Below are 56,519 nucleotides of genomic sequence, written 5' to 3' on the forward strand. Positions count from 1 at the left end.
GACTGTTTTGTGTCTGCCCCCATTCCTGGGGGGCGTTTTTTTCTCGCTTTTTGGTTGGGGGGCGCGGCGGCCCGCGGCCCCCCCCCCCCCCCCCCGGCTGGTGCAGGCGTGGTCCGGCAAAGGAGGCTCCGCCATCCTGGTTCCTGTTGGTGGGCGGGTCCGGTGTCGTCTCGTGGGGTGCTCGCGCCGGCCAAGACTGAGATCGGTTGAACGCGATGCCGCTGGCACGACCTGACGCTCGACGCAGCTGTTGCCCTGGTCAGCCGCCATCACGGATGGCTCCCAGTCCCCTGAGGATGAGATCCAACCCGAAGGAGAAGACCTCTTCGACAGGCACCGGCAACGCCTCCGCGATCGAGTGGACAGCGGGGAACTGTGCCGGATCCACGCCCCGCAGGGCAGCGACCGACTCCTCGTTGCCCCGCCCACCGGCGCCGTTCTCATGGTTGAGCTCTATCGCCAGGCCAAATACGTAATGAGCTAGCGTCACATACGCGCGCGTGGCCAGTGCGGCCTCGAATCCCGCCTTGAGCAGGACCGCGACACAGCGCTCCCGCAGCGCCATCGCGTTGGGGCCGACGGGAATCTGCTCGGCCAGCAGCCGGGCGGCGTTCCCGTGTCGACCCAAGGCGCGGAACATGGCGTGTGCCATCGCCCTCAGAGACTGCCGCCAACTCGCCGAAGCCAGTTCCTCCAGCTCGACGAGGCCGAACATGTGGTCCACGACCTGCGCCACGAGCTCTGCCCGGTTGCCGAAATGCCGGTACAGCGTCGCCGTACTCGAACCCAGGCGCTCGGCCAGGGCCCTCATCGACAGCGCCTCGGCTCCCTCCTCGTCGACGATCTGCAGCGCCATGGCGACGATCCGGTCCGGTGGGACCGGCGGACGACCGGCAGCGCGGCGCACCAACTGATCCATCTCCTCGCTCAAGGCCACCGTGGCCGTAACACGCGGGGACTTCCTCTTGACACGACCGTCATATCGGTAACAGTGTAGCCATTATGAGTACCTGGTCTGAGCCCCAGCCCGACTCCCGGTTCGTCGAGGTGGACGGACTGCGGATCCACTACAAGCGTGCTGGGCACGGCCCGGCACTCGTGCTGCTGCACGGCAGTGCCTCATCCCTGCAGCACTTCAACCGCGTGGCGGATCTGTTGTGGGATTCGTTCGATGTCATCCGTCCCGACCTGCCGGCGTTCGGACTGACGGGCCCGCGCAAGGACCGCGACTACCGCGTTCCGGCGTACGCCGCGACGGTGGCGGGCTTCGTGGAGGCGCTGGGCGTGCCGCGTTACGCGGTGGCCGGAAATTCCCTGGGGGGCAACATCGCCTGGAACGTCGCGCTGGATCATCCGGAGCGGCTGACCGGGCTGGTGCTGGTCAATGCCACCGGCTACCCGGAGAAGACGGTGCCCGCGGGGATGCGCCTGACCCGGAACCCGCTGGTGCGGCCCCTGCTGAGGCGGGTGATGCCGCGCGGGGCACTCGAACGCAACCTGCGCGAGGCCGTCGGGCCGCATTCGCAGATCGTGGACGACGCCATGGTGGACCGCGCCCATCAGCTCATGAGCCGCCCCGGTAACCGCTCGGCCTTCGTCGACTTCTGCAACACCGACCAGCCGGACCGCAGCGCGCAGATCCCCCGCATCACGGTGCCCACGCTGGTGCTGCGGAGCGCGAGCATCGACGGCCAGCACTTCGCCCGCGACATCCCCGGCGCCCAGGAGCAGATCCACCCCCACGGCGGACATCTGCTGCCGGAGGAGGAACCGCAGTGGGTCGCGGACGCGATCGCGAAGTTCCTCGGCTCCTGCGCCGACATCCCCGCGAACTGAGGGCAAGGAGGCCCGTTCCATGAAGTACTTCGTCGCCTCGGGCGAGGACCGCAAGCTCACCGCCGACTCGCGCAAGGCGCTTCGCGGCAGTTTCATCGAGCTGTCCGACGGCGTCACCCACTACGAGTTGACGGGGCCCGAGGACGGGGATGTGGTCCTGATGGCGGGCGGTCTGACCATCCCGCTCTTCTACTGGGACGGCCTCGTCAGCGAGCTGCACGCCCGCGGGCTGCGCACTCTGACCTGTAGCGCCTACGGCCGCGGCTGCTCCGACCGGGTACAGGCGCGATACGACGAGACACTGTTCACGCGGCAGTTGGCCGAGCTGACGGATCGGCTCGGCCTGACGGCGCGGCCCCTGCACCTGGTCGGCACCTCCATGGGCGCGCTGGTCGGCATGACGTACGCCGCCCAGTACCGCTCGTCGGTGTCCACTCTCACCATCGTCGGACCCGCCGGTCTCGCGAAACCGCGGTTGGCCTCCCCCAACCGGCTGCTGCGCAGCGATCTGCTGGCCGGAGTGGTCGCCCGCCGTCGCGGCCTTCAGCTGCTCCAGGGGCACCTCGGGCACAATGTTCGCGACCCCGAGCTAGGCGCGAAACTGACCGAGATGGTCCTCGACACCCTCCGCTTCGAGGGCTCGCTGTACGCGGTCTTCGACACCCTGCAGCACCTGCCTGTCGCCGGCCGTGACGACCTCTTCCGGCGGACGGGGGCACTGGGCATTCCGACGCTGCTGCTGTGGGGCGACGAGGACGACGTCACGCCGCTGGCGCAGTTCGACACAGCGCGCGCTCTATTGAAGCCTCAGAAACATCATGTAATTAACAAATGCGGGCATATGGCCCCATTCGAACGGCCTCGCGACGTCGCCGATCAGCTCGTCCCGTTCGTGTCCGCACGCACCGAAAGGCTCGACTCATGAACAGCCCGCAGGCCATCGACGTACTGATCATTGGTGCCGGCCCCTCGGGCTCCGCCCTGGCGATCGACCTCGTACGCCGCGGACTCGACGTCCGGATCGTCGACAGGTCCCCCCACGCCTTCGACGGCTCGCGTGCCAAGGGCATTCAGCCCCGCAGCCTCGAAGTCCTCGAAGACCTCGGCGCTCTCGACGACGTGCTGGCCGGCGGCGACATCTATCCCAAGCTCGGGATCCATGCGGGACCCATCGGTGTGCCGTGGAAGATGTTCCCCCACAAAGAGGCGACCCCGGACGTCCCGTACCCGAACACCTGGCTGATCCCGCAGTTCCGCACGGACCGCGCCCTGCACGCCCGGCTCGGTGAGCTCGGCCGCGAGGTCGAGTTCGGCAAGGAACTGACCGAGCTGACGCAGGACGAGGGCACGGTGGTCGCCAAGGTGGTGGGTGCGGACGGGGTCGAGGAGATCGTCGCCCGCTATGCCGTGGGGGCCGACGGCGGCTCCAGCGTGGTGCGCAAGCAGCTCGACATCGGTTTCGTCGGGACGACGGACGAGGCCGAGCGCGTGTTGATCGTGGATGCCTCCGTAAGTGGCCTGGCCCGTAACCGGTGGCACATGTGGCCCGGCCTCGGCGGCAAGCTCATCGGCGCCTGCCCGCTCCCCGACAGCGACATGTTCCAGTGGATGATCCGGCTCACGCCCGACGAGAAGCCGCCCCAGGAGATCGGCGCCATCATCGACCGGATCCACTCCCACACCCGCAACCGGCACATCCAGCTGCACGAGATCCACTGGACGTCCGTGTTCCGGCCCAACATCCGTCTTGCGGAGCACTACGGCCGCGGACGTGTCTTCCTCGTCGGCGACGCGGCGCACGTCCACACCCCGGCCGGTGCCCAGGGCCTGAACACCGGTATGCAGGACGGCTACAACCTCGGCTGGAAGCTCGGCCAGGTCCTCGCCGGAGCCGATACCGCCCTGCTGGGCACCTACGAGGCCGAGCGGCAGCCGATCGCCGCCGGGGTCCTGGGACTGTCCACGGAGAAATGGGGCGGCCTCGCCAGGCTCGACCCCTCCAGCATGAAGCGCGGCAAGGACGAGCAGCAGCTCGCCCTGACCTACTACGGCGGCCCGCTCGCCCCCGCCGACGGCGACAGTGGCGGCACCAGCACGCTGCACGTGGGCGACCGCGCCCCGGACGCCCGACTGCTCGGCGCCGACGGCGCCGAGACCCGCCTGTTCAACCTCTTCCAGGGACCGCACTTCACCGCCATCGCCCACGGCCCCGGCGCAGCCCGGGACCTCGAACTCCTCGACTGGCCGACGACAGGCGCTGAGCTGAAGCGGCTCACCGTCGGATCGGCCGCGGGCGAGGGCTGCGCCTTCTCCGACCCCAAGAACACACTGCGGAGTGCCTACGGCCTGACCGGCGACACGCTGCTGCTGATCCGTCCCGACGGCTACATCGGCCACATCGCCACTCGGGATTTCCTCACCACCACACAAGCCGCCGTGCGGGCAATGACGCCCCAGGCAAGGAGCCGCATCATGTCCCAGCCGAGCCACACCTCCCCCGGTTCGGGGGCCACTGAATGAGCCGCATACTGCTGCGCGGGGCGCACGTCATCACGATGACGCCGGACCGGCCGGACGCCGAGCATGTCGACATCCTTGTCGACGGCGATACCATCGCCGCCGTTGGCGAAACCATCGAGGCGCCCGACGCCGAGGTCGTCGACTTCTCCGGCCGCATCGTCATCCCCGGTCTGGTCAACGCCCATCTGCACACCTGGCAGACCGCGCTGCGCTCCGCGGGCGCCGACTGGACGTTGATGGAGTACCTCACCTACCTCCACGGCGAGTGCGTCGGTCAGTACACCCCCGCCGACATGCACATCAGCAATCTGGCCGGCGCCCTGAACCAGATCAACTGCGGTACGACCACCCTCGGCGACTGGTGTCACAACGCCCTGTCGCCCGAGCACGCCGACGCGGCCGTCGAGGGACTGGTCCAGGCCGGGATCCGCGCCGTCTTCCTGCACGGCACGCCCTACCGCTCGCCGGAGATCCCCCACCCGCTCGCCGAGATCGACCGGCTGCTCGACGGCCCCGTCCGTGACCATGCCCTCCTCACCCTGGGCATGGCACTCCAGGGGCCGCAGTACTCCTCCGCCGAGAGCGCGGTGGCCGACTTCCGAGCCGGCGCGGAACGCGGCCTCGTCGTCTCGATGCACCAGAGCGGCGGCGAACCCTCACCCGGCTGGGAAGCCGTGCGCAACGCCGGGCTGTTCAGCCCCCTGACCAACGTCGTGCACGGAGCCGACCTGCCCGACGACTGGATCAAGACGCTCGTCGAGACGGGCGTCACCTTCACCACCACCCCGGAGAACGAACTGGGCCAGGGACACGGCACACCCGTCACCGGATCCCTGCTGAGCCTGGGCGCGGCACCCTCCCTGGGCACCGACATCGACACCGCCGTACCCGGCAAGCTCCTCACTGCCGCCCGGATCGCTCTGGCCCACCAGCGCAGCCTGGACCACGCCCACCACCGGCAGACGACCGGCATGTACGCCAACACACCGTCTGTCACCAGCAAACAGGCGCTTGCCTGGGCCACGGTCGAAGGAGCGAAGGCACTGGGCCTGGCAGACAAGGTGGGCCGGATCGAGGCGGGCATGCAGGCCGACCTGGTCGCCGTCGACGCCCGGGCGCTCAACCTGTGGCCGGCGCACGACCCCATCGCCACGGTCCTGCACGCCGACATCGCCAACATCGAAGCCGTGATGGTCGCCGGCACCTGGCGCAAACGCGATCACGCCCTGCTCGCATCCGGCCTCGACGAGGTCAAGGACCAGCTACGCGAGTCCGGAGAACGGCTGCTGCGCAGCATCAGGCCCGCGGGCTCTCCCGGCTGACATACCGCAACGTGCCCCCACGCATGAACCGCGCGCCGACGCGCACGACACCCCGTCCTCGTCGGCGCGATGGCCACGCGCCCTCAGAGCCGCACACCGCGGCCTCGTTCCCACAGCAAGAAGGTCCCGTGAGCAGCCCCATGCCGCCTACTGCGGGGATGCCCCGCGACGCCCTGCACCAGGAGCAGATCATCCAGGCGGCCATTGCCCTTCTGGACGAGAGCGGCATCGAGAGTCTGACCATGCGAAGACTCGGCAGCCGTCTCGGCAGCAGCGCGGCGGCACTCTACTATCACGTCAGGAGCAGACAGGATCTGCTCCTGCTGGCCGCTGACACCGTCTGGGGACAGACACATCTCCCCGCTCCCGACGGCGCCGAATGGCGTCCGGTCCTCCTGGCCATGGCAGACAACCTGCGTTCGATGCTTCTCAGGCACCCCTGGCTGCTGGCCGCCATGACCATCCAGCCTCTCGACGGCCCGGCCAGGGACCGTCATGACGAGCACCTGCTCGCGGTCTGCGAAGCGTCTGGCCTCACCAGGCGGGATGCCGAGCAAGCCGCCCAGAGCGTCGTCACGTTCGCGATCGGCGCCGCCCTCGCAGCCACCCCTCGCCCGTATGTGTCCTTCGGACTGCAGTCGCTTCTCGACGGCGTCGAATCCAGGCTTGCCGCCCGTACCTGAGTACGGCGCTCCCCGAGTACGCCCTACTCGTGTGCGATGTGTGCGCGGTGTTCGGCGAGCACGTCCAGTCCGAAGTCGGAGGTCAGGTCACGCCACACCGAGTGGGCGTGGTTGGCGTAGCGCTGTGTGTTGTCGTACTCGATGAGGACGCGAGGGTCCTGCACCCGGTAGTAGTGCGGTTCCCCGGCGTCCGTGCTGCCCGCCCAGCCGAAATGCACCGCGTCGAGGACGGTGTCAGAGGCGTAGTGGGTGTCGTAGGCGTCTGCGAGGAACTCGGGTGCCCGTCCGGTGTAGAGGGTGACCAGCAGGCGCAACAGGTGCCGCTGCTCGTTGTTCAGGTCGCGACCGCTGATGCCTTTGGGGGGAATCGTGATGGCCACGCGCGCGTGGTCGTTCTCGGTGTATCCGCTGCCCGCTTCCGCCCGGCGGTCGATGTCGTTGACAAGCCGGTCCAGCTCAGGGTCGGCGAACCGGCCGCGCCACAGGTCCTGCATGTGCATCATCGTGTCGCCGTGTTCGACGCGTGGGCGGTTGCCGGAGACGATGTCCGAGACCGCGGACGGGTGGAGCAGGGCGCTTCGGAGTTGGCCCGTGCCCAGACTACGGACCAGTTGACGGGCCGTCTCCTCAGGGCCTTGCAAGGGCCGCAGGGTGCCACCGATCAGCTTGGTCGTGGCCGGGTCGGCACCGATGAAGCAGGGGGTCGTGGAGACGAGCCGGCCAGCGACGACGAGGTTGTTCAGGGAGATGTGGTGGCCGCCGAACCGCCATGCCCAGACACGGTCGCCGGGGCGGCCGAAGATCCTCAGCCAGTACAGGCCGGGGTCCCGCCCGCGCTGCCGGCCCCAGCGAACCCGCCACCCTTCCACCTGGTCCAGGACGTTCTCCAGGCCCATCACGGTGGTGACGGTGGCATAGCCGGGGACGGACAGGCCGGTGGCCACCAGCCGCATGGCCAGGCTCTGCTGGCGGGCGCTCTGGTCCCGGATAGCGAGCCCGCCGTGTTCCGTGGGGGTGTAAAACCAGCGCAGCCGCTCGGCCTCCGCGTCCGGGTGAAGCGGGGAGCCGTAGGCGGCGAGCGGGAGTTGGTCTGCGCTCAGGCTGCTCAGCCAGGTGGTGGCGACGTCGGCCATGACAGCCGCCGCCTTCTCCCGCCCGGCCGTCAGGGTGTCGGGCGCCGTGTCTTCGCGGTCACCGGGCACGGGCGGTCCCCGGGTCCTCGGAGATGTCAAGCATGACCTTGATGGCGTTGCCCCGGCGCTCGGCGTAGGTGTCGAACGCCTCGGCGACGTCGGGCAGCCCGAAATGGTGGGTGACCAGTTCCGCGGTGCGCAGCCGCCCCCGGGCGGCCAGGCCCACGGCGCGGGACACGGAACCGGTGCCCTCGCCGCGGACCGTCCGGATCGAGATGCCGTTCATCACGGCGTGGTTGAGGTCGGCCCGTACGGGCTCTTCGAAGAAGCCGACGAGGACGACCTTCCCGGACCGCTTGGCCATGCGCAGCGCGTCGTCCACCGCGCTCGGGGCGCCAGAGCACTCCAGGACGATGTCGGCGCCGATCCCGCCGGTCGCCTCCCGAACCGCCGCCACGGCGTCCTCCTCCCGGGAGTTGACCACCAGGTCCGCGCCGAAGGACTTGCCGATGGCGAGCCTGGCTTCCCGCGTGCCGGCCAGGGTTACGGTCCTGGCCCCGAGTTCACGTGCGACCTGTACCGCGAGCAGCCCTATCGGTCCGGGGCCGATCACAGCGACCGTGGATCCGACGAGCAGGGTGTCGAGCACGTCGAAGGCGTGCATCACGGTGCCCACGGTGGTGAGGACGACCGCGGCGTCGAAGTCCACGGTGTCCGGCAACCGGTGGAGGGTCGCCACGTGGTTGAGCGCGTACTCCGCGAAGCCCCCGTTGACGGTCATCCCCTGCACGCGGTGCCCGGTGTGCCGCAGGCCGTAGTTGAGGCAGTCCGTGTAGGCCCCGGCCAGACAGTTGGCGCAGCGCATGCAGCCGCGGTGGGCTTCCGTCACCACCCGGTCGCCGACCCGGAGCTCGTCCACGGCGCTGCCCACCGCGGCGACGACGCCGGCGTACTCGTGGCCGGGTACGAACTCGCCCGCGGTCGGGCCGCCGTCCTTGAAGAAGTGCCGACTGCGGATCTTCAAGTCCGTTCCGCACAGGGACGCCCTGCGGACGTGTACCAGCACGTCTTCCGGTCCCACCTGCGGCACGGGCAGCGTCGTGACGGCGAGGGTGCCGGGCTCGCCCAGCACCGCGGCCCGCATGGTTTCCGGCAAGGACATAGAGGACTCCAATTACGGCCATGAAAAGCGCGTCGGGAATCGACGGGCCGAAACGGCCCTGTTCCCCACCTCATCCTGCACGCCGGCAACGCCTATTCCCTATGCGCGGCGCATAGGCATCCCTTATGCATGTCGCGAGAGATTCCTATTGGAGACCCATCACAACCTCGTGGCAGTGTCATTCGGAAACGACGGACGTAACCGTCGGCCGTACGGCCGGGGAACGGGGCCACCGCCCAAGGAGCGAAGCTGTGGATCTGGGAATTTCGGGCAAGACCGCGCTCGTACTGGGCGGAGGTGGGGGTCTCGGCGGCGCGATCGCCCAGGCTCTCGCCGCGGAAGGCGCCGCTGTCGCCGTCGCGGACATCAGCCCACAGGCCGCAGAGAGCACCGCCGAGGCGGTGGCCGACGCGGGCGGGAAAGCCGTGCCCCTGGAATGGGACCTCGCGGACCTGGGCGCGATCGACCAGCACATCGCGGCAGTCGAAGGGGCGCTCGGCCCCGTGGACATCCTGGTCAACAACACGGGAGGGCCGCCGCCCTCGCCCGTTGCGGGGCAGGACCCCGAACTCTGGCTGAAGCACTTCCAGTCCATGGTGCTGTCCGTCATCGCGATCACGGACGGGGTCGTGCCGCTGATGCGCAGCCGCGGCTGGGGCAGAATCATCACCAGCGCCAGCTCGGGGGTGATCGCCCCCATCCCCAACCTGGGGCTGTCGAACGCCTTGCGGGGCAGCCTGCTCGGCTGGTCCAAGACGCTGGCCCGGGAAGTCGCGGCCGAGGGTGTCACCTGCAACGTGGTCGTTCCGGGACGGATCGGCACCCAGCGGATCAAGTTCCTCGACCAGGCCAAGGCCGATCGGGAGGGCAAGTCCGTCGCGGAGACATCCGCCGAGAGCGTCGCGTCGATCCCTGTGGGCCGCTACGGCGAACCGCGGGAATACGCCGCCGCCGTCGCCTTCCTCGCAAGCGTCCAGGCCTCCTACATCACAGGCTCGGTCATTCGCGTCGACGGAGGACTCATCGCCAGCCTCTGAAAAATACATCGGATTTCTGAGGAGGCAGAACAATGGCACCCCTGGACCGCAACACCAATGGTGTTTTCGCCATCGCGCCAACGCCCTTCGACAAGGAAGGCGCAATCGATTTCGACTCACTCAGCCGACTCGTCGACTTCTACGGCGACGCCGGCGTCACGGGACTGACCCTCCTGGGTCAGATGGGCGAAGCACCCAAGCTGTCCCACGAGGAGGGCGTGCGCATCGTCCAGCACGTCATCAAGCGCACCGGTCTGCCGATCATCGTGGGCGTCTCCGCACCCGGCTACGCCGCCATGCGGGCTCTCGCGGTCGACGTCATGTCAGCCGGCGCCCACGGCGTCATGATCGCCCCGCCGAACACGCTGCGTACCGACGATCAGATCGTGAGCTACTACGAGGGAGCTTCGGGTGCCATCGGCGCGGACGTGCCGTTCGTGATCCAGGACTATCCGCTGTCGTTCTCCGTCGTCATGTCTCCTGCCGTCATCGCGCGCATCGCGAACACCGCGCCAGGGTGCGTGATGCTCAAGCACGAGGACTGGCCGGGCTTGGAGAAGATCAGCGCACTGCGGCAACTCGAAGCCGACGGAGCGATGCCCCGCCTGTCGATCCTGTGCGGAAACGGCGGCCTTTTCCTGGACTTCGAGACCGAACGCGGAGCCGACGGAGCGATGACGGGCTACTGCGTGCCCGAACTCCTCGTCGACGTCGTACGCCACACCGCCGCCGGCGATCGTGATGCCGCCCACGGCATCTTCGACGCCCACCTGCCCCTGCTGCGCTACGAACAGCAACCGGGCATCGGCCTGGCCGTGCGCAAGTACGTCATGAAGCGCCGCGGAATCCTGGCCTCCGACGCCCAGCGCAAGCCCGGGGCCGCGCTGTCGGCGCGTGCCCGCACCGAGGTCGACTACCTGCTGTCCCGGCTCGCCCGCAAGGACAGCAGGGTCGCACTCATGGCATGACGCACAGGTAACACCCGTCAGCACAGCAGTATGGCAACACGTCACCTGGCCCCGCCGAGTACTGGGCAACGCTCGGCCGAGTAGCTTGATCACATGCAGCTACGTCAGCTGGAGTACTTCCTCGCGGTCTGGGCGGCGGGCTCCTTCAGCGGAGCGGCTGCGCGGCTCTATGTCACACAACCTTCGCTGTCCCAGCAGATCGGGGCCCTGGAGAAGGAACTGGGCGCGGTCCTGCTGGAGCGCGGTCGGCAAGGGGTGACGCTGACTCCCGCGGGCCGTGTCTTTCTGCCCCGAGCACAGAACGTCGTCCGTGCCGTTCAGGACGCGCAGGACTCGGTGCGCGAGGTGGTGGAGGGCCGTCAGGGCGACGTCCACGTCCTGACCGTACGTTCCGTCGCCTCGGGGATCCTGCCGCCGTCCGCGGCGCGCTGGCACTCGACGTACCCCTCCACCGTGCTGAGACTGCACGACTACTCCCACCGCCGGGACCTCGAAGAGGCCATGCGCAGTGGCCAGGGTGACATCGCGGTCGGTCCACGGCCCGACCCTTGGGAGGGGCCCGTCATCTCCCTGGGATATGAGGAGATGGTGGTGACCGGCTCGGCCGAATACCCGGCGGGGACAGCGGCTGATCCGGCCGAACTGGCCGCTGCCGACTGGGTGCTCTACGAGCAGGAACAGGGCATGAGCGAAGTGGTGGACCGCCTGGCAGGGCACCTCGGGTTCGCGCCGCGCGCCGTCGCACGCACGGGCCAGGTCTCCGCAGCGCTCCTGTTCGCGGTCGAGGGGATCGGCGTGACGGTGACACCGGAGAACGCGGTGCCGCTGCGCTGGTCGAGGCACGCCCGGCGGATCGGGCCCGGTTATTTCCGGGAGCTGGTGGTGTTCAGCAGAAAGCTCCCCTCCCAACTGGCCGAGCGGTACCGGGACATGCTCACCACTGTGGAGTTGCCGCTGACCGCGGAGCGGGATCTGCCCGAAGGAGCACTCCGCTTCTAAGGTCAACTTGCCCTGAGATCGAGGGTGTTGTTCCCGCATCTGAGTGATCAGTGTCAACGGCCACTCAGTTCTTCTGCGGATCGAGTCCACACCTCCACGGATCGGCAGATCCAGGGCTGGCCAACGGGCATCCGAATGCACCACTGGACCACAACCAGCCAAACGGCTACGCTGTTGCCAATATTAGAGGTGGCAGGAAACGCAGCCCCCCTCGGCTCGAGGGCGCTCGAACCGCGACCGCACGGTCCGCCTGCCTTCATTAGCGCCCCTTCGTCCACAGTGCCGACCCCCCGAGGGGTAGACGATGCCCGTCCTGATCGTGATAGCGATCTACGCTGTCCGGATCGCGCGCGCCCCCTTGGACGCGCGCCTGAAGAAGCGCAACGTCGGACCCCTGTCGGTCACGACCGGAGCGGTCACGCTCTATCTGGCCTGGGACTGGCTCAGGCCCGAGGGCCTCAGCGCTGTCTATTTCGTTGGCGAGTTCGCCGGCGTCCTGTCCGTCTACCTGATGTCCTGCACCTTGGTGCTGGCCACCCGCCTGATGTGGTTGGAGCAGTGGTTCGGCGGCCTGGACCGTATGTACCGTCAGCACAAGCTGTACGCCGTATGGTCCATACTCCTGCTGACCCCCCACCTGCTCCTCCACTTTTTCTCCGGTTTCGACGGGAGCCAGTACGGCTACGCACACCGGGCCGCGTCGATAGGGATGGGCCATCTCCTCGGTGCCGTCTCCGCCATCGGCCTGCTGCTGCTCGTCCTCATCTCGCTCGGCCAGGTCGGCCGCATCCTCCGACTGCCCTACGAGCGCTGGCTGTTCCTGCATCGCCTCACCGGCCTGCTGCTCCTGTCAGCGCTGTTGCACGGCTGGTTCCTCGATCTCATCATCAACGGATCCACGCCCCTCCTGGCGATCTACGTCACCATGGCCACCATCGGCATGACCGCCTACACCTACGACGAACTGGTGCTCCGGCACAGGGAACCCCGGGCGGACTACACCGTCCACCGTGTCGAGCGGCCGACACCCGACATCCTCGACCTCACCCTCACGCCCACCGGCGAGACGATGCTGCCCGTGACAGGAGGTCAGTTCGTATACCTGCGGGTCGGCGGCTGGCACGAACACCCCTTCAGCGTCGCAGGAACGCAGGCCGACGGCTCGGTACGCCTCACCATCCGTGCCCTGGGCCGCGGTACACGCGGCCTCTACACGGACATAAGTGAAGGACACCCCGCAACCCTCAAGGGTCCTTACGGCATGTTCGACCACACCCTCGGCGGACCCCGGCAGATATGGATCGCGGGGGGCATCGGTATCGCGCCCTTCCTCGGCTGGCTCGCCCACTCCGGTGCAGCGCCGCTCCGCACCGACCTCTTCTACTGCACCCCCACCGCCGAAGACGCACCGTTCCTCCCGGAACTCACCGCAGCGGCAGCACACCGCCCCGAGTTCCGGCTCCACCCGACGTTCAGCCGCAGCCACGGCCGTCTGACCGCCGAAAGAATCCAGGCCGAGGCCGGACCGATCACCCCCGACACGCATGTCTTTCTCTGCGGCCCCGCCTCTATGATCGAAAACCTCACTCGCGCCCTCCATCGCCAGGGCGTCCCCCGCCGGCATCTCCACGCCGAGCACTTCGCCTTCCGCTGACGGGCCGCCGACCACACGGGTCACGGCACCTGTTGACCTGACTGTCCGGCGACCGGTTGCCCCCGCTCAGACGCTTGTGCGCCGGTGGTGCCTACGACGGCGCCTGGCGTCCGCACTTCGATGGTCGTCGCGTATCCGCCGTGATCCCAGGGGTTCACTCCGTGATCCACGGGGCCACTGCCGCCTGAATCCACTCATTGAAGCAACGTCAATCTCCTCGCCATTCGGCCCCCCATTTGACTTCATGGATCTAGGTGACCATTCTGATCACCTAGTAACCAAAATGGTCACCTGGAGGGGTGTGTACACCATGGCAAACGGCAAGGGTGCGGCAGGGAGCAGGCTGGGGCCGCGGTTGTGGCTGGCCCCGGCCGTCATCGTCACCGTGGTCATGGCCGCGCTGGCGGCGCTGTACCTGGGAGGGACGGTCAACGCCTCCAAAGACCTCAACGACTTTCCCGTAGCGGTCATCAACGCCGACACCGGCGCCACCAGCGCATCGGGACAGCGCATCGACGTCGGCAAGGAGATCGCCGACAGCCTGCGCAAGGGCGTCGACGACGACAAGTTCGATCTGCGTTTCGTCAGCCTCGCCGCGGCGAGGAAGGACATGGGCAAGGGGAAGCTCTACGGTGCGATCGTCCTGCCCTCGGGCCTGAGCAAGAAGCTGATGACGCTCGCGGCGAGCGCGGCAACCGGCGGGGCCGCTGAGCAGCCTGCGGTCACCGTGTACACCAATCCCCTCGCGAACACTTCCAGCGCATCCATCGTCAATTCCTTCGCCTCTCGGGCGCTGGCCGAGGCGAACCAGACGGTGGGCAAACAGCTCCTCACCAGCGCTGCGCAGGCCACGGAAAAGGCCGGGTCCGGCAGTCGATCCGTCTCAGGGACCGCTCGCATCGTCCTGTCCGAGCCGATGCGGGTCCATGTCACACCTTTCAAGGAAGTGCCGGACGGCAGCGGCGGCGGCCTGTCGGCCTTCTACTACGCCCTCCTGCTGGCGCTGGCCGGCTTCACCGGCTCCCTGATCGCCACCAATCTCGTCGACTCCCAGCTCGGTTTCACTCCGTCGGAGATCGGTCCGCTCTACCGCATGGAGAGCCACTCGGGTCGCAGCCGCTTGTCCACTCTTGCTCTGAAGTGGGGGCTCATGACGGGGATCGCGGTGGTCGTCAGCACCGTCTACCTCGGGATCGCGGACCGGATCGGCATGCCCCTGGACCACCCCGGGCAGCTCTGGCTGTTCAGCGTGCTGGCCATCACGGCCGTCGCAGTGGTCGCGCAGGCGATCCTCGCCCTGCTGGGCGGCCTGGGCATGGTGGTCAACCTCTTCCTCTTCATCGTGCTGTCGATCCCCAGCTCCGGGGGTACGACACCGCTGGAAGCCATGCCCCCCTTCGTCCGCTTCCTCAGCTCGTTCGAGCCCATGCACCAGATCTATCTGGGTACGCGCTCGATCCTGTACTTCGGGGCCAGCTGGGATGCGGGGCTGGGGCGTGCGGTGATCGCCTCGGTGATCGCGGTCGGCCTCGGCCTCCTCGTCGGCGCCCTGGGTACTCGCGCCTACGACCTCAAGGGGCTGGCCAGGAAGCACACCGCTGCCGCTGCCGGGCAGTGAACCGCGGCCCTGCCGGGGATACTCCGACATCCCCGGCACCTGGTTCCGCCCGCCCCGGGAAGGATCGGGCCGCCGGGTAGGCGGCTGCGGAGGCGAAGGGAAACGTACGCCCCAAGCGAATCACCGTGCCGGGCCGGTTGGCGGGGGCCCCACGGCCGTTACAGATGCACTAGGCCGCTGAATCGCAGGGCTGCCCCTGCTCACCGGGGCTTCGCATCTTCCTGGAAGTTTCAGATCAGGGGTGTGAGCGTCTGGTCGAGGCCCGCGAGGACCTGGCCGAAGGCCTCGTAGCCGACAGCTCCGACAACTGCGCCGTGGCGAGCGGACGTGTTGGCGTCCCGCCAGATCCGCTGCAGCACGTTGTTCTCCGCGAAGCTCGCCGCGCCGTGGGCGGAGAGCAGGGTCTGCAGGGCCGCGCAGACGGTTTCTGTGACGTATCCGACGTCCGCTCGCACCCGCGTCTTCAAGAACATGCTGAGGTGCTCGGCCTGCGCCGCTGCCCGGTCGACGTCATCAGCGGAGCGGTATGCGTGCAGATGAGCGGTGTCGATCTTCAGCGCCGCCTCGGCGAGCTGGAGTTGGAACGCGGTCGAGTCTGCCTGTCGGGTGAAGAAGGTGTACGGGATCGCCTTCACCTGGCCCTTCTCCCGCACCAAGCTCAGCGCGGCCCGGGTCAGGCCGAGGTGGGTTGCGATGGCGGTAACGCCGAGTACGGAGCCGAGATTCGAGCGGTACAGGGCGCTGTCGGGATGTTCCTGGATGTTCTTGCCTGCAAGGCCGGCTGTCACCGAGGCAACCCGGTGCTCGGGGACGAAAACCCGTCTGCCCCGGGCGCTCTGCGTTGCAGCGCCCGCTCACCACCGGGACTCTCCAACCGCTGCACAAGATCACGTGCTCGGCACCGGCAGCTGTGGCGACGCTCGATGCCGACCGTGATGACTCCGTAGGCCGACGGCCTCAGGTTCGCGTCGCCCTTGCTGGTCAGGCGTCGTCGCGCAGTTGGGCAAGCCCGCTGAGAAGGAGTTCGAGTCCGAAGGAGAACTCGTCCTCGATCGGAACAGGCATCGACCCGGCGACGGTGACCGTTGCCGGGAACAAGGCTGGATCGACGCCCTGAAAGACGGCGGACAGTTGTGCGTCGTCGAGTTGCCCGCCGCCGCCATGACCGTTGACCTGTATGGCGAATCCGAGGACGTAGCGGGAGAGGGTGGCAAAGGCATGCGCGGCCAGTCGCGGCGGGAAGCCGCTGTCGAGAAGCGCCGCGACACAGTGCTCCCGCAGCGCCATGGCGTTCGGCCCCAGGGGAATCTCTTCGACCATCAGGCGCGCAGCGTTCCGGTGCCGAGCCAGGGCCTCGAACATGGTGTGCGCGACCGTCCGCAGCCCTTGCTGCCAGCCCATCGTGAGGAGTTCGTCGCCGTTCAGTTCCACGGCGCCGAACATGCGGTCCACGACATGGGCGACCAGCGCTGCCCGGTTGTCGAAATGCCGGTACAGCGTCGCCGTACCCGAGCCCAGGCGCTGGGCCAGCGTCCGCATCGAGAGAGCGTCGGCCCCTTCATCGTCCACGATCTGCAGTGCCGTAGAGATGATGCGCTCCAGCGGCACGGGAGGACGTCCCGGGCGCCGAGCCGATGCCGTGGTCGCTCGCGTAGGACCAGCTGCTGCCACTGAACCTCCACCTCCTCGGCCCGCACCATAACAGCAACACCGTATCCACTTTGGAGATCGCCGGTTGGGCATGGAGCGGCGGCGCCCCCTTCGATCAGCCCATCGACGACCGCTCATCGGGGACTCCTGAACCGGCCAATCCCACTATGGGTTTACGGCTGCCTTCGCCCCGTGCCAGGTTGAGACAGGAACCGGCCGTCTGAGTTAACAGCACCCAGGTCGATACCAACCACACTGGCTGAGAACAGAACTTCGAGTGCCACCGACCGCGTCAAGGGGCCGTTGGATTCCTGGCATGCGCCCGCGCGTCAGCAGTTCACGGCAGACCGGGCCTCGCACTGCCGGACGCCCGGAGCCACGAACGGCCGGGCGTCAGAAGCCGGCTTGCCAGCGCAGCACCTCGAGTGCGGAAGCGACCTCGACGGCGTTCGCCGAGGGCACCCTGCCCCGGCCGAGCTGTACAAGTGACGCAGCAGTGCCTCAGCCGGCGCTGCGCACTTGTCGCGGGCCCGTTGATCCGTACTGCACCGCCGGCTACCCCGTCGCAGTGCCTCAATCACCCGCGCCGACATCGCCGTTGCCTCTGTGGCCCAGTGCGCCAAGGCTCGCGGCAATCACCATATCGGTGCGCTCGGTCCACCTGGCCTCACGGTTCGCCATCATCGTGACGGTCACAGCACCGATCGCGGACACCACCCGCACATGCCGTTCCTCATCAGTCCAGACATCGGGATCGAAGGCTTCCATCAACATGCGCTGCGCCCCGGAGAGGCGCTGCATGATCTCGGGCTCTCGCGTCAGCCCGAAGGCGCCGACGATGAGCGCACCAGTCCCCGGCCACTCCTCGATCAGCTCGACCAGTGCACCGAGCAGGGCGGCATCCCGCTCAAGCCCGACCGGGAGGCCCTCACCCGCAGCCGCCACTCGTGCTGCGTGTTCCTCCGCGCGAGCCACCACGGCGTCCTGGATCCGCTCCTTCGAGCCAAGGCGCTTCAACACAGCCGCCTTGGAGTAGCCGGCACCGTCAGCGATCGCCTGCACGGGGCCCTGAGCGAACCCGTGCCGCGCAAAGACTGAGGCCGCCACGTCGATCAGGGCACGATCGATCTCCTCTCTGGTGGGCCTCACGGTTGGCTTCATGACCAGAGGTTACCGTTTCGGTCAGCTAGTGACCGAAACGGCAACACTGACCTCGTCCGCCATCACGGTCCCCATCGGGGATGTCACGGACCAGGACGATCTCAAGTGCCGGGGTCGAGTCGACGGGCTGAGGGAGGAGGCCGGCCGCATTCAGGCCGAGCCGGCTGCGGCCGAGCTGGAACGGCAGGAGTGGGTGATCGCTCGCAGGCGGGTCGATACGGTGCTGGCTCCGGACGGCGGTGCCGCCGACGAGGCGGAGGTCACCGCGGATCTGCGGGAAGCGGAGGTGCGGTCGACGCTGCGGGACGCGGCGAAGCCGAAGTCGCAGGTGCCGGTGTGGTGCCAAGGGCTTGCGTGGTCGGTTCTGTCGGTGGACTACCAGCGCATCCTCACGGCGCCTGCGGACGGGGCGCGGCACCGTCAAGGGCCGCCAAGATCCCCGATGGACTCATAATCCGTCGGCCGTGGGTTCGAGTCCCACCCGCCCCACCTGTGCAGGACCCTGACCTGTGTAAACGTTCATTTTTGGGTGTCGGATTCGGGACACTGGCAGGACACGAGAAATCAGAAGTGCTGCCGGGGGGCCTTCGGGTAGGCGCCTCTGCCGGGCCGCCAGGCGGGTACGGGGACCGCCCGAAGGGGGTGTGGTCCGAGCCGGGACGCGAAACAGCCCGTACTGGCAACGGCCCGGAGAGGACCGGCAGGCGTGGCAGACGACTCCGACGCCCTGGCCGGCGGGGTCTTCGAGCTGTCGGCCGAGATAGGTCTTGCCGGGGGAGTACGGCAGGCGTCGCCGCATCCCATGCTGAAGATGCAGTCCGATGCCTGGGCAGCCTCAGAGGTGTGGACCTTGGGGGTGATTGCCCAGTTTTTGGCATGGAGCGCAGGACGTCTCTATGGCGGCAGGTAAGGCAAGAGGAGGGCTGGTTGTGGCGTTTGCTCTCCGCCTCGCCACGCAGGATCTTTCCTTCCTCCGGACCCACCATCCGTAATCCCGTTACGCGGTGAGATGGCATGACGGTGTGGGACAACCACATCATGATCGGTTACTGGATCGCTTGAGGTGAAGCGCGTACATCAGGGAGAGGAGCCACCTACTGGGACGCCTCTTCCTGATGCCGGGCCTACAACCGGACCGTATGGCGCACCGGGAAGACGGCGAATCCCGTGCGGTGCGCCAGCGTTCCCCACAGTCCCCGTGGCAGGTACAGCGAGACCACGATGGCCGCCGCGCCGACCACGATCAGGTACCAGACGCCGCTCTGCGCGAAGTACTTGTCGAGGAGGAAGTACGCGATCGCGCCGACGACGGGGCCCTCGATCGTGCCGATGCCGCCGATGATCACCATGAAGACCATCAGGGCCGAGTACTGCACTCCGAAGATCTGCGTCGGCGACGCCACCCCCAGGCTATTGACACAGATCACCGCACCGGCGGCGGCACATCCGGCAGCCGCGGTGATGTAGATGATCCGCTTGCCTCGCGTGACGTTCACGCCGAGGGAACCGGCGGCGGTGTCGTCGTCGCGGATGGCCTGGAGGCTCAGGCCGAGGCGGCTGCGCAGGACGGCGTAGGTGCCGAGCACGGCCGCTGCCATGACGGCGAGCGCCAGCCAGTAGGTGAAGGCGCGTCGTATCACCGGATCGGCGGTGACGTCCGAGAGGGTGCGTCCGCTCGCCGCTCCCAGGGAGTGGAAGCGGACCACGATCAGGCGGACGACCTCGGCGATCACCCAGGTGCCGACGGCGAAGTAGCCGCCGCGCAGCCGGAAGGCGAGGTACGACACCGGCCAGGCGAGCAGCGCCACCGCGGCGGAGACGACGAGCGTGCCCGCGTAGACGTTCACGCCGTGGTCGTTGACGACGAACAGGAGGTAGGCGCCCAGGCCGATGAACGCCTGCTGGCCCATCGACATCATGCCCGCGTACCCCGCGAGCAGGTTCCACATGGAGGCGAGGGCCACCAGGTAGCAGAGCTTGACGAGTTGGGCTGTGACGCCGGATTCGACGAGGTAGGGGAGGGCCGCCATCGCCAGCAGGACGACGGCTGTGCCCGTGAGGCCGAGGACCGTGGCGCGGCCACCCCGGTGAACGGGCGGCAGTTCGGTCACCTCGGCGGCGGGGGCTGTCTGGACGGTCATGCGAGGACACTCCTGCCGAACAGGCCCTGCGGGCGGAACACCAGGACCAGGAGGAAGACCACGTGCCCCGCGAGCAGGGGGAGGTCCGGGGAGATCTGAGCGCCGACGGACTGGGCCACACCGAGCACCACACCGCCGGCGAGCGTGCCCCACAGCGAGCCGAGACCGCCGATGATGACCGTCTCGAAGGCGAACAGGACGGTGAGCTGACCCTCGTAAGGGGTGACTCCGCCCTGCCGCATCGTGTACAGGACACCGGCCAGGGCCACCGTGGCGAAGGCGATGACCGACGTCAGCGCGTACACACGGCGGTTGTCGACGCCCATGAGGCGGACCACCGCGCGGTCGTCGGACGTGGCCCGGACGATCCGGCCGGGCTGGGTGCGGTAGAGGAAGAGGTGGAGGGAGGAGAGGACCGCTACCGCCGCCGCTACCGTGATCAGGGGGAACCAGCCGATGGCCAGGCCGCCGCCGAGGTCGATGCTCGCGGTGCCGAGCGAGCCGATGGGCAGGGGCTGCGCGTCGCTGCTGAACACCTGGACTAGGACGTTCGGGATGATGACCGAGATGCCGAAGGTGACCAGCATCGGGGCGAGTTCGCCGATGCCCATCGCGCGGTCCAGCATGGAGCGTTGGACGAGGTAGCCGAGCGCGCCGACCGCGACCATCGACACGACGATGGTGACGGGGACCGGGACGCCGTAGTGGGCCGCGGTCACCGAGGCCACGTAGCCGCCGAGGATCATCAGATCCCCGTGGGCGAGGTTGGCGATCCGCATCACGCCGAAGACGAGGGACAGGCCCGCGGCGGCCATGGCGAAGATGCCGCCGAGCAGGACGCCCTGCAGGATTACGTTGAGCCAGGTCATGGGGTCTTCACCTCCGGGAAGGCGCCGGTGCCGAAGTACGCGGCGGTCACCTGGTCGCGGGTGAGTCCGGCCGCCGTGCCGGTCAGCACGATCCGGCCCTCCAGGACACACGCGATGCGGTCCGCCACGGCGAACGTGCGGTTGAGGTCCTGTTCGACCAGGATCACGGTCGCGCCCTCGGCACGGATACCGGGCAGCGCCGTGTAGAGCTGGTCCACGACGAGCGGGGCCAGGCCCAGGGAGACCTCGTCGAGGAGCAGCAGCCGCGGATTGCCCATCAGCGCGCGGCCGATGGCGACGGCCTGCTGCTCACCGCCGGAGAGCCGGGCCGCCTTGCGGGTACGGCGGTCGGCGACGAGCGGCATCGCCTCGTACACCTTGGCCAGGTTCCAGGGGCCCTTGCGCCCGGTGGCTGCGCCCACCTGGAGGTTCTCCTCGACGGTGAGCGACGGGAAGAGCCGGCGGCCCTCCGGGACCAGGCAGACCCCCTTGCGGGCCCGGCGGATGTCCGGCTCGGCGGTGACGTCCTCGCCGGCCAGGCCGATCGTGCCGCGGAAGGGCTTCAGGGCTCCCGCGATGGTTTTCAACAGGGTGGATTTTCCCGCTCCGTTGGCGCCGACGAGGGCGAGCAGCTCACCCTCGGCCACGTCGATGTCGATGCCGAACAGGGCCTGGAAGTCGCCGTATCCGGCGTCGACGGAGTCGACTCGCAGAAGCGTGCTCATGCTGCCGTACCTCCCAGGTAGACCTCCGCGACCTCGTCGCTGGCCAGTACCTCGTGCGGGTCGCCGTCGACGCGGATCCGGCCGTAGGCGAGGCAGACCAGCCGGTCGACGACCTGGACCAGGGCCTTGACGACATGCTCGATCCACAGGATCGTCACGCCGGACTCCTTCAGGGACAGCACGGTGGCGACGAGTTCCTCCGCCTCGGCCTCGGTGAGGCCGCCCGCGATCTCGTCGAGGAGGAGCAGTTCGGGGCCGGTGGCCAGCGCCCGTGCCAGCTCCAGCCGTTTGCGGCCGAGGAGGGGCAGGGACCCGGCGGACTTGTTGGCGAGGTGGAGCAGCCCGGCGGTCTCCAGCGCGCGCAGGGCCTGGTCGCGGGCGGGGCCGCCCCGCAGCCGGGCCCCCCGCTCGGCGCCTACCAGTGCGTTCTCGAACACGGTCAGGTCGCCGAAGGGGCGCGGTATCTGGAAGGAGCGGCCGACGCCGAGCCGGCATCGCTGCGCCGCGGAGGTGCGAGTGACGTCGCGGCCCGCGAGCCGCACGGAACCGGCGGTCGCGCGCTCGACGCCCGAGATCGCGCTGAGCAGTGTGGACTTGCCCGCGCCGTTCGGGCCGACGATGCCGACCGCCTGCCCGCGGGGGACGGTCAGCTCGACGTCCTCCAGGACCCGCAACTCGCCGAAGTGCACGGCGAGATGGTCCACTTCGAGGAGTGGAGCGGTCACAGTTCCGCCGCCTTCGCGTCGGGCTTGACCATCGGCATCAAGCTGTTGCTGACGACCTTCAGTTCGAACGCGTCACCGCTCCCCTTGATCCACTGGGTGCCGACCATGGGGATGGTGGCGACGTTCTTGACCGGGTTGGCGGCGCCGCCGCCGGTCCACGAGAGGTGGCCGAGGACGGTGTCGAGGCTGGTCTTCGCGATCTGGGCGGCGACGGCCTCACGGTCCTTGGGGTTCGCGTTGCGCAGGACGTGGTTGGCCACCTCGAACAGCGCGTGGTTGGGGCCGAGGCCCTGGTTCCACGTCCGGCCCTTCGCCAGCGGGGACTTCTCGTAGTCGTCGGCGAGCGCGGTGGCGGTCTGGCCGGTGATCGTGGAGGTGAAGGGGAACTGCGGCACCCACCAGCTCGCCGTGCACAGACCGTTGCCGAGGTTGTTCGGCAGGGAGGCCACCGACGACTCGAAGAGGATGGCCTTGGAGATGGTGGCGACCTTGGGCCTGAAGCTCTGCTGTGCGGCCTGCGTCCAGAACGTCGAGAAGTCGGGCGGCGAGGGCACGCCGGCGAGGATCTCGACGCCCTCCTTCTTGAAGTTCGCGATGATCGACGAGAAGTCCTTGGTGCCGGGCTCGTAGGAACCCGGGTCGACGAACGTGAAGCCCTTGGTTGAGGGCTGCGAGCGGTAACCGGTGGTCTTGTCCCGGAAGGCGTTGCCGTCGGAGTCGTTCGGCCACAGCACGCCGACCTTCTTGTTGGTGTCGTGCTGCCGCCACATGTCGCTCTCGACCCTGGACAGGTGCTCGATGCCGTCGAAGAAGTGGAACGTGTACTTGAAGGTCTTCTTCGGCGTTGCGCCGCGCCCGAAGAACCAGGCCTGCCAGGGCTCGATCGTTGAGACGCAGGGCACGCCCTCGCTCTCGCACTTGGCCGCCACCGGGTGGATCGTGTCCGGCGTCGCGGTGACGAGGACGAGGTCGACCTGCTGCTGGGAGATCAGCTCGTCCGCGATGGTGGCCGCCTGCTGCGGGTCCGAGCCCGTGTCGCGGTCCAGGATCTTCACGTCGTACTTCTTGCCGTCGTGGGTGATCCCCTTGGCGAAGAAGGCACGCACCTGCTCGAGAATGTAGGCGTCGGACTCGGCGAAGGCCGCGTAGGCGCCGGTGCGCGGGCTGACGTAACCGATCTTGATGGTGTTGCCGGCCGAAGTGCCCGAGCCCTTGAGGCCGGAGGAACAGGCGGACAGGATCGGGGAGGCCACTACGGCGGTGGCTCCGAGGCCTCTGAGGACGCTGCGGCGGGACGGCTTGATCGCGGGGTGTTCCATGGCGGGCTCCGGAGGGCCTTGAGCCGCAGGTCACGGGCTGCGGCGAGTGGAGGAAGTGGCCGCGAACGTAGGCCCGCCGTCCGTGCCTGGACAGGGCATGGATTCGATATGCGAGACGGCTGGGTCGTCGGTGACCCTAATGGAACATCAGCTGTACACAGAGAGACGTAGAGGAGTTAGTGCACGCCCATAACGGGACGGGTGGGACGCCTGGAGCTCCTGGGGTCGGCGCCCGCGCGAGTCAGGGCGTCGCGCGGATCCGTTCGCGCAGGTCCCTGGTGTACGCGTGGAACACGCCCATCAGGTCGACCTGGCCGGGATCGGCCAGCCACTGGTTCTCCAGGCCCTCCATGACGGCGACGATCTGCGTGGCCAGCAGCCCGCAGTCGAGGTCCGCGCGCAGCTCGCCGTCGGCGATGCCCGCCTCCAGGGCCGTCCGCACCAGCGTCCGCGCCTCCATGAAGTGCCGTCTGCCGGTCTCGGCCGCGGGGTGGTCGCCGCCCGCCGATTCGGCGGCCAGGACGTGGGAGAGCTGTACGAGCCCGGAGCGCTCGGCGTTGCGCACCACGAGCCGGTCGAGCATGTCGAGCACCTGCAGGCCGCGCAGGGCGAAGATGTCGTCCACCCCCATGCCGTACCGGTCGCGCAGGTCCCGCTCGGCCAGTACGGCCGCGAGCAGTGCCTGCTTGCTGGGGAAGTGGTGGAGCAGGCCGGGCTTGGACATGCCCGTCCGGCCGGCGATGTCCTGGAGGGACGCGCCCCAGTAGCCTCGGGCGGCGAACTCCTCCGTCGCGATGTCGAGGATCCGCCGCTTGGCCGCGTCGCCCCGTGCGTACGTACTCGCCCTGCCGCCGGTCCTCACGCTCTCGCCTGTCCTCGCGCCGTTGTCGTCCGCCACCCGGCTCACTCTAGTGCGGCGGAAAAAAATCATGAACGAAAACCTACCGACCGATAGGTAGCAATTGTAGAGTGCGGTCCCACCGGCGCGACGAAGCCGTCCGCCCGGGCCCCGGGGGAACGAGTCCCAGCTCCCTTCCGCTCTCTTGTGACCCTCTCGCTCGCCTTCTTCCGCTCTCTTCCGCGCTCTGGGAGATCCCTATGTCCGAAAGAACCACCGACGCTCCTCCCGCCTCCGCCGGTACGGCCACCCCGGCCGTCACCGCCCGCGTCGGCGCCGGATTCGTCTCGCTCTACGCACTCGCCTACTTCGGTATCTGGCTGGCGGTCCTCGCACCGGCCGTGGTGACCCTGCAGCTCAAGGTGTTGCGCCTGTACCCCGACGACGCCACCTCGGTGATCGGTGTCGTCAGCGGTGTGGGCGCGCTGTTCGCCCTCATCGGCAACCCGTGGGCCGGGAAGCTGTCGGACCGGTGCATGTCGCGCTTCGGCATGCGCCGGCCGTTCGTCCTCGGCGGCATGGTGAGCGGCACCCTGGGCACCGCGGTCATCGTCTACGCGCCCAACATGGGCATACTCATCGTGGGGTGCTCGCTGGTCCAGCTGTCCTACAACACCGCGCTGGCCGGCATCGTCGCGGTGGTCCCGGACCAGGTGCCCGAGGAACAGCGCGGCAAGTTCTCCGGCCTGCTCGGACTCTGTCAGTTCCTGGCGCTCGGCGTCGCCGCGTACGTCGTGGACCTCGTCGCCGGGAACATGACGCTGATGTTCGGCGTACCGGCCCTGTTCGGCCTGCTGGCCGTCGTGCCGCTGCTGGTGGTGCTGCGCGACAGGGTGCGCACCGAGAAGCCGTCCACGCCGTACGGGGTCAAGGAGTTCCTCGCCAGTTTCTGGGTCAACCCGGTCGCGCAGCCGAGCTACGCCTGGGCCTGGCTGAGCCGCTTCCTCCTCGTACTCGGCTGGGCGACGCTCATGACGTACCAGGCCTTCCTGCTGATCGACCGGTTCGGCTACACGCCGGACAACGTCGGTGGTCAGGTCGGGGTCGTCCTGTCGGTGATGGTCGTCGGCATCCTGGCCGGTTCCGCTGGCGGCGGCTGGCTGTCGGACAAGCTCGGCCGGCGCAAGCTCTTCGTCGGGCTCGCGGGTGTCATCGCCGCGATCGGTCTGCCCACCGTCGCCGTCGCGCACAGCATGACCCTGCTGCTGGCCGGCGTGGCCGTCGTGGGTCTCGGTATCGGCGTCCACATGTCGGTCGACCTCGCGCTCGTGCTCGACGTCCTGCCGGACAAGACCAACGTGGCCAGGGACCTGGGCGTGTTCAACATCGCCAACGCGCTTCCGCAGTCTGTCGCCCCGGCGATCGCGCCGCTCTTCCTGGCCATCGGGGCAGGGCAGAACTACACCGCCCTGTTCCTGGCCGCTACGGGCTTCGCGGTGCTCGGTGCCCTGGCCGTCCGGCCGGTGCGAGGAGCGCGCTGAGCGTCCCCGGACACCACGGTGTCGACACGCGGGCCGGTGGGGGCCGTCCGTGTGTCGACACCCTCTCCTGCCCGTGGTGGGCGCGCCAACCGCACCGGCCACGGGCCCGAACGGGGGAGGGGCGCACCTGGACGCCCCGCCACCGCCGACCCGAACGAAGGAGCACCGGCCATGACCGAAGGCACCCCGGTGACGAGCCACACCGTGAACGGGACGACCCCGCGGGCGGATCACGGCCGCCGGGACACGATCCCGGCGACCGCGGCGACCGCGGCGACCGCGGCGACCGCGGCGACCGCGCCGGACGATGACGAACTGCGCGCATGGGTGGTCGAAGGCGCTCTGGCCCGTATGGACCTCGACACCAAGGCCCGGCTGATCGCGGGCCAGGACATGTGGTCGTTGCCCGCCGTGCCCGCCGTCGGCCTGCGGTCCGTGGTCATGTCCGACGGACCCGTCGGAGTGCGGGGAACCCGGTGGTCCCCGGACGACCCCTCGGTCGCGTTGCCCAGTCCGACCGCCCTCGCCGCCACCTGGGACCCCGAACTCGCGCACCGGGCCGGCCGGTTGCTCGCGCACGAGGCCCGCCGCAAGGGCGTCGACGTACTGCTCGCGCCCACGGTCAACCTGCACCGCACTCCGCTGGGCGGCCGGCACTTCGAGTGCTTCTCGGAGGATCCCCTGCTCACCGGGGTCATCGGCGCCGGATACGTGCGCGGTGTGCAGGACGGCGGTGTCGGTACGACCGTCAAGCACTTCGTCGCCAACGACAGCGAGACCGAGCGGTTCACCCTCGACGCGCGAGTGGGTGAACGGGCGCTGCGCGAGCTGTACCTCGCGCCCTTCGAGCACATCGTCACCCACGCCGGGCCCTGGGGTGTCATGTCCGCATACAACGGTGTCAACGGCGCCACCATGACCGAGAACCACCGCCTCCAGAACGAGGTCCTGCGCGGGGAGTGGGGCTTCGACGGCGTGATCGTCTCGGACTGGATGGCCGCCCGCGACACGGTACGCGCCGCCGAGGGCGGCCTGGACATCGCGATGCCGGGCCCGACGACCGTCTACGGCGCCGCTCTCGCCGACGCCGTGCGCGACGGCCGCGTCGCCGAGCGGACACTCGACGAGGCGGTACGTCGCGTCCTGCGGCTGGCCGCACGTGTCGGCGCCCTCGACGGCGCCCCGCCCGCCGGTACGTCAGGGGCCGAGGAGATCGACGGCAGGGCTCTGGCGCGCGAGATCGCCCGCCGCTCCTTCGTCCTGCTCAAGAACGACCCCGCTCCCGACGGCGGTGCGGTGCTTCCCCTGAACCGGGACGCGCTGCGCAGGGTCGCCCTCATCGGCCACACCGCCCGCCACGCCCGCGTCATGGGCGGCGGCAGCGCCACCGTCTTCCCCGAGCACGTCGTCAGCCCGCTGGCCGGACTGCGCCGCGCTCTTCAGCCGGCCGTCGAACTGGTCCACGCGCAGGGCGCCGACCCGCGTACCCGCCTCGCCCCGGCCGCCGAGTACTTCACCCTGCGCTCCCGCTACCGGGACGAGGACGGCAACGTCCTCGCCGAACTGCCCCAGCCCGACGGCCATGTGATGACGGTGGGCAGCCTGCCCACCGGGGTGACCGCACGGCGGCTCCACTCCGTGGACATCACCGGCAGCTTCACCCCCGACCGGAGCGGAACCCACACCTTCGGCGTCACGGGGTTCGGCAGCTACACCCTCGACGTCGCCGGTCACCGGCTGGCCGAGGACGTCTGCGTCCCCGACTCCGACGACCCCTTCTTCGCCTTCACCAACCCGTCCGAGCGGCGCTTCACCGTCGAGTTGACGGCGGGCGAGACCGTCGAGGTCGCCTTGCGCTTCGTCCCGTTCACCAAGGGTATGGACGACAACATCGCGGCTCTCGCCTTCGGCCTGGGGCACCGCCCGCCGACCGCCACGGACGAGGAACTCATCGAGGAGGCCGTCGCGGTCGCCGCGGCCAGTGACGTCGCGGTGATCGTGGTGGCCACCACGGAGGAGACGGAGAGCGAGGGCTTCGACCGCGCGAGCCTGAAGCTGCCGGGCCACCAGGACGAACTCGTCCGCCGGGTGGCCGAGGCCAACCCGCGCACCGTCGTGGTCGTCAACACCGGCTCCCCGGTGGAGATGCCGTGGCGCGACGAGGTCGCCGCCGTCCTGCTCGCCTGGTTCCCGGGGCAGGAGGCCGGGCACGCCCTCGCCGACGTCCTGCTCGGCGCCGAGGAACCCGGCGGAAGGCTCCCCACCACCTGGCCCGCGGCCATGACCGACTGCCCGGTCCTGGACACCGAGCCCGTCGACGGCCTCCTCACCTACGACGAGGACGTCTTCATCGGCTACCGGGCCTGGGCCCGCCAGGACACCCAGCCCGCCTACTGGTTCGGCCACGGCCTGGGATACACGGACTGGGCGTACGAGGAGGCCGCGTTCACGCCCGCGCCACCCGGCGCCCACGAGCTGGGCACACTGCGCGTGAAAGTACGCAACACCGGTGGGCGCCCGGGCCGTGAGGTCGTCCAGGTGTATCTGGAACCGGCGGACACGGCCACCGCCGACGCGGCCGAGCGCCCCCGACGCCGGCTCGCCGGTTTCGTCACTGCCCAGGCCGCCCCCGGAAGGACGGCCGTGGTGGAGATACCGGTGCCTCGCAGGGCCGCGCAAATCTGGGACGCGGAGCTGGACACCTGGCACACGGTCCAGGGCCGCTACCGCCTGCGCGCCGGACGCTCGTACCCGGATCTGCGCGTCGAGGCGGCATGCGACGCGCTCTGACGGCTTCGAGGCCTGGCGGGCTCGCGGTTTCGCGGCCTCCCGGCCTTGCGGACCGTGAGACCGGCGTACCGCAGGCCCACGCCGGTTCGGGTACGCCGCCACCTCGCGAGAGGTGCTTGACGACGACCGACCGGGCGATCCCGGTCTCCCACCGCGCCGAGGTCGTTCTCGGCGCGGTGGACGCTCGCGTGCAGGTCCGGCTCAGTCCCGGACGGTGCCGACCAACGCATCTGGAGTCTCGCATTGCGAAACAGCCATGTTCATGAGCGGCGGACAGGACCCTATTGTCCGCCCATGCAGACCGCCCTCTCCAGGCTTGCCACGGGGACGCTCACCAGCGTCTCGCTCACTGAGGAACTCCTCGCGCGCGCGGAGCGGGCCGACGACCTGGGGGCCTTCGTCACCCTCGACGCCGACCGCGCCCTCGCCGAGGCCGCAGCGGCGGACCGTGGCCCCGCCCGCGGCCCGCTGCACGGGCTGCCGATCGCAGTCAAGGACAACATCCACGTCGCCGGACTCCCCAACACCGCAGGCTGCGAGGCGCTCGCCGGATTCGTCCCGGACCGGGACGCGCAGGCGATCACCCGGCTGCGGGCGGCCGGCGCGATCGTGCTCGGCAAGACCAACATGCACGAGCTGGCCCTGGGAGCCACCACCGCGGGCGGCCCGTACGGCCCTGCCCGCAATCCGGCCGACCCCGACCGTTTCGCGGGCGGCAGCAGCGGCGGCACCGCCACGGCCGTCGCCGCCGGTCTGGCCCCGGCAGGTCTTGGCACCGACACCGGCGGCTCGGTCCGTGTCCCCGCCGCGCTCACCGGCATCGCCGGTCTGCGGCCGACCACCGGCCGTTACCCCGCCGGGGGCGTGACGCCGCTGTCGCGGACGCGCGACACCATCGGCCCCATGGCCGCGACCGTCGCCGACCTCGTCCTGCTGGACACCGTCCTCGCCGCCGACCTGGGCCCGGCCGAGGCACCCGACCCGCGCGAGGTCGTGCTCGCCGTCCCCGCACACCACTTCACCGAGCCGCTGCACCCGCGCACCGCCGAGGTGTGGGAGCACTGTCTGGACGTCCTCAGGACCGCCGGGGTCCGGCTCGTGCCGGTACGGCTGCCCGAGGTCGAGACGGCCGAGGAACTGGCCGGATTCCCCATCACCCTCTACGAGGCCGCCAGGCAGCTGCCCGGGTACCTGAGCGTGGCGACGGGCGGCACGGAACCGGCGGAACTCCTGGCGCGGATCACCCACCCCGACGTACGCACGACGATGGAGCGGGTCGTGTTCCCGCAGACGGTCACCGAGTCGGCGTACAAGGCCGCGCTCGAAATCCGCGACCGTGTCCTGGTGGACGGCTACCGGCGGACCTTCCGCGAAACCGGAGCACACGCCGTACTCTTCCCCACCACACCACTGCCCGCCGGACTGATCGACACCGACACCGAGCGGGTGCGGCTGGACGGTGTCCTGCGTCCGACCTTCCCCACGTACATCCGCAACACGGGACCCGGCAGCGTCGCCGCTCTTCCCGGCCTCACCGTGCCCGTCCGGTCGGCGGGCCAGGGACTCCCGGTGGGTGTGGCGCTCGACGCGCCCTGGAACACCGACCGACGGCTCCTGGGCCTCGGCCTGCTGGTCGAAAAGCTCCTGGAAGCGGGAGCATGAAGAGAAGGAGACGATCGGACATGACAGAGACCACTCGCCGCTTCAAGGCCGCGGCCGTCCAGGCCGAGCCCGCCTGGCTCGACGCGGAGGCCGGGGTCGCCAAGACCGTCGCACTGATCGCGGAAGCGGCCCGAGGCGGGGCCTCGCTCATCGCCTTCCCGGAAGTGTGGATCCCCGGCTACCCGCACTTCCTGTGGCTGGGCGCCGTCGCCGACCAGGTCCCCTTCGTCGGCCGTTACCACGCCGCCTCGCTCGATCCCGACAGCGACGGGATGACCACGATCCGCCGCGCCGCCCGGCAGCACGGCATCACCGTCGCGCTCGGATACAGCGAGAAGGACCACGGCAGCCTCTACATCACCCAGACCGTGATCGCCGCCGACGGCAGCGTGCTCCTGCACCGCCGTAAGCTCAAGCCGACCCATGTCGAGCGCAGCCTGTTCGGCGAGGGCGACGGCAGCGACCTCAAGGTCGTCGACAGCGCGCTCGGCCGGCTCGGCGCCCTGAACTGCGCCGAGCACGTCCAGCCGCTCAGCAAGTACGCCATGTACGCGCAGAACGAGCAGGTGCACGTGGCCGCCTGGCCGTGCTTCGGCCTCTACCGCGACCTCGCCTTCCAGCTCAGCGCCGAGGCCAACATCGCCGCGTCCCAGGTGTACGCCATCGAGGGCAGCGCCTTCGTCCTGATGGCCACCCAGGTCATCTCCCCGGACGGCGTCGACGTCTTCGCGTCCACCCCCGAGCAGCGCCGCCTGCTCACGGCCGGCGGCGGCTGCTCCCGGATCTTCGGCCCCGACGGACGTACCCTCACCAAGGACGTCGACGAGGGTGAGGAGGCACTGGTGTACGCCGACATCGACCTCGACGAGATCGACATCGCGAAGAACGCCTACGACCCGGCCGGGCACTACGCGCGCGCCGACGCCACCTACCTCGTTCACCGTCGCGAACCGCGGCGGCCCGTGGTCCGGGAGGGCAGCCCCGCCGAGACCGCGTTCCCGGCGCTGTTCCCGTCGCTGGACGACGAGATCCCCGAGCCATGACCCGGCCTGCCGAAGACCCCCCGCCGCCGGGCCGGCCCTCCGTCCAGACCCTGGACCGGGGGCTCAGGCTCCTGGAAGTGATCGCGCTGTCGGACGTACCCCTGACGCTGGCCGAACTGAGCCAGCAGATGGGGCTGCACCGCTCGATCATCTACCGGCTGCTGCGCACCCTCCAGGACCACCACCTGGTCGCGCACACCACCCACGGGTACGTCATCGGCACCCGCGCCCAGTCACTGGGCCGGCGCACCCTGCCCATGCTCCAGCGGATCGCCAAGCCGGAGATCGCCAAGCTGGCCGCGCGCGTGGGCCTGACCTCCTTCTTCGTCGTCCGGGACGGCGAAGAAGCGGTCACGCTGGTCTCCGTCGAGGTCGAGAGCACCCGCTCGCGCACCGTCTACAGCCCCGGCGACCGGCATCCGCTGACCCTGGGCTCCCCGGGCATCGCCATGCTGTCCGCCGAGCCGCAACTGCTCGGTGAGCGACCGGAGATCAGCCGGGCCCGCGCCTGCGGCTACGCCACCACACGCAACGAGGTCGTGCGCGGCCTCGGGACGGTCTCCGCGCCGGTCGTGTCGGCGCCCGGCCACGCCGTCGCCGCCGTGTCGATCGCCTTCACCGTCGAACAGCCCGGCCCGCCACAGATCGAGGCCGTCCTCGACACCGCCCGCCTCATCACCGGCCGGCTGCGCGGAGAGCTGTCCACCGGAGCGATCCTGCCCGGGGTCGACTGACTCGTCCGCCGACCCGGAGACCGACTCACGTACGCCACGTTTCGCATAGTGAACGTGCCCGTGGTCCCCCGGGGTTGGGCGGCTTAGCGTCCAGTCCTGCCAGAAAGGGGACCCGCGATGACCACGGCCGCCCACACCAGGACCGTCAAGGAACAGACCTTCGACGTCCTGCGCCAGTACGACCTCACCACCCTCTTCAGCAACCCGGGCTCCACCGAGGTCGGCTTCCTCTCCGACCTGCCCGCCGACATCTCCTTCGTGCTCGGCCTGCACGAGGGTTCGGTCGTCGGGATGGCCTCCGGCAGCGCCCTGGCCACCGGTCGCCCCGCGCTCGTACTGCTGCACACCACCGCCGGATACGGCAACGCGGTCAGCGCCCTGGCCACCGCCCGCGCCAACCGCGCGCCCCTGGTGGTCATCGTGGGCCAGCAGGACCGTCGGCATCTGCCCCACGAGCCGTTCCTGGCCGGGCGGTTGGACGGCCTCGCGGGGGAGTACCCCGTGTGGCAGCACACGCCGGCCCGTGCGCAGGACGTCCCCGGCGCCGTGGCCCGCGCCTGGCACGAGGCCCAGGAAGGCCGTGGTCCGGCGGTCGTGGTGGTCCCGATGGACGACTGGTTCGCCGAGGCCGACGACGACGTCGCCCACGCCGCGCCGCGCGGACCGGTCGCGGTGCGAGGCGGTCGTACGGTCTCCGACGACGCCGTGGCCGCCCTCGCCGCGCTGCTGACGGCCGCCGACTCGCCCTGTCTGATGGCGGGCGCCGGCAACGACACGGCGGACGGCTGGGAGGCCCTCGTCACGCTGGCCGAGCGCCTGGACTGCCCGGTCTACCAGGAGCCGTTCGGCGCCCGCGCCGGCTTCCCCCAGGACCACCGACTTTTCGCCGGCCACCTGCCCGCGGTGCGCCCCGCACTGCGCGAAGCGCTCGCGCCGTACGACACGGTCCTCACCGTCGGAGCCGCCGCGTTCCGCCAATACACCTACGCCCCCGGCGAGTTCACCGAGCCGGGCACCCGGGTCGCCGTCATCACCGACGACCCGGAGGAGGCCCACCGCAGCCCGGCGGAGCTGGTGCTGCTCGCCGAACCGGCCGATACCGTAAGCCGGTTGGCCCTGCTGGTGCCCGCCATTCCGCGCTCCTCGGCGCCGAACCGGCCGACCGCACCCCAGCCGCCTCTCCCCGGTGAACCCCTGCGGGCCGCTCACGTCCTGGCCGCTCTCGCCGAGCGGCTCGACCCGAACGCCGTGGTGGTCGAGGAGACCCCCTCCAGCCGCCCGGACCTGCACCGGCTGCTGCCCGCCCGCGCGCCCCTCGGCTTCCTCAGCGCGGCGATGGGCGGACTGGGCTTCGCCATGCCGGCCGCGATCGGCGTCCGCCACGGCGCCCCGGACCGGCCCGTCGTGGCCGTGCTCGGCGACGGCTCCTCCCTCTACTCGATCCAGGCACTGTGGAGCGCCGCGCACTACGACATCGGCGTCCTGTTCGTCGTCCTCGCCAACGGCCGCTACGCGATCATGGACCGCCTCTCCGAGCGCGAGGGCGCCGCCGCCCCGGCCTGGCCCGCCTTCACCGAGCTGAGCGTGTCGACCCTGGCCAAGGGCCTGGGCTGCCCGGCCGAACGGGTCGAGGACCACACCGCGTTGCTGTCCGTCCTGGACAAAATCCTGCCGACACTGGCGGACCGGCGTGAGCCGCTCGTGCTCGAGGTCCCCGTCGAGGCCGACGCCCACTACTCCTCCTGATCCGCTGAACGGAAGGCACAGACCCGTGAAGGTCGTCATCATCGGAGGCGCCGGCGGCATCGGCTCCTCCGCCGCGTTCAACCTGCTCTCCGCGCAGGGGACGTACGAGATCGTGCTCGTCGACACCCGCCCGAACATGATCACCAGCCACACCATGGACCTGGAGAACGCCCTCGGCCTCGGCGCCACCGCCGACACCGTGCGGGGCGGCACCCCCGAGGATGTCCTCGACGCCGACGTGGTCGTGCTCAGCGCCGCCGTCCCGCTGCGGCTGAACTCCTCCCGTTCCGTCTTCCTCGCCGACAACGCGCGGGTCGTGAACGAGTGCCTGCGTCCCCTGCGGGAGGCGGGAGCGGACTTCGGCGGACTGGTGCTCATGCTCACCAATCCCGTGGACCCGCTGCTGACCTGGGTGCACCGGCAGGGCTGGCTGCGGCGCGAGCGGATGATCGGCTACACCCTCAACGACAGCCTCCGGCTGCGCACCGGCATCGCGTTCGCGCTCGGCGTGCCGCCGAAGGACGTCGACGCCTGGATGCTCGGCGAGCACGGCGAGGGCCAGGTCCCGCTGTACAGCCGGGTCAGGATCGGCGGGGCAAGCGTCGTACTCACCGACGAGCAGCGCACGGCCGCCGAAGAGTACGTGGACACCTGGTACTCCAAGCACGTGGCCCTCGACTCGGGCCGCACCTCCACCTGGACCACCGGCCTGGGCACCGCCCGCCTCATCGAGGCGATCGCCACCGGCTCCGGGACCCTCGTCCCCGCCTCCGTCGTACTGGACGGCGAGTACGGCGTGCACGGCACCAGCCTCACGGTGCCCGTCGAACTCGGACCCGAGGGCGTACGCCGCATCGCGGCCTGGGACCTGTCGGCGGAGGAAACGGCCGGCATGGTCCGGGCCGCCGACCGTGTCGAGGCGGGTGCCGCCGATCTGACCGACCAGGCCGTGGCTCAACCGTCCTGACACAACTGATCACGTATCACCACGTATCAACGACGCTACGTAGCAAGGAGATCGACCTCATGGCCATCACCCGAGACCTGTACATCGACGGCGAATACGTGCCCGCCGTCTCCGGCCGGACCACCGAGGACATCAACCCCTTCACCGGGGAGGTGTACGCCACCGTCGCCGCCGCCGGTCCCGAGGATGTCGTGCGCGCCGTGGACGCGGCCGACGCTGCGTTCGAGGCATGGGCAGCGATGGCCCCCTTCGCCCGCCGGGCGATCTTCCTCAAGGCCGCCGACCTGCTGGACGGGCGCGGCGCACAGGTCGCCGACCTCATGGCGCAGGAGGCGGGCGGCACCCGACCATGGGCGTACTTCAACGTGATGCTGGCGGCAAACATCCTGCGCGAGGCGGCAGCCGCGATCACCGCCCCGCGCGGTGAGGTGCTCAGCGCGCAGGAACAGGGTGCGCTGGGCCTGGCGATACGCGAACCCCTGGGGGTGGTCGCGGCGTTCGCGCCCTGGAACGCGCCAGTCATCCTGGGCGTGCGGGCGGTGGCGGCACCACTGGCCGCGGGCAACACCGTCGTCGTCAAGGCGAGCGAGGACGCGCCGATCGCCTGCGGGCTCCTGGTCGCCGACGTGCTGCGGGAGGCCGGGCTGCCGGACGGCGTGCTCAACGTCATCACCAACGCCCGTGAGGACGCTGCCGAGATCGCCGAGACGCTGATCGCCGACGGGCGGGTGCGGGCGGTGAACTTCACCGGCTCCACCGCTGTCGGACGGATCGTCGGAGAACTGGCGGCCCGTCACCTCAAGCCCGCCGTACTGGAGCTGGGCGGCAAGAACGCGGTCCTCGTCCTCGACGACGCTGACGTGGAGTACGCAGTGGACGCCGTGACGTTCAGCGTGTTCATGAACGCCGGGCAGATCTGCATGTCCGGCGACCGGATCCTCGTCCACGAGTCCCTGGCGGAGGAGTTCACCCGGAAGTTCACCGCGAAGGTGGGTTCGCTGCCGGTAGGCGACCCCGGGGAGCCGTACACGGTCGTGGGTCCGCTGGTGAGCGCACAGGCCGCCAGGCGGGTTGCCGACCTGGTCGCGGACGCCGTGGCCAAGGGCGCGAAGGTCCTGGTCGGCGGCGGCGAACCGGACGGCGCGGTCCACCCGGCGACCGTCCTCACCGACGTCCCGAGGGACGCGGACCTGTACCATGCGGAGGCGTTCGGCCCGGTCTGCGTGATCGAGACCTTCACCGACGACGAAAGCGCCGTAACCCTCGCCAACGACACCGACAACGGCCTGACCTGCGGCGTCATCACGGAGAACGCCACCCACGGACTGACGGTGGCGCGCCGGATCCGTACGGGCATTGTGCACATCAACGACCAGTCGGTGGCCGACGAGCCGCAGGCCCCGTTCGGCGGAGTCAAGGCCTCCGGGCATGGGCGCTTCGGCGGCCGTTGGGGGGTCGAAGCGTTCTCCAGCACCCGCTGGGTGACCATCGCCACGCAGCAAGCGCACTACCCCTTCTGAACCGACCTGTCGGACACTTCGAGACAGGCCATGGAACACGCCGCCCCTGCACCCTGGGAGTCATCGCCGATCCAGGGACAAGGCAGGGACTTCCACGAACGACCTGTCCGGCGGTGAATTCCTGCGGAGAGGGGTGCTGGAGCGTCGTGCTTGAGCCCGTGGTGGGCGGATCACCTCCGCTGGAGCGTAGGCAAAGCGTGCGGTGGCAGCCCTTTCGCCGGGCGGAATGAGTGCTCACCGTCGAGAGCGCCTTTCTAGCGACCTCGTGCACGGTTGGCTGTGGCACGTCGAGGTGTGTGGCGTTGTCGGTGTTCAGTCTCGAAGGCCGTGGTCGAGGGTGGCGGTCTGCTGGTGTGAGAGCAGTCCGGCGACGGCTGGGACGATGTCGCTCATGTCCTCGCGTCGGCCGAGATGTCGGGTCAGAGCACGCCAGTTCTTGAGGTGCGCGATGCCGTGCTCGACGCGGATCCGGCGTGAGGAGTGCGCTTTGCGCTGGAGTTCGTGTCGTTCCTCGTACCAGGCGGGAGCGTTTTTCTTGAACTTGCGATGTGGTGGCGTCACCACCCGCCTGCCGGTCTGCGCTCCCATGCCCTGGTAGCCGGCGTCCGCGAGGATCTCCATGAACGGTCCGTCGACCAGAAGCTGGGCCAGTCCCAGTTGCCGGGCCTGGGTGATGTCAGCGCAACTGCCTGGTCGGACTGGGCTGCAGAACAGCATGCGCCCCTCAGCGTCTGTGAGGACCATGGCCTTCACGGCGTTCTGCTTGGTCTTGCCGGAGACGAATTTGTCCCGGTCCTTGCGTCCTGCGGCCGGGCGCCGCACGCGGATCTCTGTGCCGTCGATGATGCCGGTGCGGCCACCAGCGCCCAGGTACTCGACGACCTCGGCGAGAGTACGCAGCCGGATGTCCGGCGCGATGATGCAGCCCCGCAGCGCGAGCAGGGGCCATACCTCGCCGATGGCGCGGGTGATGGTGGAACGGTTCACGCCGAACCAGCAGGCCAGCACGTCATGAGTGGTGCCATGGCGCAGACTCACCAGCGTGGCCGGCAGCCGGTCGACGAAGACGAACTGGTGCTTCGCACCTGCTCCTACCGCACGTTGCCGCGGTCGTGCTGTCAGGCGCGCCTGATGCTGCTCATGCCATAACGGCCCTATCTCGGCGATCAGTTCAGCGATCACTACCGGCGACAGCCCGGTGATCCGGTACTCCGCCACGATCAACTCGCGCGCCCCAGCCCCCATCATGCACAGCTCAACGAGCCGCCCGGGCACGAGGCCACGGCCAACCGTGCACGAGGTCGTTAGGGCTCGCAGAGAATCAACGTGTTGCTTCACGCATCCGGGCTCGTTCACTTGGTATGGCATCCCTGACGCGACGCGTGATCAACTGGCTGTCAAGTTCGGGGTGTTGTTCCCTCATCTGGACGAGCGGCAGCGTCGGCTGCTGATGGGGGCCGAGGCCCGGGTCCTTGGGCATGGTGGTGTCCGGGTGGTCGCGCAGGCGGCTCAGGTCAGCGAGACCACGGTTCGCAAGGGCGTGGACGAGTTGGAGGCGGGTGGGGGACCGCTGGGGCGGGTTCGCCGTCCCGGCGGCGGGCGCAAGAAGGACGCCGAGGTGGACCCGGTATCGCCGCTGCGCTGGACGACCAAGTCGACGAGGAAGCTTGCCGCCGAACTCACCCGGCAGGGGCACACGGTGAGTGCGGACACGGTCGGGGACCTGCTGCGGGCGGAGGGCTTCAGCCTGCAGGCCAACGCGAAGACCATCGAGGGCGCACAGCACCCGGACCGTGATGCCCAGTTCCGCTACATCAATGACCAGGCCCGGGAACACATGCGTGCCGTGGACCCGGTGATCAGCGTGGACACCAAGAAGAAGGAGTTGGTCGGCGACTACAAGAACGCCGGGCGTCAGTGGCGGCCGGCGGGCGAACCCGTGCTGGTCAAAACGCATGACTTCCTGGACCGGCAGGGACCGGGCAAGGCGATCCCGTACGGCATCTACGACCTCGCGGCGAACACCGGCTGGGTCAGCGTCGGCACGGACCACGACACCGCCGAATTCGCTGTCGCCTCGATCCGCCGCTGGTGGCAGGCCCGCGGCCGACACGACTACCCGCATGCCACCCGCGTTCTGATCACCGCGGACGCGGGCGGCTCCAACGGCTACCGCACCCGGGCCTGGAAGAGTGAACTGGCCGCCCTCGCCTCCCGGACGGGCCTGCAGATCACCGTTTGTCACCTACCGCCCGGGACCTCGAAGTGGAACAAGATCGAGCACCGGCTGTTCTCCCACATCACCATGAACTGGCGCGGCAGACCGCTGACCAGCCATGAAGTCATCGTGGACAGCATCGCGGCAACCACGACCCGCACCGGTCTGAAAGTAGAAGCCGAACTCGACACCGGCACCTACGACACCGGCGTGAAGGTCACCGACGCCGAGATCGACGCACTGGCAATGAGCCGGCACCGCTTCCACGGCGACTGGAACTACACGCTCCGCCCTGCTGGCTCTCTCCCGGCCTCTCGACAGGAGACAGAACCGGATACCGCCATCACCCCAACCGCCCGACCGGCCGCGCCCCCGGACGGCGTTGACGCCAGGTCTCTCCGCGACCCGGAGCTGACCGGCATGACCGCCACCCAACTCGACGCTCTGGTCCATGAGTTGATCCCGGCGCTCACCCAACAGCGTGAGCAGATCCGCCACGAGCGCCGGGGCGGCGAACGCCGACGGAGGCGAGGTGCGGGAGCCAAGGACAAGCTCTCCGACGCAGACCGCATCCTGGCCACCGTGCTCTGCCTCCGCAAGATCGGCACCCACGACCTGCTCGCCCGGCTCTTTGGCGTTACCGGAAGCACTCTCACACGAGCCGTCCAGGAAGCACGCCCGCTCCTGGCCAAGCACGATCACATCATCCACCCGTCAACCGCCAGATTCCGCACCCCAACCGACGTGGCCGCTCACCTCGACCAGTACGGAACCCACCCGCCGATGAAGATCAAACCCGCATGTTGATTCTCTGCGAGCCCTTAGTAATGCTTCGTTAGGTTCTGGTTCTGCTTGCGGTGAGGGGCCGGCCGCAGGTGCTGCAGGTGCCGGTCCGGCACCTCAGCAGGTCTTGGAGTGCGTCGAGGGTCTGGCAGAGGCTCGGGGAGGTGCCCCGACTTTTGGGTCGAGCCTGCGGAGGGTGAGGAATGCCTGGGCGGCGGTGACGAGGGTGACGTGGTGGTGCCAGCCGCGCCAGGTGCGGCCTTCGAAGTGGTCGGGCCCCAGGCCGTGTTTGAGCTCGCGGTAGTCAGGTTCGACCCGCCAGCGCATCTTCGCCCACCGCACCAGGTCAGCGACGGGTGTGGTGGCGGGCAGGTTCGATAACCAGTAGTCCGACGGGGCGTCCTGGCCGTGCGGCCATTCGACCAGGAGGGTCCGGGAGGGCAGGACGCCGTCCCACCGGTTACGGCCGCCGCCCGATTCCTGGGCGGCGGCCAGGGACTGTTTCCCCGCGGGCCGCACCGTCAGCACCGTGAACCGTGAGGTCATCACGCCCTTGCTGCCCTGCCACCAGGTAACCTCGGAGAATCGCTCCGCGCCCGCTTCCGCTGCCAGGACCGACAGGGCTCGCGGCGGGAGGCGGTAGCGGGGAAGGGTGGGCGGCCCGAGCCCGCCGTAAGCGAGCTGGTGCGGCTCGGCATCCTCCGGATGAGCGACTTCCTTACCCTGCAGGGCCAGGACATAGAACAGCCCTCGCGCCTGGAGACCGAGCCGGAACGGCGTGCTGACGCCGTAGCCAGCGTCGGCCACGGTCACCGGCGCCTCCAACTGCCACTGGGCGAGTGTGTCCAGCAAACCGAGCGCCAGACGCCACTTCTCCTGGTGCACCACCTCCTTGGGGACGCCTGCCCTACGGCAGCGCGCCGGCTCGTCCGTCCACTCCCGCGGCAGATACAACTTCCAGTCCAAGGGGCACGAGGCGGTGTCAGTGGCGGCATGGACACTGACCGCGACCTGGCAGCCTCGGGGCGGTAGCCGGTGTTGAAATGCATCTGACCGCAGCAGGTCTGGCCCTGCTGGAACTCCACGGTGTGGCCGAGCCGCTCCAGCAGTTCGGTCACCGCGCGGCCGGTGCGGGGGAACATCATGTCGTTGAAGCAGGTGATGAAGAGAGCTATGCGCATGGTGCTTCCTGAGCGGCCGGGGAGCCGATGACGGTCAGGCCGTAGGTCCGCAGTGCGGTTCCGGTGAAGACCTCACGGCGTTCGGTGAGGTGGAATTCGGACGTCAACTCCCATGCTGTATCGACTACTTCGGCGTAGGTGGCGGCCAGTCGACAGACGGGCCAGTCGGAGCCGAACATCAGCCGCCGCGGGCCGAAGGCGTCCAGCACCGTGTCCGTGTACGGCCGGAGGTCCTCGACGCTCCACCGGTCCCAGTCGGCCTCGGCCACCATGCCGGAGAGCTTGCAGACGGTGTTGGGCAGTGCGGCCAGCAGGCGCATCGCGTCCGCCCACGGCCGCAGCTCGCCCGAGGCGATGGGAGGCTTGCCCGCGTGATCGAGCACGAACGTGAGGTCGGGAAGCAGGCGGGCCGTCTGATACGCGGCCGCGAGCTGGTGGGGCTTGACGACCAGGTCGTACACGAGCCCCGCCTCGGCCACCGCGGCGAGCCCACGCAGCACGTCCAGTCGCATCAGCCAGCGAGGATCGGATTCGCCTTGCACCTGGTGGCGGATGCCCACCAGGTACTCACCTCCCGGCCCCTCCCGCAGCACCGCGAGCGCGCCGGCGACATCCGGGGAGGTCAGGTCGGTCCAGCCCACGACGCCGGCCACCAGGTCGCTGCCCTGGGCCAACGCCAGGAACTCGGGTGTCTCCTCCGGCACGTGGATCGTCTGGACCAGGACGGTCGCCGTGACGCCGGCGGCGCGAGCCTCGGACTCCAGATCGGGGAGCAGGAAGTCCCGGCGCAGCAGGCCGAGTTCCTGTCCGGTGATCCAGTCCTGGTCGCGGACAGAGAGGTCCCACACGTGGTGGTGTGCATCGATGACGCCCTCGGCGATGTCCTCCTCCGTCGCAGTCACCCCCACGGCCCCTCCTGCGGCCGGTCGGCTTCGTCGACCGGTGCGGCCGCAGGGACGGGGACGTGCGGGGGCAGCAGCCCCTCGGCACGTAGTTCGTCCCAGAGCGCGGCCGGTACGGTTCGCCGCAGCTGGTCCACCGTGTCGCGGACCTCCTCGGCGGAACGCGCGCCGGACAGCGCGCTCGCGACCGCCGGATGGCCGAGAGGGAAGCGCAGAGCGGCTGCGCGCAGCGGTACGTCGTGGCGGTCGGCGACCGCTTTCATGCGCAGCGCCCGGTCCAGTACATGGGGCGGAGTGGGTGCGTAGTCGTACATGGCCCCGGGTCTGGGGTCGGTGAGCAGACCCGAGTTGAACACCCCGCCGACGATGACACTTCTGCCACGGGCGGCGGCCTCCGGCAGTACCTCCGCCAGTCCCTCCTGTTCCAGGAGGGTGTAGCGGCCGGCGAGCAGCACGACGTCGATGTCGGTCTCACGCAGGAAGCGGGCGGGGAGCGCGCACTGGTTGACGCCGAGGCCGATCGCCTTGACGACGCCTTCACCGCGCAGCCGTTCCAGCGCTGGGTAGGCCTCTGTGAGGGCCTGCTCGGCGTGGTCGTCGGGGTCGTGGAGCAGGGCGATGTCCACACCATCTCGTCCGGGCCTGCCACCTCAAGGTCGCGCACACGCCACTCGATGCGCAACCAACTGGTTGCACATCGAGTGGCGGGAGCTGTATGTCTCGTCACGTCAGCTGTTCTACCGCGTGGCTGTCTTGGAGTAGCTGTCCTGCCAGGCTGCCTTGGCGCCCGAGTCGCCGATCCGGTAGACGTCCACCACGGCGCCGACCGCGACGGCGAGGGAAAGAACCACGACCACGCCCCGAACCAGTATCGAGGGCGACCAGGAGGCCCCCGCCGCGCCGTCCGCAGCGGGGGCGGACCGGCGGGCCGTCCACCAGACGACGGCCGAGAAAACGAAGAGACCGAGAGCCCACGGAAGCAGGCCGTCGCCGAGTTCGGCGTGCCTGCGCACCAACGGATTGCTGCCGACGTGCTGCTCCAGCCACTCTCCCGCGTGGGTGGCCACCGGCACACTGGCCAATGTCACGAGCGCGAGGATCGGCAGCAGCAGGCCGAGCCGCCGGGCGCCTGCGGGCCAGGCCGCGCACACCACGAGTGCCAGGGCGCTCAGGGGTACGAGCACGATGACGAAGTGCACGAACAGGACGTGCGCGGGCAGTCCGTTGACGACAGTGAGACTCATGAGCCATTTCTCCATGGGGGGTTGAGGGAACCGCGGCACACGTTTTCACAGGGATCTCTCAGTTACCTCTGAGCCCCGTCGGTCCGATTGGCCACATGGGCGGCCCCGGGCGGCGGGGCGTGAGTCCGCCCGACGGGGCGTGAGTCCGCCCGACGGAATCGGGACTCCTCCGGCGAACGCCTCGCCTCAGGCGGCCTTGCGGCCCCAGCTCGGCCCCACCAGTTTCCACTCCGTGTCCCAGGAGTCGATACGGCGCTGATCCAGCCGGTACCGTGCGACGGCCCCGGTGCCGAACGCCAGACCGGCGAAGGCGAGCGTGGCGGTCAGGCCCAGGACGGCGGATTCGAGAGTCGCGTCGGTCCGGCTCGGGGGTTCGTAGGTGAGATTGCCTGCGGCGTTCACCCAGACCACGACCTTGGATCCGGCCTTCTTCCCCGTCTCCACCAGCGTGCTGCCCGTACGACGGGTGCCGTCGGCGGTCGTCCAGCGGACATCCGCCTTGATCAGGTCGCGGGCTCCGCCGACCGTCGAGCTGAGGGGCGGGGTGTCCGTGAGGAGCACCGCTTGCACCGAGTGCCGCTCGGTGCGCTGCGCGGAGAACACCTCGTCGGCGGCGTGGAACGTCACCAGGCCGGAGAGCGCGCCGCCCACCAGGACCACCGCCCACATCACCAGGACGACCCAGGCCTCGACGATGTCGTCGTGCCGGCGCAACGGGTTGCTCCGCAATCGCCACAGCCGCTTCTTCAGGCGCCTGTTCCTGCCCATGAGTCCGCACCTCCTCGTCGTGGTCTCTCATACGGTCGTGGTCTCCAGTACGAAGGTGCCGGTCCGGAATGCGGGGCGGCATGGGCCGAAGAGGGACTGCCGGGTACCCCATCGGCACCTCGGCCCGGGCCCGGATGGGCCGTTCAGCCCGCCGTGGCGGAGGCGCCGTCGGACTCCGGCCCGGCGGCCAGGGCGGTCGAAAGCCGCGCGTGGATCTCGAAGACATCGTCGAGTCGGGCGTGGCGCAGGATCCGCAGGAAACCCGTCCTGCCGGTGACGAGCCGGAGCCGTCCGCCCCGGACCGCGGCCCGGTTCTGTGCCCGGCACAGGACGCCAAGACCGGCACAGTCGATGAACGACAGGGCCCGCAGGTCCAGTACGAGATCGGGGGAGGGGGCCGTGGTCAGCATGTCCAGACGCGCCGACAGCGGCTGCCCCGTGAGGAGGTCGATCTCGCCGTGCAGTTCCACGACGGTCGTCCCGGCGATCACACGTTCCGAGGAGCGCAGTGCGGTGGCGGGGGTGTGGATCTCGGTCATGGTGCGAGCCAACCGGCCAGGTGGTCCCGCCCGGAAGGGCCGACTGGACCTGTCCACATGTTCGACCTGGGCCGTTCGGCCCAGCCGGTGGCTACGTGGTCGGGACGACCCCGTTCGTCCGGCCGATGAGGGCCGACCGGCCCAAGCGGGGAGCGGCGGACCTGGACAAGCTGGACAGGCGGGGGCAGTCGACCGAGTGGAGAAGGAACGTCATGAAGGGCTTCGTCTTCCACGGTCCGGGACAGTCCTCCTGGGACGACGTCCCGGATCCGGGTATCAAGGACGCCACCGACGTGATCGTGCGCGTCGACGCCGTCACCATCTGCGGAACCGACCTGCACATCCTCAAGGGCGACGTGCCCGAGGTGCGCCCCGGCACGATCCTGGGCCACGAGGCGGTCGGCGAGGTCGTGGAAGCGGGCTCCGACGTGCGGACCGTACGGCCCGGGGACCGGGTCCTGGTCTCCTGCATCACCGCCTGCGGGCGCTGCGCCTACTGCCGCAGGGCCATGTACGGGCAGTGCCGCGGAGGCGGGGGCTGGATCCTCGGCCATCTCATCGACGGCACCCAGGCCGAGTACGTGCGCGTCCCGCACGCCGACCTCTCCGTCCATCCGCTGCCCAGCAGCCTGGACGCCAGGGACGCCGTCCTGCTGGCGGACATCTTCCCCACCGGGTACGAGGTGGGCGTGCTCAACGGGCAGGTGCGCCCCGGAGACACCGTCGCCGTCGTCGGCGCCGGCCCGGTCGGACTGGCCGCCATCGCCACGGCCCGGCTGTTCTCGCCCGAGCGCGTCGTCGCCGTGGACCTGGCCGCAGCACGACTGGACGCCGCGAAGCGGTTCGGCGCGGACGCCGTCGTGGACGCCCGCGAAACTCCCGAGCAGCTCGTCGCCGATCTCACCGACGGGATGGGCGCGGACGTCGTCATCGAGGCGGTCGGTGTGCCGGAGACCTTCGAGCTGTGTACACGCATGGTGCGGCCCGGTGGGCACGTCGCCAACGTCGGTGTCCACGGCAGGCCCGCGATCCTGCACCTCGAAGACCTGTGGATCAAGAACATCACCATCACCACCGGCCTGGTCGACACCCACTCCACCCCCACCCTGCTGAAGATGGCCGCCGCCGGACGGCTGCCCACCTCGCAACTGGTCACCCACACCTTCCCGCTCGACCGCATGGAGGAGGCGTACGACGTCTTCGCCAAGGCCGCCGACACCGGCGCCCTCAAGGTCGTCCTCGGCGGGGCGCAGCACGAGGAAGTCGCCGTCCGCGCGACAGGACGAAAGGACGTGACGAGCCATGCCTGACCCGTTCCCGCAGGGCGTGACAGAGGGGTCACCCTTGGGTGACCTCGGACGCCGGATCGCCGTACGGCGTACGGCACTTGACCTCTCCCGGGAGGAAACGGCCGACCGCGCGGGGGTGGCGGCGAGCTATCTCCAGTACCTGGAGGAGTTTCCCGGTGCCGCTCCGGGCCGGAGCGTTCTCCTCAGGCTCGCCGCGGCCCTGGACACCACCGTGACCGAGCTCGCCGGGGGCAGCAGCGATCTCACACCCGGCCAGGGCCGGGCGGGCTCCGACCCGACGTTCACCGCGCTGACCGTCCAGGAGTGCCGCGAGCTGCTGTCGACACACGGGGTAGGCAGGGTCGCGGTGCCCACCGTCTCGGGACCCGTCATCGTCCCCGTCAACTACAGCGTGGTCGACGGCGCGATCGTGTACAGGACCGCTCCCGGTGCGATGCCGTCCCGTGCGGCGGGCTGCCAGGTGACCTTCGAGATCGACCGTATCGACGACGCGTTCGGCGAAGGCTGGAGCGTGCTGGCGCTCGGCCGGGCGCGGACCGTGACCGACGCGGACGACGTGCGGCATCTGACGGAACACGCGTTCAGCACGCCGTGGGCCGGCGGCCCGCGCGAGGAATGGGTCCGTATCGACGCGCTGAGCCTCACCGGGCGCCGGATCACCACGCGCCAAGGGACGTTCTCCGAAGCGGGCGGGACTGATGGCCCCTCACCCGCCGATCCTGCAGAGCGAAACATGGAGTGACACCCACAGACCCGCAGACCCGCGCACAGGGCGAGAGACGGACTGGCTGATGTATTCCAACGACGGATTCCGCGAACTGGAACGACACGAGTGCCTGCGCCTGCTGGGGCAGGCGCCCGTCGGCCGTATCGTGCACACCCGCCAGGCCCTGCCCGCCGTACTGCCGGTCAACTTCCGTCTGGACGACGACGGCGCGGTGCTGCTGTGCACCTCGGCCGCCTCGGAGCTCGTGCGGGCGATCGACGGCTCGGTCGTCGCCTTCGAGGCCGACGAGGTCGATGCCGTAGCGCACTCCGGCTGGAGCGTCGTCGTCACGGGGTCGGCCACCGTGGTGACCGACCCGGCCGAGCACGAACGCCTTGTCCGAACCGGCCCGACCTCCTGGGTGCCCTCGCCCCAGGAAGTCTTCGTCCGGGTCGAGCCCGAGCTGGTGACGGGACGTGAACTCGTGGGCGGGCGCTCGATGTACGGGGTGGATCTCACCGGCGCGACCTGATGACCGGGGGCCGGTCCTCCGGCGGTCCTGTTGTCCGTGAACCCTTGGCCCCGGCGACGGGCGCTGGGCACAATCCCTGCAGCTGCAGTTCACGGGAGTGACGCTGGCGCGACGCCTGCTCGCTCTGGTCGAGGGCCTCGGCCCGGACGTCTGCACGTGGCTGTTCGCCGAGACCGTCCGTCCCCGGGCCTTCGGCACCGCACGTATCCGTAACGTGCTCAGCCACGGTTTTGCGGCATCCGACGGCGTTCCTCAGCTCGCCGTCGGTCATGCCGAAGCCATCGCCGGCGTGAACGGTGGCGGATTCCTCCTCGGTGAAGCCACGCGCGTCAGGCCTGTCCCCTTTCACTTTCGTCCGTGGCAGGACGACGCCTGGCCCGTACGGCCCCACAAGAAGGGGCCGTACGGCGTGTCAGCAGGTTCCCGTGGCCCCTGACCCGTTCCGTCCGCGCAGGACGAGCATCGCCACCGGAGCCGTTGTGCGCATGGGCGGCCCCTTCCCGCCGAACAGCGTGAGCAGGCAACAGTCAGAAGGGAAACGGGACATGACTCTCCATCATGTGGTCGTCGGAGTGGACGGTTCGCTGATATCCGTACGGGCGTTGGACTGGGCCGCGGACGAGGCCGCGCGGCGCGGCGTCGAGCTGACCGTCGTGTACGCCGTGCCCGACAGCGACGAGGCCGGACCGGTCCTGGCGTCCGCCGTCACGCGCGTCGGAGCACGTCACCCCGAGCTGTCGGTGGTGACCCGGGACGCCGTCGGTGGGCCGGTGCACACGCTCGTGCGTGAGAGCGAGGGCGCGGACCTCACCGTCGTGGGGACCCGAGGCATGGGCGGCCTCGCCGGCCTGCTGTTCGGCTCGGTGAGCCTGCGCCTGGCCGCGCAGGTGAACAGCCCGTTGCTCGTCGTCCGCGGCGACCACCCGCGCGACGACGGACGGCCCGTGCTGCTCGGCCTGGAGGGCGACAGCGACGAGGACACGGCGCTCTACGCATTCCAGGAGGCCGAGCGGCGCGGTGTCCCGCTGCGCGTCCTGCACTCCTGGACCCACCGGCACATCACCCCCGAACTGCCCTCACTGGCCCCGGCGACGAGCCCGGGCCAGGAGCAACTCGCCCGGCAGGCAAGGGCGGAGGACGCCATTCCGCGCTTCAGCCTGGCCCGGCTGAGCGAGCGGCATCCCGGTATCGAGGTCGAGAGCCGTACGGTCCGCACCGGCCCGGCGCGTGCCTTGCTGGAGGCCACGCGCGACTGTGCCGTCGTGGTCGTCGGCGCCCATCACCGCACCCACCGGTTCGGCCCGCGGCTGGGTCCGGTGGCGCTCACCCTGCTGCACCGCTCCCACAGTCCGGTGGTCGTGGTGCCCACCGCCAAGTGACCCGGCAGGCAGGGCCGTTCGGGCCCTCGACCGGGGACTTGCAGCCCCTCTGCCGCCACCGCCCGCCGCGAGACATTGAGGGCGCAAAGAGAGTCGTCGAATCCCAAGCATCGTTCCCTCGAAAGGGATGAGCATCATGGCAGTCCAGAACCAACCCCAACACCACCTGCGATTCCGCTTCCCGTCCCTGCACCGGACCGGGACGGCACAGGCCGCCACTGACACGACGGCGGCGACTACTTCGGCGCGTGCCTATGTGTTCGCGTCTCTGCGTCTGCTGACCGGGTTCGTCTTCCTGTGGGCGTTCCTGGACAAGACGTTCGGGTTCGGTTATGCGACTCCGTCCGGGAAGGGCTGGGTCGACGGTGGTTCGCCGACGAAGGGTTTCCTGAGCGGTGTGGCCGCCGGTCCGATGGAGTCCACGTTCCATGACTGGGCCGGTGCGGGCTGGGCGGACTGGCTGTTCATGGTCGGTCTGCTGGGTATCGGTGTCGCGCTGGTCTCGGGTGTCGCGCTGCGGCTGGCCGCGGTGGCGGGCACGGCGATGATGGCGCTGATGTGGATCGCCGAGTGGCCGCCGGCCAGGCACCTGTCGGACGGGTCGCTGAGCATGTCGACGAACCCGTTCGCCGACTACCACCTGATCTACGCCGTCGTGATCATCGCCCTCGCGGCGGCCGGTGCCGGCGCGACCTGGGGCCTGGGCAAGGTCTGGGCGAAGCTGCCGATCGTCCGCGACCACGACTGGCTGAAGTAGCACCCAGAAGCACGTCGTGACCGGGGTACCGCCGCACAACAGCGGCGGTACCCCGGTCAGTTGAATTCGAAGGGCGTTCCGCTCGGATCGTTCGCGGCGGCGGAGGACCCCGTTTCAGGACCCGATGGGCTGGTCGCCGGAGACGAGCAGCAGTCCGGTGACCAGATCCGGGTGGATGCGGACCACGTAGTCCGTCGATTGCCCCACCCAGGGCCGCAGCATCTTCTGATAGCGGGCCAGTTCGCCGGTGTCCGTCACCAGGTGGGCGTAGCCCGTGACCACCACGCTCCAGCCGAGGTGGGTGTCGGGGTCGATGTCGTCGGCTTCGTACGCGACGACGACACCTGAACCATCGGCCTGGAGGGCGCGTGAGGTCATGGCCGCGCCCTCGTGGGTCGCGATGACGATGACCCCGTCGTCGACCATGTGGTTGACCGGACGGATGGTCGGCAGCGCGTGCTGAGTGAAGGCGATCCTTCCCAGGGACACGCTGCCCAGCAGCCCCAGGGCCTCTTCCGTGGTCGTGGGCAGCCTCCGTACGGGGTCATCACTCACTGCTTGGGTCTCCGGCCGACGGCCCACCGGGGGATACCGCCGATGGGCATGGTGTGTAGGGGCTCGATCAGCCAATGGAACGGCGCCGGGGCAGGATCCGCTAGGGCCGATCGGCCTCTCGCTGTCGGCCGACCGGCCTGCCGCCCATGGCCCGGCACGCGGGTGGCGAACGCCGTCGACACGGAGGATGAGCCTGTTGGCCGCCCCGACGACGCCCCGTGGCCGCTACGACACCACGGCGGCGGCTACGTCGCCGTTTCCGCCCGGTCCTGCTGCTGGTTGTCGCCCGGGCCGCCGCGCCACGGAGGCGGGGTCGCGGACCGGCGGGCCGTGTCCGTGCGGTGTGCGACGCGCTCCATGCGGCTGTGCAGCCGATCCTGCAACCGGTCCGCGAGTTCGTGCGCGCTCGCCTCCCTGGCATGGACGACCAGGATGTCTTTTCCCACCCGGATCTCGGCCGTGGCCGACCAAGGCTGCTCGGCGTGATGTGCTGCGGCCCTGGCGATCCGCACTTCGCCGCCGATGCCTGCAACCCCCGGTCGGTCGAACAGCACGGTCAGCTTGGCCCGGAGGTATTCGACCGATTCGTCGTCGACTTCGCCCTCGGTCCGCACCTGCACGACGTCTGTCGTGGGGGCAAGGCCGCCGGTGTCTCTTGGAGTCATCTGCTCCACTCCTTTGATCGTTTGCCAGCGACTCCAGACTGGCCCCGCTGTCAGGCTCGGCCCAGTGCCATCCGGCCTGTTACTCGGGACAGGGGTCCCCTTCCGGCGCCGTCGGCGGAGCAGTCGGGGACAAGAGCGCGACACCGAGATCCCTGTTCGGGGTCTCCCACTGGCCGACGATGTCGTGCGGCCTCGAAGGCGGCGTCGTGGTGCGGGTCGAACACGCTCTCACGCAGTGCCTGGATCACCCCGCCGAGCTCGGCCACTCCGCGCATGAGCAGCTCCTGCGCCGGACCTTCGCCGATCATCGCGGCCGTGCTGTGCAGGTCCGGCCCGGCGCCGAAGACCTTCCGCACCACGCTCTTGCGGAGATCAGCAGCTCTACGGTCCCGCAGACCGTGCGCGGCCACCGCGATCAGCACACTGAGGGCCGTCCAGAGCACCAGGCGCCCGGCCGGCACGTCACCGTCCGGTACCTGCTGGAACTGCCGACCGACGCGGTGTCGCCGTCGGTATCCGCCCGTGCTCGCCAGGGATCGGTCCGAGACTCCACAGCACACTCCCCGGGGAGCTGGAACGCTCGAAGGCCACCGGCACGGGGGCCGCTGGCCAGCGCGGGGGAAACGCCGGGCCGACTCATTTGACAAGAGGCTGATCAAAATTGCCGACTGGGGCACCACAGAGGCTTGATCTCATGTCCTGACCGGCCGCTGACCGTTACCTTGGCACATGACCGGAGGGGCCGACCCGCGGCGTGGTGAGGGGATCTGGAGGATCACCGGTGGCAAGCGCTGAGGATTCCCGGGAAGCCCGTATACGGCTGCCGCAGCTGAAGCTGGACGAGCTGCTGGGGGAACTGCAGGCCCGTCTGGACGCGGCCCGCGGCACCCGTGACCGGGTGCACAGTCTGCTGGAGGCGGTGCTCTCGGTCGGCCGGGAGCTGGAGCTGGAGCAGGCCCTGCACAGCATCGTGGAGGCGGCGGCGGTCCTGGTCGACGCGGAGTACGCGGCGCTCGGTGTGATCACCCCCGACGGCAAGGCGCTGTCGGCCTTCCACACGATCGGTGTCACCGCGGAGCAGATCGCCGAGATCGGCCCCTACCCGGAGGGCCACGGCATCCTGGGCGAGCTGATCCGGCACCCCGAGCCGCTGCGGCTCGCGAAGATCTCCCAGCACTCCGCCTCGTACGGATTCCCGCCCAACCACCCGCCGATGAACACCTTCCTCGGCGTCCCCATCCGGGTGCGCGAGCACGTCTTCGGCAACCTGTACCTGACCGAGAAGCGCGGTGGGGCCCAGTTCGACGACGAGGACGAGTCCGTCCTGTCCACCCTGGCCGTGGCGGCCGGCGTCGCGATCGACAACGCCCGGCTGTACGAGGAGTCCCGGCTGCGGGAACGCTGGCTGAGGGCGAACGCGGAGATCACCCACAACCTGATGTCCGGCGACTCCCGCACCAAGGTCCTCGCCCTGATCGCCGAGCGGGCAGGCGAGATCACGGGGTCCGCCTTGGCGGCGGTCGGGCTGCCGATGGAGGACACCGGGGCGCTGGCCGTGGAGATCGCCGTCGGGATGGACGCCGAAGCCCACCAGGGGCTTGTGCTGTCCTTGGACCGCAGCCTGATGGGGCTGGCCTTCTCCAGTGCCGCCCCCGTCACCAGCGCGGACGTGAGCCACGACGGTCGCATCTCCCTGGAACCACCGCGCTTCGGGGGACTGGGCCCCGCCGTGGCGGTGCCCATCGGCACGGGCGAAGCAGGTGTGCGCGGCGTGGTCCTGCTCGCGCGAGAAGCCGGACGGCAGCCCTTCTCGGCGACGGAGACCGAGACCCTTCAGGCCTTCGCCGCCCAGGCCGCCGTCGCGATGGAACTGGCCGAACGCCGACGGGACGCCGAGCAGATCGCGGTGCTCCAGGACCGCGACCGCATCGCCCGCGACCTGCACGACCTCGCCATCCAACGGCTCTTCGCCACCGGCATGACCCTGCAGAGTGCCGGCCGTTTCATCGAGCACGAGGAGGCCGCCGAGCGCGTCGTGCGCGCGGTGGACGACCTCGACGAGACCATCAAGATCATCAGGTCTACGATCTTCGGCCTGCGGGCGCGTGACGCCAGCGCGGGAACGGGGCTGCGGGCCCGGGTCGTGCGCGCGGTCGGCGAAGCCGGCCCCGTGCTCGGATTCGCGCCCAGCGTCCGTATGGAGGGCCTCGTCGACACCGACGTGCCGCGGGAGACCGCCGACCATGTGATCGCCGTGCTCTCCGAGGCACTGACCAACATCGCCCGGCACGCTCACGCCGGCCGCGCCGACGTCGCCCTGGTGACCGACGGCCGCGAGGTGCGCCTGTCGGTCATCGACAACGGCGTGGGCATCCCGGCCGAGGGCCGACGCAGCGGGCTGCGGAACATGGAGGAGCGGGCCCAGCAACTGGGCGGACAGCTGGAGTGGACCACTCCGCCGGACGGAGGCACCACACTTGTGTGGAAGGTACCGGTGACCGGGAAGTAGGCGCCCGCTACGCCTCCGTAGACCCCTCCTCGCAAGCCCTGACCGGCCCGCGAACGGGCCGGGAACACCGGACGGCATGCCCCTGCCACGGCGGTTTCCGCATGCCCGGCGCACAGGAGACCCCCGAGTGGCCGCTCCGTCGTTCAGCCCACGTGCGGGCCCGAGGGACCCAGCCGTAGGGGCCGTTCGGCCTCTGCACTCCGGTCCGGCATCTACGAGCCGACCGTCCTCAAGGGCCACAACAGGATGCGGGTCTTCCAGGAGGAGATCTTCGGACCCGTCCTCGCCGTCACCACCTTCAAGGACGAGGCCGAGGCCCTGGAGATCGCCAACGACACGCTCTACGGCCTCGGGGCCGGCGTGTGGAGCCGCGACACCGGACGCACCTACCGGATGGGCCGCGCCATCAAGGCCGGCCGGGTCTGGACGAACTGCTACCACCAGTACCCCGCGGGTGCCGCGTTCGGTGGCTACAAGGTCTCCGGCATCGGCCGCGAGACGCACAAGATGATGCTCGATCACTACAGCCAGACCAAGAACCTCCTGGTCAGCTACAGCGACAAGCCCCTCGGCCTGTTCTAGAGGAGCGCAGCGACATGCCCGGAACAGTCGAGTACGGCACCGTCGGGCGCGTCACCGCAACGCGTGCGGCGCGCAAGGCCATCGCGGCCCTGCGCGCCGCCCACGGCCGGCCCGTGATGTTCGTCCAGTCGGGCGGCTGCTGCGACGGCAGCGACCCGATGTGCTTCCCGGGCGGCGAATTCGCCCTGGGAGACGGCGACATGCTCGTCGGCGTGGTGGACGGCTGCACGTTCCACGTGAACGCCGACCAGTACGAAGCGCACGGCCGCCCCTTCTACGTCCTGGACGTGGAACCGGGCACGCCGGGCGGCTTCTCCCTCGCAGCCGGAGAAGGGCTGCATTTCGTGACCCGGGTCAAGGCGACCCGGTGCGGAACCACTTGAGGAGCAGATCATGAGGGCAGCAGTCGTCACCGACTTCGGGAAGCCACTGGAGATCCAGGACCTTCCCGTCCCCGAGCCCGGCCCCGGCCACGTGCTCGTGAAGATGGAGGCCTCCGGCCTCTGCCACACCGACATCCACGCGGCCCACGGCGACTGGCCGGTCAAGCCGCAACCACCGTTCATCCCCGGCCACGAGGGCGTCGGCCCCGTCCAGGCCGTCGGCGCGGGCGTCTCCCACGACCTGATCGGCAAGCGGGTCGCGATCCCGTGGCTCGGCTCGTCCTGCGGCACCTGCCGCTACTGCGTCTCCGGCTGGGAGACCCTCTGCGAGAGCCAGGTCAACTCCGGCTACTCCGTGGACGGTTGCTACGCCGAGTACGCCGTCGCCCACGCGGGTGCGGTCGTCCGGGTCCCCGACGGCGTGTCGTCCTTCGACGCGGCACCGCTGACCTGCGCGGGCGTCACCACGTACAAGGCGATCAAGGTCGCCCGGGTGACCCCGGCCGAGCGCGTCGCCGTCTTCGGCATCGGCGGCCTCGGCCACCTGGCGCTCCAGTACGCGCGCCTCGTCGGCGGGTTCGTCACCGCCGTCGACCTCGAACCCGACAAGCTGGGCCTCGCCCACCAGCTCGGCGCCGACCTCACCGTCAACGCCCGTACGCACGACCCGGTCGACGAGATCAAGAAGGCCGGCGGCGCGGACGTGGCCGTGGTCCTGGCCGCCGCACCGCAGGCGTTCGAGCAGGCCTACCGGTCGCTCAACCGCGGCGGACGGCTCGTCATGGTCGCCCTGCCCGCCGACGACGCCGCGATCAGCGTGCCGATCTTCGAGACCGTGCTCGGCGGGATCTCCGTCATCGGCTCCATCGTCGGCACCCGTCAGGACCTGTCCGAGGTGTTCGCGCTGCACGCGGCCGGCCGCACCAGGATCATCGCCGAACCGCGGCGCCTGGACCAGGTCAACGACTCCTTCGACGAGGTCCTCGGCGGACGGGCCGAAGCACGGCTCGTCTTCGAGTTCTGAGTTCGTCTTCGCGTTTCTGACCCCGGCAACCCCGGGGTCACAGGGAGAGGCAGCAGATCATGGGAACCGTCACCGTAGGAGCCGTACGGGAGAGGGCGCCCGGTGAACGCCGGGTCGCGCTCGTCCCCGAGGCCGTAACCCTCCTGCGCCGGGCCGGAATCGACGTCCTCGTCGAGGCCGGTGCCGGGTCCGGCGCCTGGTTCACCGACGCCGAGTACACCGAGGCCGGTGCGACCGTCGTGTCCCCGGAGGAGCTGTACGCACGCGCCGACGCCGTGCTGTGCGTCGGACCGCCGGACCCGGAGAGCGCCGAGGCGCTGCGCACCGGGCAGACCCTGATCGGCCTGCTCGAACCGCTCCGCCATCCCGCCCTCGTCGACGAACTGACCGGGCGCGGGGTACGCGCGGTGAGTCTCGACCTGCTGCCCCGCACCCTCAGCCGCGCCCAGTCGATGGACGCGCTGACCTCCCAGGCCAACATCGCCGGCTACAAGGCGGCGGTCCTCGCCGCGGACTCCTACGACCGGTTCTTCCCGATGCTGACCACCGCGGCGGGCACCATGCGCCCGGCGCAGGTGCTCGTCCTCGGTGCCGGAGTGGCCGGGCTCCAGGCGATCGCCACCGCCCGCCGCCTCGGCGCCGTCGTCTCGGCGTACGACGTACGCCCCGCGTCCCGAGGGGAGGTGGAGTCGCTGGGCGCCCGGTTCCTCGACATACAGACCGCCCAGGCACCGGAACCGGGCGCCGAACAGACCGGCTACGCAAGGGAGTTGACCGAAGAGGAGCAACAGGCGCAGCGGGCCGCGCTGAACGAGCACATCGCGCGCTCCGACATCGTCATCACCACCGCCCAAGTCCCCGGCCGTAAACCGCCGTTGCTCGTGACCGCCGAGGTCGTCGGGCGGATGAAGCCCGGCTCGGTCGTCGTCGACCTCGCCGCGAGCGAGTTCGGCGGCAACGTCGAGGGCACCGAGGTGGACAAGACCACCGTCCTCGACAACGGCGTGACCCTGATCGGCGCCGGCCGCCTGCCGTCCGCCATGGCCACCGCCGCGTCCACCGCCTACGCCCGCAACCTCGTCGCCCTCCTGCGCCACCTGGCGCCCGACGGCGAACTCGTCCTCGACCCGGCCGACGAGATCACGGCCGCCCTCATGGGCGGAGCAGCACAGACAGGAGGTGCATCCTCATGAACAACCTCGACCTCCTCACCGCGATCACCGTCTTCGTGCTGAGCGTCCTGGTCGGCATCGAGGTCATCAGCAAGGTCCCGGCGACCCTGCACACCCCGCTGATGTCGGGTTCCAACTCGGTGCACGGCATCGTCGTCATCGGTGCCATGCTCGTCGCCGCCGAGTCGCACACCTGGCTCGGCTACGTCCTGGCCTTCGTGGCCATGGTGTTCGGCGCCATGAACGTGGTCGGCGGCTATGTCGTCACCGACCGGATGCTGGAGATGTTCAAGGCCCGGCCCACCGCCGAGAACGACGAGAAGGCGGAGGTGTGACCGCCATGGACACCGTCTCCAACGCCGTCCACTACGTCTTCCTGATCGCCGCCGCGTGCTTCGTGCTCGGCCTGCACCTGATGAACCACCCGCGCACGGCCCGCCGCGGCAACACGCTCTCCGCCGGGGCCATGGCCGTCGCGATCGGCGCCACGGTGTGGCTCGTCGCCCACGAGAACCGGATCACCAGTACCGGCTGGCTCGTCCTGGTCAGCGGTGGTCTCGTCGGCGCCGCACCCGGCCTGTGGGCCGCGCGCGAGGTGAAGATGCCCGCGATGCCTCAACTGGTCAGCCTCTTCAACGCCGTTGGCGGTGGCGCGGCTGCCCTCATCGCGGTCAACGACCTCCTCCAGGCCGACCATCCGGCCGCGCTGGGCGCACGCGTCTCGCTGCCGGGCGCCCTGGACATCGTCATCGGCGCGGTCACCTTCTCCGGCTCGCTCGTCGCGGCCGGCAAGCTCCAGGGTCTCGTGTCCGGCTCGCCGGTGGTGTTCCCCGGTGCACGCCTGCTGAACGTGCTGCTCCCGGCGTCCTTCGCCGTGGGCACCGTCTGGCTGGTGCTGGCCCCGGGCTCCGCAACGGCCCTGTACGGACTGGTCGTCGTCGCCCTGC

Annotated in this window: 52 protein-coding genes, 1 tRNA gene and 4 pseudogenes (1 of these 57 running past the window's edge); 35 read left to right on the forward strand and 22 right to left on the reverse strand. The window is 69.7% G+C overall.

Annotation, left to right across the window (positions count from 1 at the left end; all coding sequences use genetic code 11):
* Positions 1 to 259: 259 nt before the first annotated feature.
* On the reverse strand, positions 260 to 931 hold the full coding sequence (locus tag ACFXC1_RS39365; protein ID WP_381252092.1) for a TetR/AcrR family transcriptional regulator: 672 nt from the start codon (positions 929 to 931) through the stop codon (positions 260 to 262).
* Positions 932 to 1,002: 71 nt separating this feature from the next.
* Between ACFXC1_RS39365 and ACFXC1_RS39370 the strand changes: the two genes are divergently transcribed.
* The 5 genes from ACFXC1_RS39370 to ACFXC1_RS39390 all read left to right on the forward strand — a co-directional run bounded on the left by ACFXC1_RS39370 (position 1,003) and on the right by ACFXC1_RS39390 (position 6,361).
* The gene (locus tag ACFXC1_RS39370) at positions 1,003 to 1,836 is read left to right on the forward strand and encodes an alpha/beta fold hydrolase (RefSeq protein ID WP_381252094.1); all 834 of its coding nucleotides are present in this window, start codon (positions 1,003 to 1,005) and stop codon (positions 1,834 to 1,836) included.
* Positions 1,837 to 1,855: 19 nt separating this feature from the next.
* Positions 1,856 to 2,761: an alpha/beta fold hydrolase gene (locus tag ACFXC1_RS39375; protein ID WP_381252096.1), complete on the forward strand. Its 906-nt coding sequence runs from the start codon at positions 1,856 to 1,858 to the stop codon at positions 2,759 to 2,761.
* Complete coding sequence (locus ACFXC1_RS39380; RefSeq protein ID WP_381252098.1) at positions 2,758 to 4,356, forward strand: FAD-dependent oxidoreductase; 1,599 nt, start codon at positions 2,758 to 2,760, stop codon at positions 4,354 to 4,356. Before ACFXC1_RS39375 ends, ACFXC1_RS39380 begins: the two co-directional genes overlap by 4 nt.
* Positions 4,353 to 5,678, forward strand: a complete 1,326-nt coding sequence (locus ACFXC1_RS39385; protein ID WP_381252100.1) for an amidohydrolase family protein — start codon at positions 4,353 to 4,355, stop codon at positions 5,676 to 5,678. Before ACFXC1_RS39380 ends, ACFXC1_RS39385 begins: the two co-directional genes overlap by 4 nt.
* A 128-nt stretch (positions 5,679 to 5,806) precedes the next feature.
* Positions 5,807 to 6,361, forward strand: a complete 555-nt coding sequence (locus ACFXC1_RS39390; protein ID WP_381252102.1) for a TetR/AcrR family transcriptional regulator C-terminal domain-containing protein — start codon at positions 5,807 to 5,809, stop codon at positions 6,359 to 6,361.
* A 23-nt stretch (positions 6,362 to 6,384) separates the two neighbouring features.
* Here the strand turns inward: ACFXC1_RS39390 and ACFXC1_RS39395 are convergent, their stop codons facing one another.
* Positions 6,385 to 7,563, reverse strand: coding sequence for a DUF3500 domain-containing protein (locus tag ACFXC1_RS39395; protein WP_381252104.1), 1,179 nt, complete (start codon positions 7,561 to 7,563; stop codon positions 6,385 to 6,387).
* The gene (locus tag ACFXC1_RS39400; protein WP_381252106.1) at positions 7,553 to 8,656 is read right to left on the reverse strand and encodes a zinc-dependent alcohol dehydrogenase; all 1,104 of its coding nucleotides are present in this window, start codon (positions 8,654 to 8,656) and stop codon (positions 7,553 to 7,555) included. Before ACFXC1_RS39400 ends, ACFXC1_RS39395 begins: the two co-directional genes overlap by 11 nt.
* Positions 8,657 to 8,907: 251 nt before the next feature.
* On the opposite strand from ACFXC1_RS39400, the gene ACFXC1_RS39405 reads away from it, so the two are divergent.
* From ACFXC1_RS39405 to ACFXC1_RS39425, 5 genes are all read left to right on the forward strand, one after another.
* Positions 8,908 to 9,693, forward strand: a complete 786-nt coding sequence (locus tag ACFXC1_RS39405; protein WP_381252108.1) for an SDR family oxidoreductase — start codon at positions 8,908 to 8,910, stop codon at positions 9,691 to 9,693.
* Positions 9,694 to 9,725: 32 nt separating this feature from the next.
* Positions 9,726 to 10,661, forward strand: coding sequence for a dihydrodipicolinate synthase family protein (locus tag ACFXC1_RS39410; protein WP_381252110.1), 936 nt, complete (start codon positions 9,726 to 9,728; stop codon positions 10,659 to 10,661).
* A gap of 93 nt (positions 10,662 to 10,754) precedes the next feature.
* Entirely contained in the window at positions 10,755 to 11,660 is a 906-nt protein-coding gene (locus ACFXC1_RS39415) for a LysR family transcriptional regulator (protein ID WP_381252112.1), read from the forward strand.
* A 304-nt stretch (positions 11,661 to 11,964) separates the two neighbouring features.
* Positions 11,965 to 13,314: a ferredoxin reductase family protein gene (locus tag ACFXC1_RS39420; RefSeq protein ID WP_381252114.1), complete on the forward strand. Its 1,350-nt coding sequence runs from the start codon at positions 11,965 to 11,967 to the stop codon at positions 13,312 to 13,314.
* Positions 13,315 to 13,558: 244 nt separating this feature from the next.
* Positions 13,559 to 14,932, forward strand: a complete 1,374-nt coding sequence (locus ACFXC1_RS39425; protein WP_381252116.1) for a YhgE/Pip domain-containing protein — start codon at positions 13,559 to 13,561, stop codon at positions 14,930 to 14,932.
* A gap of 230 nt (positions 14,933 to 15,162) precedes the next feature.
* Here the strand turns inward: ACFXC1_RS39425 and ACFXC1_RS39430 are convergent, their stop codons facing one another.
* From ACFXC1_RS39430 to ACFXC1_RS39440, 3 genes are all read right to left on the reverse strand, one after another.
* Entirely contained in the window at positions 15,163 to 15,720 is a 558-nt protein-coding gene (locus ACFXC1_RS39430) for an acyl-CoA dehydrogenase family protein (protein WP_381252118.1), read from the reverse strand.
* 193 nt (positions 15,721 to 15,913) lie between these two features.
* Positions 15,914 to 16,540, reverse strand: a complete 627-nt coding sequence (locus ACFXC1_RS39435) for a TetR/AcrR family transcriptional regulator (RefSeq protein WP_381252120.1) — start codon at positions 16,538 to 16,540, stop codon at positions 15,914 to 15,916.
* 615 nt (positions 16,541 to 17,155) lie between these two features.
* Positions 17,156 to 17,743: a TetR/AcrR family transcriptional regulator gene (locus ACFXC1_RS39440; protein ID WP_381252122.1), complete on the reverse strand. Its 588-nt coding sequence runs from the start codon at positions 17,741 to 17,743 to the stop codon at positions 17,156 to 17,158.
* 73 nt (positions 17,744 to 17,816) lie between these two features.
* Here ACFXC1_RS39440 and ACFXC1_RS39445 point away from each other — a divergent pair.
* The 3 genes and pseudogenes from ACFXC1_RS39445 to ACFXC1_RS39455 form a co-directional block, all read left to right on the forward strand.
* Positions 17,817 to 18,173 (forward strand): annotated as a pseudogene (locus tag ACFXC1_RS39445) (hypothetical protein); the annotation flags it as partial.
* Positions 18,150 to 18,232: transfer RNA gene (locus tag ACFXC1_RS39450), tRNA-Ile, on the forward strand. The pseudogene ACFXC1_RS39445 and the gene ACFXC1_RS39450, both read left to right, overlap by 24 nt.
* A gap of 217 nt (positions 18,233 to 18,449) precedes the next feature.
* Positions 18,450 to 18,653 (forward strand): hypothetical protein, encoded by a 204-nt coding sequence (locus tag ACFXC1_RS39455; RefSeq protein WP_381252124.1) that lies wholly within the window; start codon positions 18,450 to 18,452, stop codon positions 18,651 to 18,653.
* Between the two features lie 214 nt (positions 18,654 to 18,867).
* On the opposite strand, the gene ACFXC1_RS39460 is transcribed toward ACFXC1_RS39455, so the two are convergent.
* The 6 genes from ACFXC1_RS39460 to ACFXC1_RS39485 all read right to left on the reverse strand — a co-directional run bounded on the left by ACFXC1_RS39460 (position 18,868) and on the right by ACFXC1_RS39485 (position 24,420).
* Positions 18,868 to 19,884, reverse strand: a complete 1,017-nt coding sequence (locus ACFXC1_RS39460) for a branched-chain amino acid ABC transporter permease (protein ID WP_381252126.1) — start codon at positions 19,882 to 19,884, stop codon at positions 18,868 to 18,870.
* Entirely contained in the window at positions 19,881 to 20,753 is an 873-nt protein-coding gene (locus ACFXC1_RS39465) for a branched-chain amino acid ABC transporter permease (RefSeq protein WP_381252128.1), read from the reverse strand. The genes ACFXC1_RS39460 and ACFXC1_RS39465 overlap by 4 nt, the downstream gene beginning before the upstream one ends.
* Entirely contained in the window at positions 20,750 to 21,478 is a 729-nt protein-coding gene (locus tag ACFXC1_RS39470) for an ABC transporter ATP-binding protein (RefSeq protein WP_381252130.1), read from the reverse strand. The genes ACFXC1_RS39465 and ACFXC1_RS39470 overlap by 4 nt, the downstream gene beginning before the upstream one ends.
* Entirely contained in the window at positions 21,475 to 22,203 is a 729-nt protein-coding gene (locus ACFXC1_RS39475) for an ABC transporter ATP-binding protein (protein ID WP_381252132.1), read from the reverse strand. Before ACFXC1_RS39475 ends, ACFXC1_RS39470 begins: the two co-directional genes overlap by 4 nt.
* Positions 22,200 to 23,522 (reverse strand): ABC transporter substrate-binding protein, encoded by a 1,323-nt coding sequence (locus tag ACFXC1_RS39480; RefSeq protein WP_381252134.1) that lies wholly within the window; start codon positions 23,520 to 23,522, stop codon positions 22,200 to 22,202. Before ACFXC1_RS39480 ends, ACFXC1_RS39475 begins: the two co-directional genes overlap by 4 nt.
* 241 nt (positions 23,523 to 23,763) lie before the next feature.
* Positions 23,764 to 24,420: a TetR family transcriptional regulator gene (locus ACFXC1_RS39485; RefSeq protein ID WP_381252136.1), complete on the reverse strand. Its 657-nt coding sequence runs from the start codon at positions 24,418 to 24,420 to the stop codon at positions 23,764 to 23,766.
* A gap of 200 nt (positions 24,421 to 24,620) precedes the next feature.
* On the opposite strand from ACFXC1_RS39485, the gene ACFXC1_RS39490 reads away from it, so the two are divergent.
* The 8 genes from ACFXC1_RS39490 to ACFXC1_RS39525 all read left to right on the forward strand — a co-directional run bounded on the left by ACFXC1_RS39490 (position 24,621) and on the right by ACFXC1_RS39525 (position 36,363).
* Complete coding sequence (locus ACFXC1_RS39490) at positions 24,621 to 25,901, forward strand: MFS transporter (RefSeq protein ID WP_381252138.1); 1,281 nt, start codon at positions 24,621 to 24,623, stop codon at positions 25,899 to 25,901.
* 171 nt (positions 25,902 to 26,072) lie between these two features.
* Positions 26,073 to 28,691: a glycoside hydrolase family 3 protein gene (locus ACFXC1_RS39495; RefSeq protein WP_381252140.1), complete on the forward strand. Its 2,619-nt coding sequence runs from the start codon at positions 26,073 to 26,075 to the stop codon at positions 28,689 to 28,691.
* A 294-nt stretch (positions 28,692 to 28,985) separates the two neighbouring features.
* The gene (locus tag ACFXC1_RS39500) at positions 28,986 to 30,353 is read left to right on the forward strand and encodes an amidase family protein (RefSeq protein WP_381252142.1); all 1,368 of its coding nucleotides are present in this window, start codon (positions 28,986 to 28,988) and stop codon (positions 30,351 to 30,353) included.
* Positions 30,354 to 30,373: 20 nt separating this feature from the next.
* Complete coding sequence (locus ACFXC1_RS39505) at positions 30,374 to 31,396, forward strand: carbon-nitrogen hydrolase family protein (RefSeq protein WP_381252143.1); 1,023 nt, start codon at positions 30,374 to 30,376, stop codon at positions 31,394 to 31,396.
* A complete protein-coding gene (locus ACFXC1_RS39510; protein ID WP_381252145.1) occupies positions 31,393 to 32,130 on the forward strand; it encodes an IclR family transcriptional regulator in 738 nt (245 codons plus the stop codon). The genes ACFXC1_RS39505 and ACFXC1_RS39510 overlap by 4 nt, the downstream gene beginning before the upstream one ends.
* Positions 32,131 to 32,247: 117 nt before the next feature.
* The gene (locus ACFXC1_RS39515; RefSeq protein WP_381252147.1) at positions 32,248 to 33,876 is read left to right on the forward strand and encodes a thiamine pyrophosphate-dependent enzyme; all 1,629 of its coding nucleotides are present in this window, start codon (positions 32,248 to 32,250) and stop codon (positions 33,874 to 33,876) included.
* 25 nt (positions 33,877 to 33,901) lie between these two features.
* A complete protein-coding gene (locus ACFXC1_RS39520; RefSeq protein ID WP_381252149.1) occupies positions 33,902 to 34,843 on the forward strand; it encodes a malate dehydrogenase in 942 nt (313 codons plus the stop codon).
* Positions 34,844 to 34,902: 59 nt separating this feature from the next.
* Positions 34,903 to 36,363, forward strand: a complete 1,461-nt coding sequence (locus ACFXC1_RS39525) for an aldehyde dehydrogenase family protein (protein WP_381252151.1) — start codon at positions 34,903 to 34,905, stop codon at positions 36,361 to 36,363.
* A gap of 312 nt (positions 36,364 to 36,675) precedes the next feature.
* Here the strand turns inward: ACFXC1_RS39525 and ACFXC1_RS39530 are convergent, their stop codons facing one another.
* Positions 36,676 to 37,638 (reverse strand): transposase family protein, encoded by a 963-nt coding sequence (locus ACFXC1_RS39530; RefSeq protein WP_381252153.1) that lies wholly within the window; start codon positions 37,636 to 37,638, stop codon positions 36,676 to 36,678.
* Between the two features lie 175 nt (positions 37,639 to 37,813).
* On the opposite strand from ACFXC1_RS39530, the gene ACFXC1_RS39535 reads away from it, so the two are divergent.
* On the forward strand, positions 37,814 to 39,388 hold the full coding sequence (locus ACFXC1_RS39535) for an ISAzo13 family transposase (RefSeq protein ID WP_381252348.1): 1,575 nt from the start codon (positions 37,814 to 37,816) through the stop codon (positions 39,386 to 39,388).
* Positions 39,389 to 39,481: 93 nt separating this feature from the next.
* Here ACFXC1_RS39535 and ACFXC1_RS39540 read toward each other — a convergent pair.
* The 6 genes and pseudogenes from ACFXC1_RS39540 to ACFXC1_RS39570 form a co-directional block, all read right to left on the reverse strand.
* Positions 39,482 to 40,584 (reverse strand): annotated as a pseudogene (locus tag ACFXC1_RS39540) (IS701 family transposase); the annotation flags it as partial.
* Entirely contained in the window at positions 40,536 to 41,447 is a 912-nt protein-coding gene (locus ACFXC1_RS39550; RefSeq protein ID WP_381252154.1) for an amidohydrolase family protein, read from the reverse strand. The pseudogene ACFXC1_RS39540 and the gene ACFXC1_RS39550, both read right to left, overlap by 49 nt.
* Positions 41,444 to 42,091 (reverse strand): annotated as a pseudogene (locus tag ACFXC1_RS39555) (aldo/keto reductase); the annotation flags it as partial. The gene ACFXC1_RS39550 and the pseudogene ACFXC1_RS39555, both read right to left, overlap by 4 nt.
* Before the next feature lie 93 nt (positions 42,092 to 42,184).
* The gene (locus tag ACFXC1_RS39560) at positions 42,185 to 42,691 is read right to left on the reverse strand and encodes a DUF2231 domain-containing protein (RefSeq protein ID WP_381252155.1); all 507 of its coding nucleotides are present in this window, start codon (positions 42,689 to 42,691) and stop codon (positions 42,185 to 42,187) included.
* A gap of 186 nt (positions 42,692 to 42,877) precedes the next feature.
* On the reverse strand, positions 42,878 to 43,459 hold the full coding sequence (locus ACFXC1_RS39565; RefSeq protein WP_381252156.1) for an Rv1733c family protein: 582 nt from the start codon (positions 43,457 to 43,459) through the stop codon (positions 42,878 to 42,880).
* A gap of 143 nt (positions 43,460 to 43,602) precedes the next feature.
* The gene (locus tag ACFXC1_RS39570) at positions 43,603 to 43,998 is read right to left on the reverse strand and encodes an STAS domain-containing protein (RefSeq protein WP_381252157.1); all 396 of its coding nucleotides are present in this window, start codon (positions 43,996 to 43,998) and stop codon (positions 43,603 to 43,605) included.
* 212 nt (positions 43,999 to 44,210) lie between these two features.
* Between ACFXC1_RS39570 and ACFXC1_RS39575 the strand changes: the two genes are divergently transcribed.
* The 6 genes from ACFXC1_RS39575 (at position 44,211) to ACFXC1_RS39600 (ending at position 48,682) form a co-directional block, all read left to right on the forward strand.
* On the forward strand, positions 44,211 to 45,308 hold the full coding sequence (locus ACFXC1_RS39575) for a zinc-dependent alcohol dehydrogenase family protein (protein ID WP_381252159.1): 1,098 nt from the start codon (positions 44,211 to 44,213) through the stop codon (positions 45,306 to 45,308).
* The gene (locus tag ACFXC1_RS39580; RefSeq protein WP_381252161.1) at positions 45,301 to 46,050 is read left to right on the forward strand and encodes a helix-turn-helix domain-containing protein; all 750 of its coding nucleotides are present in this window, start codon (positions 45,301 to 45,303) and stop codon (positions 46,048 to 46,050) included. The genes ACFXC1_RS39575 and ACFXC1_RS39580 overlap by 8 nt, the downstream gene beginning before the upstream one ends.
* Positions 46,051 to 46,099: 49 nt before the next feature.
* On the forward strand, positions 46,100 to 46,546 hold the full coding sequence (locus ACFXC1_RS39585; protein WP_381252163.1) for a pyridoxamine 5'-phosphate oxidase family protein: 447 nt from the start codon (positions 46,100 to 46,102) through the stop codon (positions 46,544 to 46,546).
* A gap of 97 nt (positions 46,547 to 46,643) precedes the next feature.
* On the forward strand, positions 46,644 to 46,982 hold the full coding sequence (locus ACFXC1_RS39590; protein WP_381252165.1) for a hypothetical protein: 339 nt from the start codon (positions 46,644 to 46,646) through the stop codon (positions 46,980 to 46,982).
* A 109-nt stretch (positions 46,983 to 47,091) separates the two neighbouring features.
* Positions 47,092 to 47,925, forward strand: a complete 834-nt coding sequence (locus ACFXC1_RS39595; protein ID WP_381252166.1) for a universal stress protein — start codon at positions 47,092 to 47,094, stop codon at positions 47,923 to 47,925.
* Between the two features lie 136 nt (positions 47,926 to 48,061).
* Positions 48,062 to 48,682, forward strand: a complete 621-nt coding sequence (locus ACFXC1_RS39600) for a hypothetical protein (RefSeq protein ID WP_381252168.1) — start codon at positions 48,062 to 48,064, stop codon at positions 48,680 to 48,682.
* Positions 48,683 to 48,796: 114 nt separating this feature from the next.
* Here the strand turns inward: ACFXC1_RS39600 and ACFXC1_RS39605 are convergent, their stop codons facing one another.
* From ACFXC1_RS39605 to ACFXC1_RS39615, 3 genes are all read right to left on the reverse strand, one after another.
* The gene (locus ACFXC1_RS39605) at positions 48,797 to 49,237 is read right to left on the reverse strand and encodes a pyridoxamine 5'-phosphate oxidase family protein (protein WP_381252170.1); all 441 of its coding nucleotides are present in this window, start codon (positions 49,235 to 49,237) and stop codon (positions 48,797 to 48,799) included.
* Positions 49,238 to 49,482: 245 nt separating this feature from the next.
* Complete coding sequence (locus ACFXC1_RS39610) at positions 49,483 to 49,902, reverse strand: hypothetical protein (RefSeq protein WP_381252174.1); 420 nt, start codon at positions 49,900 to 49,902, stop codon at positions 49,483 to 49,485.
* A 50-nt stretch (positions 49,903 to 49,952) separates the two neighbouring features.
* Positions 49,953 to 50,363 (reverse strand): hypothetical protein, encoded by a 411-nt coding sequence (locus ACFXC1_RS39615; RefSeq protein ID WP_381252176.1) that lies wholly within the window; start codon positions 50,361 to 50,363, stop codon positions 49,953 to 49,955.
* Between the two features lie 320 nt (positions 50,364 to 50,683).
* On the opposite strand from ACFXC1_RS39615, the gene ACFXC1_RS39620 reads away from it, so the two are divergent.
* From ACFXC1_RS39620 to ACFXC1_RS39650, 7 genes and pseudogenes are all read left to right on the forward strand, one after another.
* The gene (locus tag ACFXC1_RS39620) at positions 50,684 to 52,411 is read left to right on the forward strand and encodes a sensor histidine kinase (protein WP_381252178.1); all 1,728 of its coding nucleotides are present in this window, start codon (positions 50,684 to 50,686) and stop codon (positions 52,409 to 52,411) included.
* Between the two features lie 204 nt (positions 52,412 to 52,615).
* A pseudogene (locus tag ACFXC1_RS39625) lies at positions 52,616 to 52,993 on the forward strand (aldehyde dehydrogenase family protein); the annotation flags it as partial.
* Between the two features lie 14 nt (positions 52,994 to 53,007).
* On the forward strand, positions 53,008 to 53,376 hold the full coding sequence (locus ACFXC1_RS39630; RefSeq protein ID WP_381252179.1) for a DUF779 domain-containing protein: 369 nt from the start codon (positions 53,008 to 53,010) through the stop codon (positions 53,374 to 53,376).
* A gap of 10 nt (positions 53,377 to 53,386) precedes the next feature.
* Positions 53,387 to 54,400, forward strand: a complete 1,014-nt coding sequence (locus ACFXC1_RS39635; RefSeq protein WP_381252181.1) for a zinc-dependent alcohol dehydrogenase — start codon at positions 53,387 to 53,389, stop codon at positions 54,398 to 54,400.
* A gap of 59 nt (positions 54,401 to 54,459) precedes the next feature.
* The gene (locus ACFXC1_RS39640) at positions 54,460 to 55,593 is read left to right on the forward strand and encodes an NAD(P) transhydrogenase subunit alpha (RefSeq protein ID WP_381252183.1); all 1,134 of its coding nucleotides are present in this window, start codon (positions 54,460 to 54,462) and stop codon (positions 55,591 to 55,593) included.
* A complete protein-coding gene (locus tag ACFXC1_RS39645) occupies positions 55,590 to 55,907 on the forward strand; it encodes an NAD(P) transhydrogenase subunit alpha part 2 (protein WP_381252185.1) in 318 nt (105 codons plus the stop codon). Before ACFXC1_RS39640 ends, ACFXC1_RS39645 begins: the two co-directional genes overlap by 4 nt.
* A 5-nt stretch (positions 55,908 to 55,912) precedes the next feature.
* Positions 55,913 to 56,519: the beginning of an NAD(P)(+) transhydrogenase (Re/Si-specific) subunit beta gene (locus tag ACFXC1_RS39650; RefSeq protein WP_381252187.1), read on the forward strand. The gene runs 809 nt beyond the window's last position; only the first 607 of its 1,416 coding nucleotides appear in the window; the start codon lies at positions 55,913 to 55,915; its stop codon lies beyond the right edge, outside the window.

Source organism: Streptomyces hokutonensis (genome assembly GCF_042751305.1).
GTDB classification, from domain to species: domain Bacteria; phylum Actinomycetota; class Actinomycetes; order Streptomycetales; family Streptomycetaceae; genus Streptomyces; species Streptomyces hokutonensis_A.

Coding starts and splice junctions, on each gene's coding strand:
- ACFXC1_RS39370 (WP_381252094.1), top strand. CDS start 1,003: ATGAGTACCTGGTCTGAGCCCCAGCCCGACTCCCGGTTCGTCGAGGTG.
- ACFXC1_RS39375 (WP_381252096.1), top strand. CDS start 1,856: ATGAAGTACTTCGTCGCCTCGGGCGAGGACCGCAAGCTCACCGCCGAC.
- ACFXC1_RS39380 (WP_381252098.1), top strand. CDS start 2,758: ATGAACAGCCCGCAGGCCATCGACGTACTGATCATTGGTGCCGGCCCC.
- ACFXC1_RS39385 (WP_381252100.1), top strand. CDS start 4,353: ATGAGCCGCATACTGCTGCGCGGGGCGCACGTCATCACGATGACGCCG.
- ACFXC1_RS39400 (WP_381252106.1), bottom strand. CDS start 8,656: ATGTCCTTGCCGGAAACCATGCGGGCCGCGGTGCTGGGCGAGCCCGGC.
- ACFXC1_RS39410 (WP_381252110.1), top strand. CDS start 9,726: ATGGCACCCCTGGACCGCAACACCAATGGTGTTTTCGCCATCGCGCCA.
- ACFXC1_RS39415 (WP_381252112.1), top strand. CDS start 10,755: ATGCAGCTACGTCAGCTGGAGTACTTCCTCGCGGTCTGGGCGGCGGGC.
- ACFXC1_RS39420 (WP_381252114.1), top strand. CDS start 11,965: ATGCCCGTCCTGATCGTGATAGCGATCTACGCTGTCCGGATCGCGCGC.
- ACFXC1_RS39425 (WP_381252116.1), top strand. CDS start 13,559: ATGGATCTAGGTGACCATTCTGATCACCTAGTAACCAAAATGGTCACC.
- ACFXC1_RS39440 (WP_381252122.1), bottom strand. CDS start 17,743: ATGAAGCCAACCGTGAGGCCCACCAGAGAGGAGATCGATCGTGCCCTG.
- ACFXC1_RS39460 (WP_381252126.1), bottom strand. CDS start 19,884: ATGACCGTCCAGACAGCCCCCGCCGCCGAGGTGACCGAACTGCCGCCC.
- ACFXC1_RS39465 (WP_381252128.1), bottom strand. CDS start 20,753: ATGACCTGGCTCAACGTAATCCTGCAGGGCGTCCTGCTCGGCGGCATC.
- ACFXC1_RS39470 (WP_381252130.1), bottom strand. CDS start 21,478: ATGAGCACGCTTCTGCGAGTCGACTCCGTCGACGCCGGATACGGCGAC.
- ACFXC1_RS39480 (WP_381252134.1), bottom strand. CDS start 23,522: ATGGAACACCCCGCGATCAAGCCGTCCCGCCGCAGCGTCCTCAGAGGC.
- ACFXC1_RS39490 (WP_381252138.1), top strand. CDS start 24,621: ATGTCCGAAAGAACCACCGACGCTCCTCCCGCCTCCGCCGGTACGGCC.
- ACFXC1_RS39495 (WP_381252140.1), top strand. CDS start 26,073: ATGACCGAAGGCACCCCGGTGACGAGCCACACCGTGAACGGGACGACC.
- ACFXC1_RS39500 (WP_381252142.1), top strand. CDS start 28,986: ATGCAGACCGCCCTCTCCAGGCTTGCCACGGGGACGCTCACCAGCGTC.
- ACFXC1_RS39505 (WP_381252143.1), top strand. CDS start 30,374: ATGACAGAGACCACTCGCCGCTTCAAGGCCGCGGCCGTCCAGGCCGAG.
- ACFXC1_RS39510 (WP_381252145.1), top strand. CDS start 31,393: ATGACCCGGCCTGCCGAAGACCCCCCGCCGCCGGGCCGGCCCTCCGTC.
- ACFXC1_RS39515 (WP_381252147.1), top strand. CDS start 32,248: ATGACCACGGCCGCCCACACCAGGACCGTCAAGGAACAGACCTTCGAC.
- ACFXC1_RS39525 (WP_381252151.1), top strand. CDS start 34,903: ATGGCCATCACCCGAGACCTGTACATCGACGGCGAATACGTGCCCGCC.
- ACFXC1_RS39535 (WP_381252348.1), top strand. CDS start 37,814: ATGGGGGCCGAGGCCCGGGTCCTTGGGCATGGTGGTGTCCGGGTGGTC.
- ACFXC1_RS39560 (WP_381252155.1), bottom strand. CDS start 42,691: ATGAGTCTCACTGTCGTCAACGGACTGCCCGCGCACGTCCTGTTCGTG.
- ACFXC1_RS39565 (WP_381252156.1), bottom strand. CDS start 43,459: ATGGGCAGGAACAGGCGCCTGAAGAAGCGGCTGTGGCGATTGCGGAGC.
- ACFXC1_RS39570 (WP_381252157.1), bottom strand. CDS start 43,998: ATGACCGAGATCCACACCCCCGCCACCGCACTGCGCTCCTCGGAACGT.
- ACFXC1_RS39575 (WP_381252159.1), top strand. CDS start 44,211: ATGAAGGGCTTCGTCTTCCACGGTCCGGGACAGTCCTCCTGGGACGAC.
- ACFXC1_RS39580 (WP_381252161.1), top strand. CDS start 45,301: ATGCCTGACCCGTTCCCGCAGGGCGTGACAGAGGGGTCACCCTTGGGT.
- ACFXC1_RS39585 (WP_381252163.1), top strand. CDS start 46,100: ATGTATTCCAACGACGGATTCCGCGAACTGGAACGACACGAGTGCCTG.
- ACFXC1_RS39595 (WP_381252166.1), top strand. CDS start 47,092: ATGACTCTCCATCATGTGGTCGTCGGAGTGGACGGTTCGCTGATATCC.
- ACFXC1_RS39600 (WP_381252168.1), top strand. CDS start 48,062: ATGGCAGTCCAGAACCAACCCCAACACCACCTGCGATTCCGCTTCCCG.
- ACFXC1_RS39610 (WP_381252174.1), bottom strand. CDS start 49,902: ATGACTCCAAGAGACACCGGCGGCCTTGCCCCCACGACAGACGTCGTG.
- ACFXC1_RS39630 (WP_381252179.1), top strand. CDS start 53,008: ATGCCCGGAACAGTCGAGTACGGCACCGTCGGGCGCGTCACCGCAACG.
- ACFXC1_RS39635 (WP_381252181.1), top strand. CDS start 53,387: ATGAGGGCAGCAGTCGTCACCGACTTCGGGAAGCCACTGGAGATCCAG.
- ACFXC1_RS39640 (WP_381252183.1), top strand. CDS start 54,460: ATGGGAACCGTCACCGTAGGAGCCGTACGGGAGAGGGCGCCCGGTGAA.
- ACFXC1_RS39645 (WP_381252185.1), top strand. CDS start 55,590: ATGAACAACCTCGACCTCCTCACCGCGATCACCGTCTTCGTGCTGAGC.